Origin of the sequence: Bacillus sp. EB106-08-02-XG196 (assembly GCF_013396335.1) — a bacterium.
GTDB lineage: Bacteria > Bacillota > Bacilli > Bacillales > Cytobacillaceae > Neobacillus.
The window spans coordinates 115,343-173,013 of the sequence record NZ_JABWSY010000008.1; the positions used below are offsets into that span (position 1 = coordinate 115,343).

Genomic DNA, 57,671 nt, shown 5'->3' on the forward strand with positions numbered 1-57,671 from the left:
CCCGTGCTAACAACTTCTTCTGCCAGCCTGAAGCAGCCCTCACAAACTCTTCTTTTAAAATATCATCCAGCAGCTTAGGTCGCAGCAAACCCTGTTCCCATTCCTGCTTCACACTATCCAACTGATCCTTAAGCTCCAAAATACGCTCTTCCATTTGCCGATTCTTTTCCTCTAAATCTAGCACTTTTTCATCAGCTAAACGTTTTTGCTCGTTATTACTTTTCCATAACTGCATCAATTCTTCTTTAGCATTCCTCTGAAACTGGTTAATCTGGTTCATATAATACTCATAAACAATTTTGTTATTCCATTCTAACGTTCCAAGTGCAAGCCAATAATCCTCTTCAAAATTCACTGGCTTTAAATATTGATCAAGTCCCCGGCCATGCTTCAAACTTACATCCACTACAGGCGGGTTGACCTCAAAATCAAACTTGGCGGTAGAAGAGGTGTTCTGCATGCTCCTTGTCAACAACAGCCAAACCTCAGAAAGCTGCCTTTGATAAAAATCAAGCATTTCCGTCTCCGCCAAATGATAGTTTTCCATCAACTTGGATATCTTCCGCTCCTTAAAGATCACTTGACCCTTATTATCAAAAGTAAACTTGTCATCCATTATGCACTGGTACTTTTCCAACTGAATCCCATCCAAGGTCGTAGCTCCACTCTCGTAAATCGCAAGCTCTTTTTGCATAACATCAAGAGTCGGCTCCAACTTCTCGAGAATCTGATGGTTTTCCGCGATGGTTTCTTCTAGCGTTTTTAGCTCCATCTCCATCCGTTCGAGATCGAGTTTTTGCTGTTTGCACAGGCTATGCTCAATGTTTTTTATCTCTATAATTCGATCTTCAGGTGTACTTAGCCCCTCATTCTCCGAATACTTTTCACCATCAAATCGCTTAATCGCCTCGTAAATCCACTGGTCCTTTTCTTCCTCAAGCTTCAAAAGCAAATCAGCGACCAAACTTGCATTCACCATCCATTTCACTCCTATGAAACTATATATTTCCATTTTACTACACTTCCAAGCAGACTTCGACATTTCTCTGTTTCCACAGGTGTTTCCATGGGGACGGTTCTCGTGGTCTTTTGTTCTTCTAATCACAAAAAAAGAGTAGACATTACCTATGCATGAATGGGTAAACCTACTCTTTCTGTATATTTTACTTTTTTAAGTTTTTTTCGGTTTCCACAGGGTGGCCACAGTGACAGTTCCCATGGTTCAATTGAGATTCGACCAGCATTAACCCTTAGATTGACCAAAAGAACCGTCCCCATGGTATTTTGGTATAGTAATCATCGACTTAAATAAATCTCCATCTACTTGAATGGTGAATGTCCCTTTTTGGATATCGATGAGGCTTTCCGCAATCGATAGTCCTAAACCGCTGCCTTGACTTGTTCTGGATTCATCGCCTCTTTTAAAACGCTCCATTAGTTCGTCTGCTGTAATATTTAACTCATACGCAGAAATGTTCTTGAAGGTGAGCAGCACTTCGCTGCCTAAATCCTCGACATCGATATACACCCGCGACCCTTTGAGCGCATATTTGAATATATTGGATAATACGTTCTCAATGGACCTCCATAGTAATTTTCCATCAGCAGCAACATATACCTTTTCCTTAGGATAATGGAACTTAAAAGCTAAATCGAAATCTTCAATTTTATCACTTACTTCCCCAAGTCCCTGGGTGATTAAAGAGACAAGATCGATACGCTCCAATTGAACCGGAATACTCCCGCTGGAAGCCTTAGCCGCCTCAAATAAATCATCAGTCAGTATTTTTAACCTTTTCGATTTTTGATCCAGTACTTCGATATATTCCTCTGCCTTTGATGACAGCTTTTCTTTTTTCAATAAATCAACATAGGTAATAATCGAAGTTAACGGTGTCCTGATATCATGGGATACATTTGTGATGAGTTCGGTTTTTAACCGCTCACTTTTCAATTCGCTATCCACAGCCTTATTCAACCCATCGGTGATGCTATTGATATTAGCAGCAAGTCTCGCAAACTCACCTTTTCCGCCCACATTGATGGTATGATGAATATCTCCAGCCTTTATCCTCTCTACCCCTTCTTTAATGGCCTGAAATGACTTGACTCTCTTTAAGGCAACCCATGCTGCCAGACCTAAGGTTATCGGAAAGATAAAAAACGTTGCCGCAACCAATATCGGATACCCGATGACAATCAATACCGTCTTGACCCCAACACTTCCGCTATCATAAACATTTTTTACAAATTGAAACAGCCTACTGAACAATCGATAAATCAACGTATGCCTGAAGAACGTCCCATTCTTGAAATGCTTCACGAGCGATAGAATCAGCACGAACACTGCTGCCGCAATCGGGATTGTAATCGGAATCACCATTTTCTCGATGTTTGGGGAAGTGAACTCATCCAACATAACAACCCAAATAATTAATAGACCCATACCAAGCAGGATATTCAGATCAACATATAATTTATCCACTGCATGCATGCGCAGCTCTTCATCCTTAAATGACCTTCTTCCGGTCACGAGCAGCAGATAAACAAATGAAAGGATAAATCCTGCAAGAAAGGCTAATAATCTATAAAAAACACCCTTAATAATGACTTTATTTTCTTTCCATTCTTCTATTTTTTCATCTAAAAAATCCTTTGTAAAAGCAATCGAAACAACATGGCTTTCCGGATCCAACTCATCGATTCTTTCTGTAATCCAGTAGAAATGTTCATTCTCTGTTATTTCTTTGGGATATATGTCTCTTTTATATTCCTCAAACATCATATAGGAAGGATACGTTTTAAACCTTTCTCTTTCTGTACTTGTGTTTGTATACTCGTTCACACCATCACTTGCGTAATACATGGGAGCCTCAACCTCTTCCAGGCTCTGCACGAGTAAATGGTATTCCCTTAAATCATTTTTTATCAGCTTATCCCTTACCTTCGCGATTTTATCGGCATATTCGGTTTTAAATTTTTCATAGTTTTCCGCTTCACTAGCATTTGGATTATAACTTTTGGATTGATACACGAAATCTGAAAATAAGGGGTCCTCTTCGCCTCTTAATTCCTCCTCCGTAATACTTCCGCCCTTTAATATATGTTCCTCACTCTTAAACTCCCCAAACAGTCTCGTTAGATTACTAACAATACTCTCACTTTCCAGCACATATGCCTTGCTTAAAAAGTAGTTTTCTTCAAAAACAATACCAAGATCGCCATCATTAACTTCCTCAACATCTACAAATGCTTTGATGACACCTGTAAAACAGGTAATCATCATCATAAAAACGATCATTTTTGTTGTAATCGAATGACTATATTTTTTCAACTTTATATCCAACTCCCCACACGACCTTCAAATATTTTGGCTCTTTCGGATTGATTTCTATTTTCTCTCTAATTTTTCTGATATGAACGGTAACCGTATTTTCCGGGCTAAAAGCCGCTTCATTCCAAACCTTCTCATAAATCTCCTCGATGGAGAAAACCCTTCCGGCGTTTGCAGTCAGAAGCTTTACAATCTTATATTGAACCGGTGTCAGGTGGACCATCTCTCCATCAACGGTGATCGTTTTACTTTCATCATCGACAATGAGTCCCCCCGTTTGATAGACATTACTCTTAGTTTCAAGCCCTCCAAAAGATGTATATCTTCTCAGCTGTGATTTCACTCTAGCGATGAGCTCTAACGGGTTAAAAGGCTTGGTGATATAGTCATCCGCTCCAATATTTAATCCTAAAATTTTGTCATAATCCTCGGATTTGGCTGAAAGCATGATCACTGGTATTTTATTAGCTTCTCTAATTTTCATAGTAGCTCGAATTCCATCCATCCTAGGCATCATGATATCCATGATAATAAGATGGAGCTCCTGCTGATCGATGATTTCGATTGCCTCGATGCCGTCAAAGGCTTTAAATACTTGATAGCCCTCATTTTCCAAATAAATTCCAATCGCATCCACAATTGCCTTATCATCATCACAAACCAATACGTTCATGAATCATATCTCCCCTTTAATTTTTGCCTCTATAATCATAATACCCATCAAATCTTAACAAACTCTATATGTAAATCTTAAGATTTTCTTAGCATTAATGAAAGCCAGCTAGAATCCATGGTCCCGGGGTTTAGAAGCAATACGCCCCTCGGTTTTCCCGAGGGGCGTACGGTGTATCCTTATGCTTTTTTTGAGATTATTTTATTCTTTATCGTAACGGGTTGTTCGTTTTTTGCTGACATGATTTTCAGTTCGTTTGTCAGTCCTTTATAGGTGGAATAACACATTACGAGCATTAAAATGGCCAGTGGGATTGACGTTGCCACGAGGGCTGATTGTAAGCCCGACAAACCACCCGTCATAATTAATACAGCGGAAACGGCTGCAATGACAACACCCCAAATGATTTTAGTAGTAGTAGTAGGATTCGGATTACCGTTTTCACTAATCATCCCAAGTACGAAAATAGCTGAATCCGCGGATGTAATAAAGAAAATAAGCACGAGTACCATCGCTAAAATACTTAAGAATGTACTCATCGGGAAGTATTCAAAAAACTTAAATAGAGCAGACGTTACATCCGATGAAACTGCAGCTGCGATGGCTGTTTTGCCTTGATTTTCGATTAGATCAATCGCTGATCCCCCCATAACCGCAAACCACAAGAAGGAACCAAGTACAGGGATAAAGATAGCCCCCATCATAAATTCTTTTATGGTTCGACCCTTCGAAATCCTCGCCACAAAGCTTCCGACAAGCGGTGCCCAGGCAATCCACCAGCCAAAATAGAATAGTGTCCAGCTTCCGATCCACGATCCATCACTATATGGCTCCGTTCGGAATGACATACCGATAAAGTTTTGGGCATAATCCCCAATTCCTTGGAAAAAGATTTTTAAGATAGATTGAGTTGGTCCAAGTACGAGCATAAAAGCTAATAAAAGAAACGCCAACAGCATATTCAGATTGGATAAGTATTTCATGCCGCTTTGCAGTCCCGATACCGTTGATCCAAGATAAAGTACGGTTACGACAGCAATAATGATAACTTGAGAAAGGAACCCTACCGGAATACCCCAAAGGTAATTCATCCCGCTATTCACTTGCAATGTTCCAAATCCTAGAGACGTTGCAATTCCAATTACGATAGAAAGAGTAACAATAATATCAATAAACTTGCCGAACCTGCCATTAATTTTATCTCCTACTAACGGGTGAAAAGTCGAGCTTAAGGAAGAAGGCAGTTTTTTTCGAAATTGGAAGAATGCTAGAGAAACACCTACGACACCATAACATGCCCAGGCGGAAACACCCCAGTGCAGATAGACAAATTGCATCGCGAGCTTTGCTGATTCTTCAGATGATGCCTTTCCGAATGGGGGATCAATATAGTAAGATACCGGTTCTGCCACACCCCAAAACACAAGACTAATGCCGATAGAAGCACTGAAAAGCATCGCAATCCATGTACTCGTTTTAAATTCAGGGCGGTCGGAATCATCACCTAATCGAATATGCCCAAACTTTGACATACCAATATACATACAGAAAGAAAAGAAGATAAAAACACTGCCGAGAATAAACCAGCCTAAGTTATTATAGATAAAACTCAGAGATGAGTTGGAGAAAGTCTCTAACTGTTTTGGTGCAAAGATACCGATACTGATTAAGGCTAAGCTTATAGCCAACGAGAAATGGAATACGGTTTTCTTACCGTTCATATAAACACCTCTTTATCCTAGATTGATTTGGGTTTTCCCGATTGAAAGCGATTACTAAAAATGATACAGGAACATTGATAAATGCGTTTTTTTATATTACATTCGTTAGAATATTATGAATTTTTAAAGCGATAAGATATCATATGAAGAGCGATCCTTCATATGATATCACACATTTTACACGTTTAACTTATTGGAAGAAACAGTAGCTTCAATGATTTCAATAATCTTGTCAGCTACTTCGCCAGTAGAAGCCGTTCCACCCATATCGGGTGTTAGGACTTGCCCTTCCACCAAAAGCTGTTCAATGGCTTCCAGCACCAATTTCCCATATGCCTCATAGCCGAAAAAGTCGAGCATCTGACTTGCGGACCAAATCGTTGCTAACGGATTCGCAATCCCTCGTCCCGCAATGTCGGGTGCAGAACCATGAATCGGCTCAAACATCGATGGATAATCTCTTTCCGGATTAATATTTGCCCCTGCAGCAAGCCCAATACCCCCGGCAATCGCTGCACCTAAATCGGTCAAAATATCCCCAAACAGGTTGGATGTGACGACCACTTCAAATCGCTTCGGATCCTTAATCATCAGCATGGCCGCTGCATCGACAAGGTAAGATGCGGTTTCCACTTCAGGATACTCAGCACTCACCTCTTCAAAAACCTGATCCCAAAAAACCATCGAATAATTCAATGCGTTCCCCTTCGATATACTTGTCAGGGACCTGCCTTCTTTTTTGGCCGTTTCAAATGCATAACGGATAATCCGCTCTGTTCCCTTTCTGGAAAACACACTGTTTTGTAAAACCACTTCGTGATCCTGCCCTTTAAACAGCCAATCTCCAGCACCGGAATATTCGCCTTCACTGTTTTCACGGATGAACAGCATATTAATATCTTCCCGTTTCACATCGGTTAAGGCGGTTTTTGCCCCTTTTAATAAAGTCACGGGACGTATATTCACATATTGATCAAAGCTTTTTCGGATTTTCAGCAATAAATCCCACAAGGAAATGTGGTCAGGGACACCGGGAAAACCAACAGCCCCCAAGTAAATGGCATCAAACTCTTTTAGCTGCTCAATTCCATCCTCATCCATCATTTTTCCATGTTTCGAATAAAATTCACAGCCCCATGGAAAATAGGTGAAGTCAAATTGGAAGCTTGAATCGATGCTAGCCACTTTATTTAACACCTTGATCCCTTCGTTAATTACTTCTGGCCCAACACCATCGCCCGCAATTACTGCAATTTTTAGTATTTTCACAACAGTTAACTCCCTTTATTTTCAGCTATGATTCCAAACAATCAGTTTCATTTCGGTCATTTCTTCCACTGCATATTTAATACCCTCTCGGCCTGTCCCACTTTCTTTTACACCGCCGTATGGCATTTGATCAACACGATATGTTGGTACGTCATTAATAATAACACCGCCTACATGCAATTCCTGTGAGGCAAAAAGAGCATTTTTCACACTATTTGTATAAATACCAGCCTGAAGTCCAAAGCGGGAGTTATTTACTTCTTTAATCGCTTCCTCTACTGAACTTACCTTGTTCACAACGACAACCGGTGCAAAAGCTTCCTGACAGGATACCTTTAAATCGTGGTCGGCATCGGTAATAATCGTTGGCTCAAGAATACCGTCCACAAGCTTTCCTCCTGCCGCAATGTTTGCCGTGCTGCCCGCTGTTTCGTAAATCCAGCCTAATACACGTTCAGCTTCGCCCTTTGAAATTAATGCTGAAATATAGGTTTCCGGATCAAGTGGGTCACCAATTTTCAATTGCTTCGCCGCTGCCGTGAATTTCGTTACAAATTCTTCATAAACGTCTTCATGGGCATAGACACGCTGCAGGGAAATACATACCTGACCTTGGTTAGAGAATGCACCCATGATACAACGATCGATAATTTGATCAATGTCAATGTCTTTATCAATAATTAAGGCAGAATTGGAACCAAGCTCCAATGTCGTCTTTTTCAATCCCGCTTTACTGCGGATACCGATTCCGACACTCACGCTCCCCGTAAAGGTAACCATGCTCACGCGTTCATCCTCCACAATGGCATCCCCTACTGTACCACCAGGGCCAGTCACAACATTTAGGGCACCGGCTGGAAGACCTGCCTCCTGAAAGAGCTCAGCAATAAAGAGGGCAGATAGCGGTGTCTGTGAAGCAGGTTTTAAGACAATCGTGTTTCCTGCTGCAATCGCCGGCCCAACTTTATGAGCAACAAGGTTCATCGGAAAGTTAAAGGGTGTGATCGCTCCGATTACGCCAATCGGTTCTCTTACCGTATAGCCGAATCGGCCAACACCTCCTGCTGCGGCATCGAAAGGAATCGTTTCGCCATGAATTCGCTTTGCTTCTTCTGCTGCAAACTTATACGTTTCAATCGTTCTTGCCACTTCTGCCTTAGAAAACATAATGGGTTTTGCGGATTCACGGGTAATGATGTTAGCTGCTTCCTCTGCTCTTTCTTTTAAAAGAGTAACCACATTTTCCAAAATCTCTGCCCGCTTATAGGCCGGCATTTTCGCCATACCTTCACGTGCGTTGTAGGCAGCATCGATTGCTTTTTTCGTAAGCGCTTTATCTGCCATCGCAATTTGGGCTATTTCCTCTCCAGAATAAGGGGAGCGAAGTGGTGCATATTTTGCTGTTTCTACTTTTTCTCCATTGATCATTAGGAACTGTTTCGTCGACGTTAATTCACTCACATGTTTACTCATTTAGGGCCTCCAATACCATTTCATGAAATTGTAAAATCGCTTTTTCTGAGGATGAATATCTGCCATTATTAAATGCACGAGAACGGAAGCCAATTTGCTCCAGCTCAACAAGCTCAATATCTTCCTGGCGAACCTGTTCTGCAAATGCCACTAAGTCTTTTTCTTCTTGAGTCAAGTTTTCATCACGGAAATAATAGGTATAGACAGCCAAAGACGTTTCGTGATCAATTGGGATCATTTGAATGGTAGCCATATTACCAGGACCCGGATAAATGGTCACCATCAAATTCGGCCACAACCAGTAAAATGATCCGCCTTGCATTTCGGCTTCATCTAGATTAACCGTTCCATATTTTTTATCCTTTTTTACAATGGTACCTTGGATCGAATAATTGTCACATGTAATGATTTGGTAATCATTCATATCCAGAGCAGCAACGAAACTTGGATGGGCAACATGACAGTGGTCACATTCCAGATAGTTGTCAATATAGGCCTTCCAGTTTGCTTTCACCACACGTGTTCTTTGGTGAGTTCTTTTTAACTCACTTAAGAATGGGAACTTGCTCAATTTTTCAAAGAAATCGCCGTATGACTCGCTTAACGGCTTCGCATTATCATCAAGGTTCACGAAAATTAATGATTCCATAATCCCGATGCGAACAGAACGCAAACAAGCATCTGACACACAAGCCGCATCTTCCCCGCGAAAGTTCGGTGCTTTATTCAACTGTCCATCAAGCTTGAAGGTCCAGCCATGGTAACCGCATTGCAGGATTTTCTTGTTTCCTGCCTCTGTTCTTTCAAGCTTTGTCGCACGATGCGGACAAACATTGTAAAAAGCACGTATCACTTCATCTTTTCCGCGGGTTACAAGAATCGGCTCGCCTGCTACATCAAGAGTAAAAAAGTCCCCTGGCTTTTCTAATTGGCTGACATGGCCCACAAGCTGCCATGATTTTGAGAAAACAAGATCCATTTCTTTTTCCAATACTTTCGGGTCTGTATATTTGTCATATGGTAACGGTCTTTCAAATGTACGATTCGTTGCATTTTGCACTTTATTATAAGCCATGATTTTTTCCTCCATAATATAGATTCGATTTTTTTACTATTAAACTCTTACTTTCTGTTCTTTAGTGGCTTTACTGCTCTTTTCTTTTTTCTCCATCATGCTTGTACTGTGAAGCGGCTGCACCTTCGAATGTGGATCAAGGTAAACCTTAGCATTACTTATAGCTGTCGGCGCCTCACCAAAACCACTGGCAATCAGCTTCACTTTTCCTTTATACGTGCAAATATCCCCTGCCGCATAAATCCCTTTTATCGTTGTTTCCATTTGGGAATTGACAACGATTGAATTCCCTTCGATTTCTAAACCCCAGTCCTTTATCGGGCCGAGCGAGGAGACAAATCCGTAATTGACAAGGACATCATCCACTTCGATTTCTAATGAATCGCCACTGTTCGTTTCTGTCAAAACTACCTTTTCAACCTTGTTCTCTCCTATTAGTTCGACCGGAACATACGGCGTTAAAACCTCTACCTTTGACTTTTTCAATAATTCAACACTGTGTTCATGGGCACGGAACTTATCTCTTCTGTGAATGAGTGATACTTTTTCTGCTATGGGTTCAAGCATTAATGCCCAATCAACCGCAGAATCACCACCACCAAATACTGCAACCCTTCTTCCGGAAAAGCGACTTACATCCTGAACGAAATAATGGATATTTGCGCTTTCAAACTTTTCTTCGCCCTCTAATTTCAACTTCCGTGGCTGGAAGGCTCCATTTCCAGCCGTAATAATGACTGCTTTCGTATAATGAATTCCTTTGTTTGTTACGATTGCAAAAGACTGATCATCAAGACGCGTGATACTTTCAACTGATTCCTCTAAACAAAGTGTTGGTTGAAACTGGTTCATTTGCATCATTAAATGATCAATGAGCTCCCCTGCTCTCACCTTTGGAAACCCGGCAATATCATAAATATATTTTTCAGGGTACAACGCAGACAATTGTCCGCCTAGTTGGGGAAGACTTTCAATTATTTTTACAGAAGCTTTGCGCATCCCCGCATAGAAAGCGGTAAATAATCCAACTGGCCCTCCGCCGATAATGGTAATATCAAATGTTTCTAGTTGCTCTCCCATATCTTCCCTCCCTTTTGTCTTATGGGAAACGTGCACCGTTCACCAACGAAACAAAATAATGAATGACTCATACCTTTACTAATGCAAGTACTGTGCCAATGTTGTTAAACCCTAGAAACATGCAGATGATTTGTAAAAATATGCTGAATATTACGAATAAATGAGTTAAAATGAACTCACTGTTACTTAATTTGAAGCAAAAATAACTCACTTTTTAAAAAGAGGGGCTTTCTTATGAAAATATCAACTCACACAGGCAATGTAGAAATGACTGTTCAAACTCTATTAAAAATTCTTGATCACTCCTCTGACGAAATCTTCGTCCTTGATGGTGAAAAGCGAATTCTTTATGTCAATCAGGTTTGCGAAAAGCACTATGGCCTCAAACCAACAGAGGTCATCGGAAAGTTTAATGTCGAACTGTTTGAAAAAGGGTATTGGAAGCCTTCGATTGTTCCAGAGGTTTATAGAAGAAAAGAACCATGCTATATGAGGCAGGTCACGAATATTGGGGCAGAGTTAATGACCTCCGCCGTGCCTATCTTGAACGAAAAAGGCGAAATTGATCTCGTCGTTATCACCTCAACTCAGGTAGAAAACATTAAAATGATGAGGGCGAAGGAAGAGAATAGTGAGTCGAAATCCACTCACGAGTCTGCTGCTGAAGACCTTATCGTTACCAATAGCGGCAAGATCAAGAGTATCTTGGAGTTTTCCAAAAAGGTTGCCCCGACAGATTCAAATATTCTTATTCTTGGGGAGTCTGGAACAGGAAAAACGGTACTGGCCCAATATATCCATAAAATCAGCAAACGGAACAATGGACCCTTTCTAGCCATCAACTGTGCGGCCATTCCTGAAGAGCTATTAGAATCAGAGCTGTTTGGTTATGCAAATGGCGCCTTTACCGGTGCAAGTAAATTGGGGAAACAAGGACTTATCGAGGCGGGAAACGGCGGTACCATCTTTTTAGATGAGATTGGAGAAATGCCAGTATCTGTGCAGGCAAAACTTCTGCAGGTTATTCAGGAAAAACAGTTTATACCAGTCGGGAGCAATAAAATTAAAAAAGTGGATATTCGGATTATCGCTGCAACCAATAAAAACTTATCGGATATGGTGAAAGACAAAGCCTTTCGTGAGGATTTATTTTACCGGTTGAATGTGATTGATATTCACCTGCCACCTTTATCTGAAAGAAAAGAGGATATTATTCCCCTCATTTACAACTTTTTAAATAAATTTAATCAAAAGTATAATGAGAATAAAGTAATTTCCGATGAATGCCTAAACATTCTTATTCACTATTCCTGGCCAGGCAATATCCGTCAGTTGGAAAATTTAATGGAACGTTTAGTGATCATAAGTAATTCCATTATTCAACTTGCCGACCTACCGGATATTATCAATGAAAGTGTCGGACAGGTTACACAACTTGCGCTTCCAAACTCATTGGATAAAGCCCTTGATGAAACGAAGAGGACTTTTATCAGAAGATCCTTTCAAACGCACAAATCTTCTAGAAAGGTGGCAAACGACCTTGGCATCAGTCAAACCAAGGCATCAAACCTGATTAGAAAATATTGCTCAGATTTGGTGTGAGCTAAGGGGGACCTTGGGGACGGTTCTCCTGGCCTTTTTTATTTATGTGATGACCACAGAACCGTCCCCATGGCGAATATGATTTGAAAAAATGGAAAATACTTTTATGGATAATGAATAATAATGGGATAGGGGTTCTGAACATGCTGATGGAGCATTTGATTCTGGTTGCAATGTGGATTTTTGGCTTTGTTGGCTTGACCCTGTTTGTTCCGCGGAAAGATCGGCGAAAGGGATTCTTGGCATTCTTAATGTTTCAAGCCATCGTCTGGCTTTGCGATATGCCGGCTTTTAAATTTGATCTGTTAAGAGCGCCTATACGAGAGTTACCAAGAGCAACAGATCTCCCTCTTACCATCGATTACTTTTTTTACCCGGTTTTGTTTTCGATATTTTACGTACATAGACGGGTAAACGGCAGACTAGGGTCTAGAATTACCTACTTTTTTGTTTGGGTCTCTGCCTCAGCGTTGCTTGATATTGTGATTGAAAGATATACGGATTTATTAGAATATGAATGGTTGAAGTGGTATGGAATGTGGATTTACATGGGATTTCTCTTTTACGTGAGTCAAGTCTGCTGTAATTGGTTCTTTAAGGACAAAGCCTTGTTTCAGGCGGAGCGGTGGGAAGCAAATGAGAATTGAGTGGTGGATCCTCATTTCCGTGTACCCAGTGGCAACAGTAATTCTTTTTTTCATACCTAAAAATAAACGTCGAATTGCGGTAGTGGCCTTTTTATTCCAACAGGTTATTACTTTTATTACAGGCTTATTTGTCGTCGAGTGGGGGCTGCTTGAATACCCTGTTCGATTTTTTGCCTCGATCAATCGAGCGAGCTTCACGTTTGAGTATTATGCTTTTCCAGTCATATGTGCCGCCTTTAATGTCTGGTACCCCAACCATCGAAGTACTCTTATTCAATTGGGTTATTACGTTGGATATAGTACCGTTTTGACTATCGCTGAAGTGATAATCGAAAAATACACCGAACTCATCACCTACATATACTGGGATTGGTATATTAGTTGGGTTACCATAGGTCTTGCGTTATTGATAGGACGTTTATTTTGTGTCTGGTTTTTCAAGAAGGGAGAGGCATTATAGCATCTCCCCCTGCCTTTAAGATAAAAAAAGCAGAGAGCTCAACTCTCCGCCTGGACTAACCCCGTTACCGATGATCCGGTTTCCAGGATGAAAACCTTTTTTCAATCACTTCTTGACCAGTTTCACTGGAAAATGAGGTCGAAATCTGTTTTCACTCTTTAGAAGGCATCAAAAGAAATAGGCAAAGAAAAAAGAAATCCCTTATGAGATTAACGGGTTTACTTGTGAGGTGCAAAACGTCAAATCACCGACCTAATCACGCAGTAAATAGCATAACTTTCACAACACAGATCACAGTATATCAAAAAGGCTCAGAGTTATTTCCAACTCTAAGCCTTTTTTGTATTATCTTATTTCACTAAAGAAGCACCCTATAGTTTAAGTAGAAACTTTCACAATGTCTTCCACAATTAAATAAAAGCGCCCTTTAGCGAAGGGACTGTTAGTTTTATCCAGGTTAAACTCGGTTATTTTTAATGAATCATTCAATTTTATTAAGTACATTTCTTTTTACTAATTCCTTCTCTTTAACAAAATGAAATCCATATAAAAGAAGTGCTAACATCGTTAAAACATACATTAACTGGATTTTTTTCATACGCACCAGCGATGCAACTCCAAATTTTTTAAGGATAGGTTCTCCAACATATGTAAAAGCTAAATGCACGATTAAATTCAACCCTATATATCTTATAATGTTGCCATAAGCAAATTTCATAATCCATAATGAACCGGCAAAGAATGTACCCCAAGTAAAAGGAAATGACGCCAAAACGGAGGGGTGTTTTTTTCCATACCACAACCACCATCTTCTCTTTTTCGCAATAAACTGAACCACTGTCACAATAATAGCCATAAAAAGGGAGGTGGGGAGAAATCGTTTAACGGATTTTTTGCCTGCAAAAGCAAGAGAAAACCAAGAAAGAACCGTCATCAATACCAAAAATGGTTTCACATATTTCATAATAACTACCTCTTCTAACTGTCTTTAGGAGATAATTTACCCAGTTTTAGGGACTTTATTAAAAGTATTTAATAAATCCTTACTTCGCAATATGGACCGATTGTTGAACATAAGTTAAACAACTCTCTTCAACTAAACTGCTACCGTTAGCGTAAGAGCATCTTTTCACAAACTTTCCAATATCTATAATATGATTTTAAAATAAATATCCAATAGCCTTCGTGATTGCAACACAATTCACTCACTAAATCACAAAGAATTCGCACATCCTCCAATAATTATTTCATACCCTATGATTTAATATGTGAATTAGGGCGAAACGGATGAAAGAAATTCGTCGAAATGTTGTTAAATCAATAAAAAACGCACTGTGAATTATATTGTGAATTCAAGTGCGTTTTCCTATGTGTTTTACTGTTGTCCCTTTGAAAATTATATGTTCTAATTCAAAGACTAAATTCCGACCTAAAAAGCCACAAGAATCGTCCCCTATGTTCACCATGAAACGACAATCCACTCATCGTGCTCTTCTATTGAAAAATCATCATCAAATTCCTGAGGACCTACCAATTCAACGCTTTCTCCGGTTTGAGCCACCTGTTTGACGCCTTCGATAATTTTTTCTGCAGACTCACCTTTGTCTGCCATCAAATCACAAAGTATATCGATATGGTTTGGCGCAGCACTTGCAACTCCCGTACTCATACCGACGAGCACCTCTTCATCTTTCACAATCGCAAAAACGTCAGAATACGGAATAGCATAAAGTGTAGCCCCGTATTTCACTGCAACATTTATCCAATCTTGAAATTTTTCTTCATGCATCAAATTAATATATTTCGAATCCCCGAACATAATAAAATCCTCAGCAAGTGTTTCTTCCTTTTCATCTACTAGGGGTTCCGTAGGTTCCTGTGATAGGGTTTGAATTTCATTTTCCTCTTCTTCTACCGTCTGAGGAGAAATTGACCTTTGCGTTTCAACATTGTCATTATTTTCACTGTTTATCAGTTTAATATCTTGATTGCTCTCAATCATTTCATTTTCAGTTATCATTTGGGTTGGTTCTAAAGTGATAGTTTGTGGAGATAGTTCAACAGTAGTATCTACCTTACTCTGAGAAACATCTTCAGAAGAACATGCAGCCATTAACATCAAAAGAGTGATCAAAATTAAACCATGCTTCATCCTTTTATTCCCCCCAAAAATTATATCTACCTATTAAACGTTTTAAAATTGGAAATGTTCCCTATTTTCTTAAAAATAGTCCAATAGTTACAGTACGTAAATTTCAACTATTCCATCACGACTATCTACTAAATAAATAGATTAGAGCTGTATGTTAAAAGGAAACTCCTAATCCCTTTTTTAAATACCCGCATTTACATTAAACTAAACCACCCATTTATAACGTTGATACGAAGGATTGGACTTTGTTGAAGTTGACATAGATTTTGATGAAGAGGGTAAATCCTGAAACGAAAGAGTACTATAAATGTCTCGTATGATTGAATACTGTTCATTTGAAATAAGGAAGTTGTTGGAAATTATACTTTCAGAATAATCACATAAGTGTTACTATTAAATTATTAATATAATCGATATCGTCACAAAGTCAAGTTCTAACGAGAATCTATGTGAACCACTGGTTTAATCATTCAAAGGGAGTGTTTTATTTGAAATTCAAATCCATCCTTTGTTTCTTTCGCAGACGACATAAGTACAGTTATTACACTAGTAAATGCATCAGATGTGGAAAACGTAGTAATTCTATGTAAAAAAAAGAGCCTTAGGGCTCTTTTTTTCGACTCTTCGGGAGTCCATGGGGACGGTTCTCCCGATATTTTATATTTTAACAAAGACCACAAGAACCGTCCCCACGGTCCTCACCACGGTCCTCAGAACCGTCCACTTGGCATACTATAAATTAAGATCTAAAGTATTTACTTCCTGACCGTCAACCAATAACTTTCCATTCAAAATGGTAAATTTCTTGCCAATGGGAAAATATCCGTGTTGGTAATCTTGAACATAAGCAATTTCATAATCCCCATCCGGAAGCCGGGATTTGTAAAAGCCATTTTGAATCCAAATATTTTCTCCCATTCCCCCAGTTTCACCTGTCGAGTTGAAACCCAAGTAACCTTCCATGACCGGTTCTCCACCAACAGTAACGTTTCCTGTTAAATTTAAAGGAGGAACCTCGATGGCTAATTCTTCTTTCTGTTCACCGTTAACATAGATTACACCGGATACAATGCTAAAATCTATATTAGGATTGAACGAGGTGCCATCATTTAGGGTTACATAGTAAACCTGATAATTTCCATCCTTCAAACGGGATTGAAATCCGCCTTCTTCATTTGCATAGATCCAGACAGAGTGTGGATAATCCACCTCCCGTTCCATAATTGAAATACCTCCACTAACCGGGTTCCCGGAATCAGAAAGTGCCCCTTTTAACGTAATAGCGGGAACGGAAATATTTAGATCTTCCTGGAGCTGCTCATTGACATATAGTTCACCAGATACAATCTGGAACTCGATTTCAGGACTGTATGCTCCACCATCCTGAAGATAGACATTACTTACCCTATAAGTTCCATCAGGAAGGCGGGCTTGAAATTGACCATCTTCATTTGCCCAAGCCATCATCTGTAATGGGTTGTCAGCATCGTACATTTCCATGATGTTAAGCTGCCCAGCAAGGGGGGCCCCTGATTCTGTCAAAATTCCTTTTAACGTAACAGGCGGAATCGATACCTCAAGAGTGTCTTGTATTTGACCGTCTATATTTAATTGACCCGAAACGATACTGAATTCTTTTTCGGCACGGAATTCTGTTCTGTCGTCCAGACTTACACTAGACACTGTATAATTGCCATCCGGCAGGCGGAAGTTGAATCTGCCTTCTTCATCTGTTCTTCCCCAAAATGTTTGAGGATTAGCCTCATTATTAGTTTGCGAGATAAATAGGCTGCCAGTAACAGGGTTCCCTGATTCTGTCACAGTTCCGGTTAACGACATTGCTGGAACGGAAATCTCTAACAGTTCCTGCAGCTGCCCATTGACGTAGGTTTTTCCATCAAGAATTGAAAATTCCTGATTAATCGTTACAGATGTTCCATCCTCAAGAAGAACATGGCTAAACATATAGTCACCATCTGTCAGGCGCAAAGTGAAGATTCCATCTGGATTTAAGCTTTGTCCGCTGCAAAAGCTTTGGTCATTAGAACACACATAGTAGGAACCAAATTTTACTGCATGTTCTCCTTCCTTAACAATGCCATGTAAACTAACTGGTGGTACCTGCAATTCTAATAACTCTCGTTTTTCGCCATCAATAAATAACTGGCCATTGATGATTTCAAACTTAGTTGAGACCGAGAACCCCTCTTGTCCATCTATTAAGGAACCGTTCGATACTTTATATGATCCATCCTTCAGCCGTAACGAAAAGATTCCTTTTTCATCTGTTTCTGCATGGTGCCATTCATAATTTTCAATATTATCGATATTAACTCGACCTTGTACGTCCGTTCCTGAATCGATCAATTTTCCTGAAAGAGTAATCGGAGGTAAATCAATGGTTAACGCCGATTTGACCGCACCTTCTTGAACAAGTTGCCCTTCACGAATTTCGAAAGAAACGTCCACACGTGTATTACTTAATTCCTCATTAATCTCAATTATTTTATACTGCCCATCCTTCAGCCTGTATTGGAACTTCCCTTTGGAGTCCACGATGGTAGAAAAATAGTTATTTTCTCCATCATCTGTTTCTCCCGTGAACGTGATATTTCCATTAGAAATAGGCTTATTGCCATCCATGATAATACCTTGTACGTTCACATCAGGAACCGTCATTTTAACTATTTCTGTCTTTTGCCCGTCAATATAAATGTCCCCATTCATCACTTCAAACGTAATGTGTTTCCACGATGAGTAGGTACTGTGATTGACACTTAGGGAATACACTCCGTCAGAAAGTGCCCTTAAGGAAAATGCCCCTTGTTTATTCGTAATAACTTCCTGGATAAATTCATCGTATTCAATTCCTTGTTTCTCTAATACGATGTGAGCTCCAGATAATGGTTTGGATGAATCAGCAAGTTTTCCGGCATATTTTTCAACTGGGACAGTAATAGCCAGATGGTCTTCAGGTTCGCCATCTACTAACACGATTCCGCCTTCAACTTTAAAGCTTAACGCATAAATGTATATGCCCCCATTAAATTCTATTCCATTTAGGTAGTAGTCTCCGTCAGGAAGTGAAGCAGTAAAGCTTCCATCACCCTTTGAAGATACGGTATACACATCTGCCACGTTTCCATTGTGTTCTTTTAACAAGACCAAGTCTGCTTTTAGTCCTTTGCTTCCTTCCTTAATTACACCAGTCAAATTACCAGATTGGGCTGAAGCATTTTTGCCTTGTTTTTTTTCAGAAAGATTAATTTCTCCCTGAATTTTTCCATCTTTGACTACAAAACTTTCATTTGTACCATACGCATTAGAACCGCTGCCTGCGATTCCTTTAATAGCGTAGGTACCATCTGTTAATTTTGTCTTAAATGTTCCGGAAGCATCTGTCCTTGTTTGGATCCAATTTGACCTTCCTTTTTCCTGAATCATAACAAGGACATTTTCTACGGGTGCTCCATTATCTTTAATAGTTCCATGTACCGCTGATTTTATTGAATCCGTACCCTGGATTTCGGCTCCCCCTTTACTATTAATCTGGGAAGCTTGTACATTTCCAATTGTAAAGCTCATAAAAACTACTGATAACAAAAACAAATACAGCCCCTTTTTAACCATTCATGTTCCCCCCACTTTGATATTAGTAAAAATAACAGTCCTCAAAAACTATTACACTCCCAGATAATTGTATTCGACTTTAATCGATTTTTCCCTTGTAATTTTCTCCATTCTTTTGACAACAACCTATCAACTTTCGGCAAGTATAGAGTCTGGAAATGCCGCGGGAATGCCGCGGGGACGGTTCTCATGGTTTTTACGACCACAAGAACCGTCCCCATGGTCTCCCACACTCTTCTAGCCACTAATAAGATACCTTTGCAGTATGAAGGACTGCTGCCTCTAATACATGGATCCCCGTTAAGATATCCTCCATTTCAGTATGTTCATGAGGGTGGTGGCTTAAGCCATCCTTTGATGGGATAAAGATTAGCCCTGTTGGACCAAAGCCAGTCATATTCATAGCATCATGTCCTGCCCCGCTTTGCATGAGCTTAAAAGGTAATTGGTTCTCTTCACAAATATGGCTGAGCAATTGGCATAGGTCAGAAGATAGAAGTACGGGTTCCTCGATACTGAGCTCTTTATAATCAATGTGAAGCGCCCTTTTCTGTCCAACCGAAGCAATCGTTTGATAAAAGCAATCTAGTACCCTCTGTCTTGACTCAAACGAGGAAGAACGAATATCAATTTTCATTTCTACTTCCCCCGGTACAACATTCATAGCCCCTGCCTTAACGCCCAAGACACCTACTGTCGCGACAGTCCCAAAGGTTTCTTCAAGATTTGCTGCTTCTTCAAGCTCTAATGAAATCTCAGCTGCTCCTAAAAGAGCATCCTTTCTCATGTTCATCGGTGTGGTCCCGGAATGAGAAGCTTTTCCGAAGATGTTGACAATAAATCGGGCAGGAGCAGCAATGCCCGTTACAATACCAATTTTTTTCTTTTCTGTTTCCAACACTGGCCCTTGTTCAATATGTAGCTCAAAAAACGCCTCGAATCTTTCATTTTTGCGGCTCGCTTGATCAATCCCATTAAAGTCTAGAGCGCAAAGGGAAAAGGCCCTTTCCATCGAAATCCCATCATGGTCGGTTAAGTGGCGGTACTTCTCCTTATCAATTCGACCTGCCATCGCTTTACTGCCAATGGTGGAAACACCAAAGCGTGAAGATTCCTCACAAGCAAACGAAATGATTTCAATTGGATGTTCGGTCACAATCCCTTTCTCATTTAGGCGATTGATAATCTCAAGTGCAGCCGTTACACCAACAACGCCATCGTATTTACCACCCTGATAGACTGAATCGATATGGGAACCCATCACCACCGGAGGAAGATCATTCCGTTTTCCTTCACGTCTCGCAATTAAGTTTCCAGCAGGATCGAGTTTGACAGTCATTTTTGCATCCTTACACATCCTCATCAGGGCATGAGTGCAAGCTTGCTCTTCTTGCGTATAGGCAATTCGGGTAATTCCCTTCTCACCTGAATTATACTGATGGATTTTATTTAAAAAGGTTTCGTATCTTTGCCTATTTTCCATAGGAGTACCCTCCGTTATAGTGAATTCAACTACAAAGTAATATATTTATGTTTATCGAGACATTGGTACCAAACTCCAAAGAAAAACGGTAAGTATGAGCGTTCGTTATCATTATTGTAATATGGATGATTATAATTATCTATCAAGTATAGTACCGGATTCAATGAGGACGGTTCTTCTCCTGGTCTTTTTTTAAGTGAAGACCACAAGAACCGTCCCCATGGTCTTCTTTTCAGTAAAAATAAAGACCTGTTCTCATCCCAAGAACAGGTTCTTATCTGTGATGTCTATTTTCGACTAATTTTTTCATTTTGCTATCCTAATATCCAAAAATCGCTACATTCTGATTTTGCAAAACAAACCTATTATCCTTCCATCCTAAAGTGTTCAAAACATAACCTAAAGAATCCGCATTATATCTTCCTGCAATTTTTTGATACGCCAAAAGCTCAAACACTTTATTTGAATCAAAATCTACTGGATATAAGCCGCTTAAAGGATTTACAAAACCAGTAATAGGGCTTTTCAGTTTACCGTTTGCATCATATATTTCATTTAAATACCCAGCACCTCTTGTTGAAATGTCTATCAGGTACTTTTTATTATTGATTTCACTGACAACTTCCACTTTATAATGGTCTTGATACGTAACTACATATTGGTATTGTTCATTATATATATTGAAATCAAATAGTAATTGAGGTGTATTTTCCAAAAAAGAATAAATATAATGGTACATGATTCCCCCGCTGCCAGCTGTAGCAATACTTATTAAAATATCATCTATCCCATTGCCAGTAAAATCGCCCAAGAATATTGTAGGATTGTAGCCGGCATTCTCACGAAGCGGAACACTTTTCACCTCGCCAGTTCTTCCATCTTGAACATTCAGGGTGATATTTTGAGTAAATGGACTAGCAGGAGTCTTTATTCCAGTTAAATAGACATTATCAAGTACTCGATCCCCAGTTACATCACCACGTGCAAACGAAACCATACTATGCAGATTCATCGTTGTCCTAGAATAATAGTTAAACATAACCTGCTCCTTTCCATGATGACGACCATCATCATAATTGCCCTTCATGAAGTAATATCAAAACCCCAGCATCATAAAATTTATAAGGCAAACTGATTTTCAATTAGCATATTATACGCTCTGCGCACTCGAAGTTTCCGAAGGATTTCGTTAATGATTCATCAAAATGGAGGGGAAAAAATGAAGAAATACGGTTCTTTTTCTGGTACGGTTACCATGATTCAAGATTATTTAGTAGGTTCAGATGAAGAATTAAAAGGATGCTTTAAATTAATGTCACTAGTAGGAGACGATGGTTCAGTCGTAAATTTCGTTATTAGTCCAACAACCTATTTTCTAGACCATGTTATGGTTTCAGTTGGAGACACTGTAACAGGTTATTATGATGTCAATGTACCTGTCATTCTTATTTACCCGCCACAATATCAAGCACTTATTATCGTAAAAAATAACCCTTATCAACATGTAAAGGTAGACTATTTTAACAGCCAGCTCGTGAGTAGTGATGGTCAGTTACAATTGAATATCTCTAGTTATACTCTTGTTTTATTACAAAACGATCAATCTTTTACATTGAGTCCTGCAAACCGAAATCTACTCGTTGTATATGGTCCTGCCACATTCAGCATACCAGCCCAAACTACTCCTTATAAAATCATTGTTTTGTGTTAGAAAACTTGGGGGGTGCAATGGGGACGGTTCTTATGGTTTTTAAGACCACAAGAACCGTCCCCATTGCTTCTTTAGAGAATCCTTCATTGCAAATCATCCTTTCTTTTTAAGGTTGCCTTAGTTATATAATCTATCTACTTTGTGCAAAGCTATTAATTTCATTATATAACCAATTTCTTGAGTGGAATTTAATTCAATTCCGACAATATACCTCCACACAACCTTAGAATTTTATTTAGGATTTTGATTATTTTTCCATGGGGGATCACCAAATTTATGGAGCACTTTATTTAACTTATAAATTCCTAGTGGGATGAACAAAGAGAAAACTGCATTTATGAGGATGAGCTTCGAAGGAAGTCTTCCTATTATAAAGTCCCACATGGTTTACCTCCTTTATTTTTGGGTTTCCATGATTGTCCCGATACTACGTACAATGATCTTGGCATTAACGCGTATGTTACTTTTTGAAAAATAATGTGAACCACTCTCCCAATCATTTTTAATGGATTTCCAACTATCATAGTGTTCTTGATGTAAATAGGAGCCTAATCCTAAAACATCGGCATTATATTCCTTTTGCATTTTTTCAATTACTCCTGCTGTTATTTTCTCAATTTCTTTTGCCACTTTTTCTTCCAATTTAGCAACCGTTTTAGGTTCAGACATATGATAGTTTCCAAAATCCTCACCCAAATTACCTTCAACCACAACATCAATCGTAAAGTCTATTTGATCTTTATTGATGACATTCGCATGTATTTTTCTTTTTGCATCACTAATTTCAAATACGACCAATTGACCATCCATAATAACTTCAATAACCCCTCCTTTTAGTTCACCTGTAATAAAATTGGCTCCCATTGTTTCCATTCCATTTAAGGTTCCAATCATTTTTTTACTATCTCCTTTAAAAATAGCAGAGCCAGACAAATCTGCTTTTTGACCATTCGACTGAATGAAAGGAATGAGGAAGCTGTTGATTCCCAGTAAATATTTATGGACCTTTCCAATATTCACTGGAGGTAATAGCTCCCCATTTTTGTATGCATTATCTGTTATCGAATCAATATACATAACAGGTAATCTCTCTACTTTTGTTCTTGATTCTAAAATATCCTTGGTTGTATCCTTAGTGATCATGATCTTTGTTTCTCGTCGCATTTCATGATCTCGCAAGTAAAAATCTAATACCTCAGGAAGATATCCCTTTTTCGCTACTTCGTCTGAGATTATGATCATCTTAATATGCTGGAAATATGGGGATCGTGCTATTTTTTTCGATATATTACGATTAATTTGAAACATTGTATTACCGCTGACCGCAACATTTAGAAACGGATCTTGAATTTGACTGGAATCTCCCCCTTTACCTTGTAAAGCACTTGGATCCACAAATTGAAATGTCACCTTAAATCTCTCTTTAGCAATGGAATCCTCGGTCGCCTCTGCCTCATCTCGATCCTCTAAAGTATCATGATCTGAAGGATCGATACCCACTCCTATCACATATCCACGTTCTTCACTCTCAACCTGATCCCAACATCCAGTTAGAAGCAAACATAAACTGACATATAATAAACCTTTATACATTCCCCTTCACCCCGCTTATTTTTGCGAAAATGAGCAGTAGAGAAGGAATAATCATACTGAACACGATACCTAAATAACTGATATATAATCCAAATGTTGAAAATTCATTAAAATTTTGAGGTGTCATCGCGATTATATAAATGATCGGTGTTAAGACAAAGATGAACGTCATTCTCTTTATCTTTTTGAAGATTGCACCAAGTGCCAAAAGAGTGACATCAAATGCCATTGCAGCTGTACTGAATAATGTCATAACCCATATCGTGAAGAATAAGGATTCAAATCTCTCAAAAAATCCACCCGGTACTTCCACTTGTTTTGCTAATTCTGCTGTTGGGAAATTAAGATTAGCCGTAACTTCTACGCTAAACACACCAATTGCTGTAAAAAACACAATCAGATATAAAAGAAAGGCAATGGTAATTCCAATTAGTGAAGCTTTCAAAGTCTTTTTCGGTTGATTAATATGCACATTATAAAATAATAAAATCTCAAAGCCTAAGAAAGAGAATACGGTTTCCTTTGAAGCCTTAATGACATCGAACCACCCCGTAATAAAAAAAGGCTTGATATTTCCCATTTCAAAAAATCCTATATTAAAAACGATTAAGATTAATACAATAAAAAGGATGATGGGTATAAACATAATATTTAATCGTAATAACGCAGTGCTTGGACCTGCTACTCCATATACAACCACTAACAGAAAAACGAGACAAATGACTTCGACAGGAGTGACATCAAATAGATATAGCTTGGCAATGCTCGCGACCCCCCTCATTTCATAACTAACAAAGAGCATCGTATAGAGAGCAAATAAAAAGGTGATACCCAATGCAACCGGCTTATTAAAAATGGACTTCGAAATGTCAAAAAGGTTTTTCTTAGGGAATCTTGTAATTAATACTGCAACCACTCCGGTAAAAGTAAGTGCAACGAATGCACCAAGACAAATGGATATCCAACCATCTATTGATTTTGTGACATCTACAATGGCACGTGGAAGGGTAAGAATCCCAAAACCTATAATCATATTAGCGACCAGGAATATGACTTCTTTTTTTCCAATTTCCTCGTCACCATATTCAAAGGATTTCATGAGCTACTCCCCTTTTGTATCCATACGTTTTTCATCTTCCGTTTGCATAAATTTAGGTCTTCTCGATAACATGATAAGAGGAGCCCGGATAACCAAATCCATTAAATCATGTTTAAAGTTAGGTGAAAATGGCGCTGTGTAAGGAATCCCAAAGCTTTTAAGTCTCGCAAGATGAACATTGATCATAATATAAGTTAAAATAATGCCATAAAGACCGAAAATACTTGCCGTAAGCATGGTCACAAAGCGAAGCATCCGAAATGCAATTCCCGCACTATAGGAAGGAACCGCAAAAGAAGCAATCGCAGTAACAGAAACGACTATTACCATGACAGGACTGACAATACCGGCTTGAACTGCAGATTCACCAATAACCAAACCGCCTACAATACCAATCGTCTGACCAATTGGCTTTGGTAAGCGTAGTCCTGCTTCTCTTAACAACTCCAACGTAACTTCCATCATGAATGCCTCCACCACTGCCGGAAAAGGCACACCTTCACGTGTAGCAGCGATTGAAAATGCCAGTTTTGACGGAATCATTCCCTGATGAAAGGAAACAAGAGCTATATATAGTGCTGGAAGAAACAAGGAAATAAAAGCTGCACCATATCTTAATATTCTAATGAGAGAACCGATCATCCAGCGTTCATAATAATCCTCTGGCGATTGAATTAAAGCTACAAACGTTAGGGGTGCGATTAAGACAAAAGGTGTTCCATCTAAGATAATGACGACTTTTCCTTCTAAAATCGAGGCACAAGCCTTATCAGGCCTTTCCGTATGAAGAATCTGAGGAAAAGGAGACATAAAACTGTCTTCAATCCATTGTTCAATGAACCCCGACTCTGGTGCATCATCCATATCGATTGAATCCAATCTCTTTTTTACTTCCTTGACAATTTCAGGGTGAACAATACCATCAATATAGACAAGGAAAAGATCCTTTTTCGAACGCCTCCCAACCTGAAAGTTTTCAAAATGAAGATTTGGATCGCGAATATTTCTTCGGATCAGTACTGTATTTGTCCGCACGTTTTCAGTAAACCCTTCTCTTGGTCCACGCACTAATGCTTCTGAAACCGGTTCTTCAATTCCTCTGCTTGCCCAACCCTTCGTACCAATCAGTAATACATCCGTTGTTCCCTCTACAAAAATGGCGGTTTCTCCCGAAAGAACAGCAAACATCACAGCATCGAGACTTTGAACTTTTTTCAGCTCACCTATTGAGAGGATTTCATTCTCCAGTTCGATTAACAATTCCTTCTCATTGGCTGGAATTTCTTTATTTGCTTGCGCCATACCAAGCTGAATATTATTAAGAATTTGCGTATTTACAATATCCTTGTCAACTAAGCCATCAATATAAACAATCGCACAACGATGATTGGAATTTCCGATGGTAACGATTCGAATGATAAGATCATTGGGAGAATGCAGCAGCCTTTTAATTTGTTCAATATTTTCCATAAGAGTAGGAAAGATTTGATTTGGACTTTCGTGATTTTGCTTCTTCTGATTTACTTCGTGCTTCATCTGTTGCAAGAATCTTTCTTTTAAAAAGCGAAACATCACATGCATCCCCTCTAAGAAGTAAAAGTAACCAATTTTTAACACGAATTTTTTTTAGTTTGTGATAAATACAGATAACTATGCAAAAAAATAATGACAGTAAGCCCGAATGATAAAAACAATTCCACACCCTTTTATGGAAACTAACCATCCCCCTGTGCGATCAGCATGTTTATAGGGGCGGCTTTTCTTAGCAGTTTGCCTGGAGATAAAATTAAACCGTTTTTTATGGATGATTGCTATCATATATCAATTAAAGAATCGAAAACGGTTCATAGCTGTTAATCAATATCTTCAAGCAGACTTCGACATTTCTCCTTCCAATCAATCGTTTGATTAATAAGGAGAAATATCTCTTTATATCAATCTTTTTCTCTAGAAAATCGTAAAAAGAAAGTCGAAAGAGTCGTAGAATGGAAAGCTATATAACGAGAATCGTTATGCCACTTCCTCATTCTTTCCTTATTTACCTATACTGAAGCAAATATTTGGATTAAATTAAAGGCTGCCTATTAAATAAAGGCAGACCTATTTCTTAATACTAATAAAAAAAACATGAGAGAAGGTATTTTAATGCTGAAAAAACTAGCAAATAGAGTTTATTATATGCCTCATTATTCAGAAACGGATCGTCCGGCATTAGGTTTAATTTATGGGGATACCTTTAGCTTAATCGTTGATTCAGGGAATTCACCTGCACATGCAAGGGATTTCCTCAATCAAGTGAAAAAAATGGATATACCTCCGGTGAAATTTGTTGTCATAACACATTGGCACTGGGATCATATTTTTGGTATTAAAACGATGGGCTTATTAACAATTAGTCACGATGAAACGAAGAAGAAAGTGGATTATTTGAAAACCCTAAAATGGGATGATGCCTCATTAGATGCACGAGTGGAGACTGGTGAAGAAATTGAGTTTTGTCAAGACATGATAAAACGCGAAATGCCTAACCGGGATCATTTGGAATTGAAGGTGCCGGACCTAACCTTTACGAATAAAATTGAGATTGATTTGGGTGGCATGAACTGTGTAGTTGAGCATGTTGGTGGTGTCCATGCGCAGGACTCTTCTATTATTTATATTCCAGATGAAAAAGTAATGTTTTTGGGAGATTGCATCTATCAGGACTTTTATAGCGGTGAATGGAGCTATGACCTAGAAGAACTTGTGACCCTACTAGACAAAATAAAAAAATACGATGTCGATATTTATGTAACCGGGCACCAAAATCCGCATACTCGCGAAGAAATGTGGAGATTCTTTGATGATTTAACTAGTATCGGGGAAATCGTGGATAAAGAGGTCTCTGTTGATAAAGCCGTCACTACATTTACCGAGGTGCGAAAGGAAACCCCGAACGAAGAACAACTCGAGCACATCCAAAACTTTGTTAGTGGGAATCGGAAGAAATAAAAGTGCCGCAAGGACGGTTCTCATGGGTTATTACTTACACTGCACCTCAAAAAACTAGAGCAAATCAGCTTCTCTGCTTTGCCATCAGAACCGTCCCCATGGTCACCCATGGTCACCCCAAATTGATTGCACCGTAAATGAGGGCACCAAATACGATTAATCCGGGGTGTACTTTTACTTTTTCCATTAGTAAATAACTGCCTATTCCTAAGAATAGAATGTGTCCGATTCCGATTTGAAAGTATGATTCATAGAAGGATTGAAAGGTCATCACTCCTAGAAGTACCGCAATGGTCGGTTTTACGTAAAGCGTCATGCGTTTTACTTGAGGAGACTTCCTAAACTTATAGAGAAGACCCATTAGAGTCAGCATCAGTATCAGAGACGGAGCGACTGTGGCTAATACGGCCAGCACTGAGCCAAAGTAGCCTCCTACTTGAAATCCGATGTAGCCTGCCATCTTTGTTGCAATCGGACCTGGCAAGGCATTTCCCATGGCGAAAGCTTCATTAAATTCTTGTGTGGTTAACCAATGATAGTTCTCTACTACTTCATTTTGAATGAGAGGAATGGTGGCTGGTCCTCCCCCATATCCTAAAATATTCGCAATGAAAAAGGCCCAAAAAATATGCAAGTAAATCATCATAGTGATAGTCCCTTCTCTTTGTCCCTTTTCACCGTGATACGGGTTGGTTTTACTAAGGCAAATAGTAAAAGAGCTCCTATTACAAAGCCGGGATGAATACCGAAGTATTCAATTAGTACTAAGGCGACAAGGATGTGCACGGTGGTAAAAAACCACTTAAGTCCTTTAATAGCACTCTGGACAAATTCCCAGGTTAAGACTCCAAGCATCACCGCTACTACCGGTACAACTGCCTTCGTCATTCCTTGAACCCATTTCAAATCTTTAAACTCAATTAAGGTGCTAAGTAATATAATCATAAAAAAGATCGTAGGTAAAATGGTGGCAAAGATGGCGTTGATCATGCCAGGTACGCCGCCAATGCGAAATCCAATATAGCCTGCCATCTTTGTTGCAATCGGACCAGGCAATGTATTTGCAATGGCTAATACATCGCCAAATTCCTCATTGTTCATCCATTTAAACCGTTCTACTACCTCTTTTTGGACGAGCGGAATCGTTGTAGGTCCCCCGCCATATCCAAGCATACTGCTTCGAAAAAATGCGATAAAAATGTCTCGCTGTTTCATAGAATCAATCCTTTACTGTGGATTACCAACTGGCAATGGCTCCATCTGTCCGTGATTCTGTTCCCCCCATTAGTACACCTGTTTCAGGATTTCGCCATATTATTTGTCCGCGGCCAAACGAACCTGAGTCCACCATTACTTTAATGTCATGTCCTTTTTGCACCAATTCTTCTGCGATGTGGAAGGGGAAGGTTTTCTCTACCTCTATGGTTCTATCATTCTTCCATTGCCATCTTGGTGCATCTAATGCTGCTTGGGGATTTAAGTGAAAATCGATGGTATTCATAATGACTTGAACATGACCTTGCGGCTGCATGTAGCCTCCCATTACACCGAATGGTCCAACAGGTTGATTGTCCTTCGTTAGAAATCCTGGAATAATCGTATGGTACGTCTTCTTGCCGCCCTCAAGAGAGTTGTAATGCTCAGGGTCAAGGCTGAAATCATGTCCGCGGTTCTGTAAGCCAATTCCTGTTCCAGGCACGACAATCCCAGAACCAAAGCCCATGTAATTGCTTTGGATAAATGATACCATATTTCCCTCTCCATCTGCTGTTGCGAGGTACACGGTTCCTCCACGCGGCGGTACACCTGGAGCCGGAGTGGACGCTTCACTTCCAATTAGTGCCTGACGCTGCCTGCCATAAGAAGTACTTAATAGCTCTTCTGCGGTTACCTCCATATGCTTAGGGTCTGTAATATATTGCTTACCGCATGAAAAAGCTAGCTTCATAGCTTCGATTTGTTTGTGGTAGGTGTCTGTTGCTTCTTTAGCAGTAAAATCAAAGCCTTTTAGTATGTTTAGCGCCATAAGAGCTACAATCCCCTGCCCGTTTGGCGGAATTTCCCAAACATCATAGCCGCGGTAGTTTACCTTAATAGGATCTACCCATTCCGGTTGAAAGGCTGCTAAATCATCTTTTGTTAAATAGCCTCCGTAAGTCTTGGAAGCTGCGGCTATTTTTTCTGCAATGGCCCCTTTGTAAAAGCTTTCTCCGCCTGTCCGTGCGATTTCTTCAAGTGTGTCAGCATGGTCAAGAGACGACCATATTTCTCCGACTTCAGGTGCTCGCCCTTTTGGTGCAAAGGTCTCAAACCATGCTTCGAACTCTTCCCCTGTACATTGCTGTTTGTATTGTGCGAAGGCCCTTTTCCAAAAGCGTCCTAGTGTAGGTGAAACAGGATAGCCGTTTGCCGCATATTCAATGGCTGGCTTCATCACCTCTACCAGCGGCAGGCGGCCAAACCGTTTTGATAATTCTACCCAAGCTGCCGGTGCACCAGGTACCGTTACCGGGGTCCAGCCATACTTAGGCATTCTTTCGTGTCCAGCTTGTTTTACCTTCTCGATGGAGATATTCATCGGTGCCGGACCACTTGAATTTAGTCCGTGTAATTGTCCTTTTGTCCAAACAAGTGCAAATGCGTCTCCCCCAATCCCGTTGGAGGTAGGCTCTACTACTGTCAAACAAGCGGCGGTTGCAATTGCTGCATCAATCGCATTTCCGCCTTGTTTCAAAATATCCAGCCCTGCTTGTGCAGCCAAGGGCTGAGACGTAGCGACCATTCCATTCTTGGCATATGCTACATTTCGTTGTGATGAATAAGGATAATGCCCAGCATCAAAATTCATGTATTGTTACCTCCTTTTAGTCTCGAACAATCGGATGATTTATCCGATCATTTCTTCTTTCACTTCTTTTACCTTCCCCTCCGTAAAGAGATGACAGGAAACCTGATGTCCACTATCAATGTCCTTTAGAATGGGAATGTTCGTTTTACAGCTTTCATTTGCGACCGGACAACGAGGATGGAATGTACATCCTGACGGCGGGTTAGCCGGACTTGGCAAGTCTCCCTGAAGAATGACCCTCTCCCGCTTGGCCTTCGGATTCGCAATGGGCACAGCCGATAATAAAGCTCGCGTATAGGGATGACTTGGGTTCGTGAAGAGCTGCTTTTTATCGGCAATCTCCACCACACGCCCCAAATACATCACGGCAATTCGATCACATAAGTGCCTAACAACGGAAAGATCGTGGGAAATGAAGATCAGCGTAAGATTAAACTCCTTCTTCAAATCCTTTAAAAGATTCAAAACCTGCGATTGGATGGAAACATCAAGAGCAGAAACCGGTTCATCCGCAATAATCACCTTCGGCTTAAGGATGAGAGCTCGTGCAATCCCAATCCGCTGGCGCTGACCACCAGAGAAGTCATGGGGATGACGGTCTAAGTGCTCTTTTCTCAGTCCTACCACTTCGATGATTTCCTCCACTTTTTTCATCCGTTCCGCGCGAGATGAACCAATCCCATGCACGATTAGGGGCTCAAGCAAAATCTGCCTAATCGTTTTGCGCGGGTTGAGAGAAGCATAGGGATCCTGAAAAACCATTTGAATATCCTTGCGCATCTGCCGCATTTCTTCCTTGGACAGTTTCGCCAGATCCTTGCCATTGAACCAAACTTCTCCAGCAGAGGGATTCAATAAACGTAGAATCGTACGACCCGTGGTCGATTTCCCACAGCCTGATTCTCCCACTATTCCTAACGTCTCACCCGGCATTACGGTAAAATCCACCCCATCAACAGCTTGGACGTGACCGGTTACTTTATTGAAAAAACCCGTTTTAATAGGAAAGTATTTTTTTAACCCTTTGATCTCTAAAATAGGCTTGTTTTCGCTCATGATGCATCCTCCTCCGTAACAAGCCAGCAGCGGCATTTATGTTGGTTTTCGATTTCCTTCAGCTCTGGAGCCTGTTGATGACAAATCTCCTTTGCCCAGCTGCATCGAGGAGCAAACCTGCATCCTTTCGGCATCTCATAAGGAAGCGGAACGGAGCCAGGAATCGTATTCAAATATTCCTTTTCATCCTCAAAGGATGGAATGGAATCAATCAGCCCTATTGTATAGGGATGCTTCGGATTTTCAAACAAAGTCTCTACGTCCGTCTCTTCGACAACTTGACCCGCATACATAACAATGACACGGTCGCACATTTCGGCTACAACCCCTAAATCGTGCGTAATGAGCATAATGGACGTTCCTGTTTTATTTTTTAAATCTCTCATTAAATCCAAAATTTGCGCCTGAATGGTTACATCAAGGGCCGTGGTTGGTTCATCCGCAATGATTAATTGGGGATCACATGCCATCGCCATAGCAATCATCACACGCTGACGCATGCCCCCTGAAAGCTGATGGGGGTATTCTCCATAAATCTCTTGTGCTCTCGGCATCCCAACCGCATTTAGCATCTTAATCGCTCTTGCCTTGGCCTCTTGCTTGGAAATATTCATATGAAGAATAACGGATTCCTCGATTTGCCTTCCTACCGTATGCAATGGATTAAGGGATGTCATCGGTTCCTGGAAGATCATCGCGATATCATTTCCCCGAACCTTCTGCATATGCTTCTCCGGAAGGGATATCAGCTCCTGCCCCTGGAAGGTTATGCTTCCTTCATTGCTGGCATTGGACGGCAGAAGCCGCATAACGGAAAGGCTAGTCACACTTTTTCCGCACCCGGATTCCCCAACGACGCCCAGTGTTTCACCAGGCTTAATGGAGAAATCTACACCATCGACAACACTAACGGTACCGTTGTCTGTTTTAAACGTTGTTTTAAGATTTTTGACCTCCAAGATAGCACTCATGTTCACATCTCCTTTCCATTATTTACGGATTCTTGGATCCAAGGTTTGCTGTAATCCATCCCCCAGCAGATTAAATCCGAGGACAACCAAGAAAATGGCCATACCAGGAAAAATAGTTGCATAGGGAGACACATTCATTAAAGTTTGGGCCTGGTTCAGCATGCTTCCCCATGATGGGGTCGGCGGCTGCACCCCTAGTCCTAAATAGGATAAAGACGCTTCTGCAAGAATTCCTGCTGCCATAGCCAGAGTAGATTGAATAATAATCGGATTAAGTGCATTAGGCAGGATATGACTGAAAATAATGCGAAGATCTTTCACGCCTGTCGCCTTGGCCGCATGTATATATTCCATATTACGAAGCTGCAGCACCTGTCCTCGTGTAATTCGGACAAAAGCGGGGGCAAACCCAATTCCAATGGCGATCATGGCATTTCCGAATCCATTTCCCAACACAGCAGCAATCGCCAGTGCCAGGATAAGAAAAGGGAAGGCCTGCATGGCATCAACGGATCGCATGACCACCCATTCATCCCAGAATCCACCAAAGTAACCGGAAAGAAGACCAATCGGAACTCCAATGAGGATGGCAATTCCTACCGATAATAAAGCCGCTTTAATCGAAATTTGGGCTCCATAAACGACACGGGAGTAAATATCCCTTCCTAAATCATCCGTTCCAAAAAGATGTTCTCCACCTGGAGGCAATAAAATAGCATTATAATCTTGGGCGTTCGGGTCAAATGGTGCCAATTGTTGAGCAAAAATGGCCATCACAACCATGGTTAAAATAATAATGGCACCTAAAACCCCTAATCCAGTCCGTAAAAACTTTTTGAACGTCTTCATCACGATACCCCCTTCTCCGCCTTGATTCTTGGGTCAATGACAGCATAAAGAATATCCACGATCAGATTTACAAAGACAACCAATACAGCAGATACTAAGATAGCGCCCTGGACAGTTACATAGTCACGTTTAAAAACGGACTCTACTATGAGTCGGCCAAAGCCGGGAATAGAGAAAATCGATTCGGTTATAACCAGTCCGCCAAGAAGTCCGGCAATCATCAACCCAGAGGTAGTCACAACCGGGATCATGGCATTACGGAGCACATGTCCCAAAATGGTCCTCACTTCATTTAGCCCTTTGGCTTTAGCGGTACGAACAAAATCCATATTGACTACCTCAAGCAAAGAGGAACGAAGCATTCTCATAAGCACCGCCGATTCACGAAGACCTGTGGCCAAACAAGGTAAGATCATGGCCATCAAATTCTGAACAGGATTTTCCGAAAACGGAACATACCCAGAGGCCGGCAGCCAGCCTAACTCTACTGAAAAATAAATTATGGCCATCATAGCCAGCCAAAAGCTCGGGATACTCATCCCACCCAAAGCAATAAATGTACTGGTATAGTCGATAGCTGTTCCTCTTCTTACGGCTGCAAGGATGCCGGCAGGAAAAGCAATCAGTAATGCGACCACAAAGGTACCAATCGTCAATTCAACCGTAGCCGGCAATCGTTGGAAGATTAGTTCGGTGACAGGCACCCGATCCGTGATCGATAATCCCAAATCTCCTGTCACAACATTCCCAACCCAGGTTACATACTGAACAACAATAGGCTTATTCAATCCTAATTCTGCACGAAGTGATTCATAGGCTTCCGGTGTCGCTTCCTGACCAAGAATGACCCGGGCAGGATCACCCGGAATCATATGGATCAGAGAAAATGTCAGAATCGACACTAAGAAGAGAATCGGAATGGTTAACAGCAAACGCCTTACTAGGAATTTCATATCCTGCTCCTCCTCATAGTTATTTCAAGATGATCTTATTGCTTGTCTAATTTTTGTGTATGAATGATGCCGTCTGGTATGTATTCAAAACCAGTAACCTTTTTAGATACACCAAAACGGTTGAAATCATGGTAAATATACACGTACTCAGATTCATCATGGACAATTTCCATCGCCTGGTCATAGAGTACTTTACGCTTCTTCGGATCCAATTCAGTTCGAGCTTGCTTAACGAGCTTGTCCAATTCAGGGTTGGATACACCTGCATAGTTATTTGGCTGATCGGTTACGACGAAATCGAAGAAGCTTTGGTCTGGGTCTGGACGTCCTGACCATCCAAGTTGAAGGGCCTGGAATTTATGATTAGCCCCATTTTCCAACATCGTACCAAACTCGACCTTTTCTAGTTCTACTTCCATTCCATAAGGCTTTAACATGCTCTGAATGACTGCCCCGAACTGCTCATGGACAGGAGAGGTTCCAATCTGAAATTTAAAGCTGAAACCATCTGGCTTTCCGCCCTTAGCCATTAAATCCTTAATTTCTTGTTTATCAGGCTTGCCCACTTTATCCGAATCTCCATGTGCCAGGTTACCTTTTGCGAACGGAGAGTTTGCAGGTGCACCATAGCCGTCTAGTACTACTTTGATGAAGGCTTCACGGTCGACCGCCTTATTTACAGCTTGACGAAGGTATTTATTCGTGAATGGTTCTTGTTTGGTATTCAGGTAGAACCCTTGGTAAGCCATTCCAGATTCAGCAACCACTTTTGCAACAGGATCATTTTCTAATCCCTTAATTTCCTTCGTAGGAACTTCATCGACGAAATCAAGTTGACCCGATTTTAAGTTTTGAACCGCTGCTGTTCCGTTCGTAAACACTCGGTAATTTAACTCATCAATTTTGACTTCACCATTCCAATAGTTTTCATTCTTTTCCAAGGTAACATGGTCGCCCTTAATATGCTCCACGAATACATAGGCACCTGTTCCGACAGGATGGTTCAAGTAATCATCGCCATATTTCTTCACCGCTTCAGGAGAGACCATCATTCCTGATCGATCGGTAAGGATGGAAATAAAAGGAGAGAAGGGTTCGGACAGTTCAATCGTCACCGTTTGCGGATCGACTGCCTCAACTTTTTGAACAAATTTCATTTCATTCACACGACGAGAATTGTCTTCTCTATAACGCTCGATGTTGAACTTTACAACATCTGCATTAAATTCTGTACCGTCATGAAAGGTAATCCCTGTCTTTAATTTGAAGGTATACACCTTTCCATCCGGAGAAACCTCATATGATTCGACTAAGACAGGCACAATATTTCCATCCTTGTCCAGGTCAAAGAGTTTGTCATAGATGCTGTTTTGAACCTGGCGATCTACTAAAGCATTGGATTGGCTGGGATCTAAGCTTGGCGGATCCGCTTTAAGACCGATATTTATTACTTTTTTGTCACCCGATTCCGAAGCTTGCGGCTTTTGTTCAGATTTACCACTCGTTGCGGATTCATTCCCGCCATTGCATCCCGTCAATGCCAGCATCGTACCGATTATGGCTGTAGCAAAGGTCAACCTAGTCTTTTTCCTTAACATACTTTCAACCCCCATTTTGATTGGTATAATCCCTAATGATAAAACTGAAAAGTAATTATTTTCTGAAATTTTGGTTCAAAAAAATAGCCTACTGCCTATTCAGTCTTCCGAAGAAAGTGAAATCAGTTGTCTATTTTTCTCTCGGTGCTGTTCTTCTTTCTCCCATTTTTCATGCAGCCTTTCATATCGAATGGCTACGTCACACAAATGTTCTCTCATCATTTGTCTCGCCCGTTCTACATGATGGTCTTTGATCGCCTGATAAATATTCTCGTGGAATTGAAACGTAGAGACTTTATCTGAAATCAAAACCATTTCTCTTTTGGCGGAGGTAAGCAAATCATTAATAGATTCATAGACTTTCATCAAGACCTGATTTCTTGTTGCATGGACGATGGCAAGGTGAAATCTTCGGTCCGCTTCCAAAATAGGTAAATTGAACTGGATCGCGCTCTTCATCATTTCAAGAGATTGCTCCATTAGCTCAAAGTCCTCTTCTGTAGCAACTTCCGCTGCTTTCCCACAAATTTCAACCTCAAGCATCAAACGAAACTCCATGAGCTCTCTGGAATTTTTAGGATCCAGCAGTGCGGACACAACATGCGAGTGAACCATGCCGCTAATATCCGTTTTTTTGACGAATACCCCAATCCCCATGCGCTTCTCTAAAATCTGCATATCAACCAGGCTATTTAAAGCTTCTCTTACGGATGACCGCCCTACGCTTAATGTTTCCATCAGCTCTCTTTCCGAATGCAGCTTATCACCTTCCTTAAATGTTCCCTTTTTAATCTCTCCCAGTACATATTCAGTTACAATACTACTGACTTTCTTCGACATGCTCAGCACCCCATTCATTTTTTACAAACCCTATACGTCTGCCTCTCCTTATGCGTCTTACATGTCTCACCTGTCTGATGGGTTGGTCCTATTTTATCGAATATTAAGAATATTTGTAAATGGGGCTATAGTCCTAATTCCAGACCACAGGGACGGTTCTCCTGGCTTCATTTTGTTGATAAATTTTTTATCAATAGAAATAGATAAACCTAACGTGTTCCGTTATAACTGAATGTTGCCTGTGTATGAAAAATAAGCGGAGAAATTCCGTTTAAATTAGGAAATACCCGTTTTTCTCTATAAATAATGTTTATTAATCTCTCTAGCCTTACAAATTACCTACGTTTTATAGTGTAAAAAGAATTACATTGGCCTCTATTTAATCTAAAAAGGAGAAGTGCATTAACACTTCTCCCTGCAAATTCTACCTTCTTATAGAGCTTACTGATGGTCTTACCCCAATACTAATTTTTCAATCGCGTAGGCAACCCCATTTTCATTATTGGATAATGTATGGAACTGAGCTGCTTCTTTTACGACAGATACAGCATTGGCCATGGCCACTCCACAGCCCGCATACTCAATCATGCTTAGATCATTTTCGCCATCCCCGATGCAGATGACCTCTTCCTGCTTAATTGAAAGTTTTTCGGCCAGTAGTCGTACTGCATTTCCCTTACTGACACTTGGGTCAAGGATTTCTAAAAAGAACGGAGTACTTTTAACGAACGTATATTTATCCCAAAACGATTCAGGTATGTTTGCAATGATCGTATTCAAACGTTCCGGCTCATCAATAAACATAACCTTCGGAATCAGCATATCCTTTGGTACTTCATCAATTGGCCGATAATGGAGAGAAATTTGATTGATATGGGCTTCATGAATGGTGTATCGGCTTATCTCTCGATTAGGGGTATAAAGATTTTCTGTATCAAAGAAATGGAGCGGTGAATGGAGCTTTAGACTTAAATCGTGTAGTTCTTTTAAGTTTTCATAGGTTAAGGTAATTTGGGACTCAACATCCTTGGAGTATGTATTTTGCACAAGAGCACCATTAAAGGTAATCACATAGTCCTCTTCATCATTTAATTTCAATTCCTCAATAATCGATTGGACACCAACAATTGGCCGCCCCGTACAAATTACCACTTTCACTCCTTTAGCTTTTGCAGCTTGAATGGCGTCATTTACTTCCTTTGTAATTTCCTTTCGATCATTCATCAGCGTTCCATCAATATCGATTGCTACTAATTTATACAAATTCTTGTCCTCCTGATTCTTAGTTGTCAGTAAAGCATATTACTATAGTACAAGAAGGATAATGATTAATCCAGATAACTCCATCCATTTATCGTGAGTGTATGTGGACATGTGCTTTGCTAAACCATGAAAACTTTATGCAACGATTAAATAGGAAGTCTAAATAATCATAAAAAAAGCCACTGTATTCAAAACTCTGAAACAGTGGCTTTTTTCGTCTGTTCAACTGTGTTCAATAGTGTTCAACGTGAACAGTCTTCATGGATTATTATCTTTTAGTGATGACCACAAGAACCGTCCCCCTGGACCCCTCGTTACTTGGGGCTGGCAACCGCCGATAGAGTAGCAGTTTTTGCTGATACACGACCTGATTTCGCTGATACAAATTGCAACTATCCTACTAATGAATGAGGACTATTTCCTCAATTTTATTTACTATCTATCTATTCACTTTTCCTTTTATCTGGTATTCTATAGATGAGTTTTTACAGAATTGGAGGAATTTGTTAATGCGAGCAAAGGAAAAGAAACGCAAGTGGTTAAAGGTAACCGGCATTACATTGCTTCTTTTGCTCGTAGCTGGAGGAGTCTATGGGTTTACAGTATATAGGTCATTAACCTCTGCTGTTCAAACAATGCATGCCCCGCTTCAACGTGAAATCTCAGTGAAACGTCTTGAACCGGTGGTATTGGAACAGAAAGATCCGTTTTCCGTGTTATTGATGGGCGTGGACCAAAGAGAGGGAGATCGCGGCCGCTCGGACACAATCATCGTGCTAACGGTCAATCCAAACAACAACTCTGTAAAAATGCTTAGCATACCACGTGACACACGAACAGAAATCATCGGAAAAGGGTTTGAAGATAAAATTAACCATGCCTACGCCTTTGGGGATGTTCCCATGGCCATGGATACCGTTGAAAATTTCCTTGATATTCCGATAGATTATTACGTGCAAATTAACATGGAAGGTTTCGAGGATATTGTCGATGCAGTTGGTGGGGTAACGGTCCAAAATGACTTAGATTTTTCTGTCGGTGATTTCAAATATCCGATAGGTGAAATCACGTTAAATGGAGAAGAAGCATTGAGTTACTCCAGAATGAGATATGAAGATCCACGAGGTGACTTCGGGCGCCAAACGAGGCAACGCCAAATTATTCAAGCTGTAATAAAAGAAGGAGCAAGTTTATCCAGTCTTACTAACTTTTCAACTATATTTTCTGCTCTTGGGAGCAATATAAAAACAAATCTTACCTTTGATCAGATGATGGATATCCAAAAAAACTATAAGAGCGTCGTTAACAACATCCAGCAAATAGAAATCAAGTCCCAAGGTACAAAAATTGATGGCATTTATTATGGGCTGGTTTCACCAGAAGAAAAGCAACGGATCCAGACTGAGCTAAAAACTCAGTTAGAATTGAATTAAGGAACAAAGCTGATTGATACGCTTCAATCGGCTTTTTTGGTCTGGCCCCAAAAACCAGACAAGATTGCGATGTTCAATAATTGAATAAAATGGATTGTTAAAGGGAATTTTGAAAAGACTAGAACAAGCTGAATTAGAGGAGAATTTATATGATAAAACTCGTTTTATGGTCTTTCCTTTTATTACCCTGGCTTTCCTTATTCTTTTTGAACAACTCTGCTCTCCGAAGATATATGCCTGTTGCTTTATTTGCAACGGTGATAAATACATTAATGTACCAAGTTGCTTGGACGTATGATTGGTGGAAATATAAAGAAACTCTTTTTTCTTGGGATAAAATCGCACAAACCCATACTGTTTATGGTGTTTTTTTGGTTGGGACCATATGGATCTTTTATTTTACCTTTCAGAAATTTTGGGTTTATATCCTTGTTAATTTGATTGTAGATAGTATCTATTCATTTGGTTTCAGGGCTTTATGGAAAAAACTCAAAATTACAACGGGTGCAGGAAACTTATCGCCTATTGAAGGGATTCTAGTCATGACAACCATCGCTATCTGCCTTTACATTTATCAAATGTGGCAAGAGGGACTGATTGGTGGAGAAAATTAAATTTGAATACGAATGTGTTCAATGGGGACGGTTTTCCTGGTCTTATTATTTTAAAGATGACCACAAGAACCGTCCCCATGAAAAATCAAAGCTCCTTCATATAAACCGCTGTCTGTGAATGCGGCCTCATCCCCACTTGTTGATATAAACGGTTAGCATGAGTCAGGCTATCACTGTCTACATACAAAAGAATCGTTTTTTGATTACGTTCGTAAGCGATCCCAAATACATGAAGCAGCAACGCCTTCCCGATCCCATGTTTTCTATATTCGCGCTTTACCCCCAATAAATCAACAAATAATCCATCCTCCTGCATCCTGCTCATGAGGAATCCTACAGGGTTTGAATCCTGCCACACAATAAACCAAAGACTGTGATCGTAACCATCACCCTTTTTTTGAGAAATCCATGTGGTAAAATCCTTCTTGGTGTACCCCCATGCATCCTGGAATGTTTCATCGTATATAGAGAATAGCTTTTCTTCATCATGATCAGGCTGAAAAGCTCGTAACGTTATCCCCTCTGGTAATGAGTCCCGGTTCGGCCGCCCCTCTAACTCAATCTTCATTCTTTCATACAGCCTGCTGAATTGATATCCCCTATCCTCAACCAATTTTCTAGCAGCACTATTGGCAAAAGAAATTTGGTTCATTAACTTTTGCTTTCCATCCTTCCCCTTCGCTAGAACGTAAGCACGCTCCTCCGCTTTATCTAATAAAAGTGAACCAATCCCTTGACTTTTAAACCGTGGATGGACAAACACACACGTATCCATTCTGTTAGCCCCCGTTACCTCAACAAAACCATACCCAATGATTTCGTTCGTCCCAGAAACGGCAACCCATGCATCTGTGTCAATCGGAATCGAATTCCACATATCAAGCACATCGGACAAGGTAATATCCGGTTCACCGATGTCCTCGATATCACACAACGCCACCAAATCCGTAATGGCTTGCGCATCCTCTACCGCCGGATGTTTAATCACATACTTCTGTTCTTTTTCCATCTAGTTCTCTCTCCCTTCAATGAATCATCTTAATAAAACATTTTTTCTAGTTTTCACGTCTTCAATAATTAGGTACTGTATTCACGCTATTATCTAGAACTGCACACGAGGATCAGCTGGAATCCCTTCTCAATCGGAATAGTTTTGTGTATAATGGATATATACTAAAAAAAGAGAAGTGCAACCTAACACTTCTCCATGCAGCTTCTACCGTCAGGGTAGTGGTTGTCAATGTTTATATTTTATCTGAACCACCCTTGTGCTTGCGACGGCGTAGGGTGGTTTTCCTGTCTTCTAGAACATTCTTCCGAAAAATGCATGCAACTAAATTCTATCACTATTTAGTTTTCTAGAAACCTATCAATCTTCGACAAATAGCGGGTAGTGACAGGCACGGGGGATTAAAGATGACCACAAGAACCGTCCCCGAGGTATACTTTTTCCAAATCTCTTATAGACTTAGTTACAAAGTTATTATATAATTCTGTTAAATATTTAATAAAACGAAGCACAAAATGGGGAGCACCACCGAAAGGGTGTTACCTTTTTTGTGCTTTTTTTTGTGAAAAATGAGAAAGGAAGTGGAAAAGGTGAAGGTAAACGGGGCTATTGAACCAGTAGAGAAGGATCAAACTTTATATGATTATTTAACATTAAGAAACTTTGATTTAACAAAAATTGCAGTTGAATGTAATAGAAAGATTGTTCCTAAAGCAGAATATAAGAATTTGATTCTAAAGGAAGAAGATACTTTAGAAATTGTTAGATTTGTTGGAGGAGGTTGACGATCATGAAAATAATCATCAATGGAAAAGAACAGGAAACAACTTTTCAGACGGCATTCCAAGTAAGAGAAAGTATAGGAAATCCAGATGATATTGTTATTTTAAACGGATTTCAAATGGATCAAGATGCACCCTTAGATGAACATGATATTCTCTCTATTATTCGAAAAGGCATCATGCCAGAAGAAGAAGAATTAGAAAGCTTGATGATGGCTAGGCATACTCCATACGTCCACCAGAAGGTAAAAGAAGGAAAAGTTGCCATCGCAGGTTTAGGCGGTCTTGGATCTAATATTGCGATCATGCTGGCGAGAATTGGTGTTGGCAAACTGTTACTAGTTGATTTTGATATTGTTGAGCCTAGTAATCTTAACCGGCAAAGCTATTACATAAGACATCTTGGAATGCCAAAGACAACCGCTCTTAAAGAGCAGATAGAAGAGATTAATCCATTTATTACAGTCGAGACAAGAATGACTAGAATTTCAGAGGAAAATGTTAAGGAACTGTTTGAAGGCTATGATGTCATTTGTGAGGCTTTTGACAAACCGAATGCCAAAGCAATGCTGGTTAATACGGCATTGGAGCAGCTCCCCGATTGTAAAATCGTATCCGGGTCCGGTATGGCAGGCTATGACAGCTCTAATTTAATCCAGACAAGGAGGCCGATGAAACAATTATATCTTTGTGGAGATTTAGAAAATGAAGCAAGAATCGGCAGAGGATTAATGGCACCAAGAGTGCAAATTTGTGCCGGCCATCAAGCGAATATGATTCTACGATTATTAGTAGGACAAGAAGAAGTATAAGGAGGATTTTTAACATGAAAGAGACATTAGTAAAAGATCAATTAACGATTGGCGGACACGCGTTTCAATCTCGTTTTATTCTTGGGTCAGGTAAATTTTCACTCGATTTTATGAAAGCCGTTATTGAATATGGAGAAGCTGAAATTGTCACTCTAGCCCTAAGAAGAGCCAATACAGGCGGCGACGAAAATATCGTTGACTATATTCCAAACAATATTACCCTGCTTCCGAATACTTCTGGTGCTAGAACAGCAGAGGAAGCTGTAAGGATCGCCCGTCTTTCAAGGGAACTAGGCTGCGGGGATTTTATCAAATTGGAAGTAATTTCTGATTCGAAATACTTACTGCCTGATAACCAAGAAACGGTTAAAGCAACCGAATTGCTGGCTAAAGAAGGATTTATTGTGATGCCTTATATGTACCCGGATCTATATGCGGCAAGAGCCCTCGTCCATGCAGGGGCTAGTGCGGTTATGCCTTTAGGTGCTCCGATTGGAAGCAACAAAGGCCTATGTACAAAGGAGTTCATTCAGATTTTAGTTGATGAAATCGACTTACCCATTATTGTCGATGCCGGTATCGGACGCCCGTCTCAAGCATGCGAAGCAATGGAAATGGGGGCTGCGGCGGTCATGTGTAATACGGCCGTTGCGACAGCCAACAATGTATCCATGATGGCAAGTGCTTTTAAACACGCGATAAAAGCTGGTCGCGAAGCCTATTTAGCCGGTTTAGGAAGAGTACTTGATTATAAAGCTGAAGCATCTAGTCCATTAACAGGATTTTTGGAGGATTAATACGAGATGAGCAGAAAAAAAGTCGACCATATGCAGTATCAGGAAGGTATGGAAATCATACCATCTGATTTAATGGACAAGGTGTTAAAAACAGTAGAAAAATATAATTATAATCTATACACAGGACATGATGTTGAAAGAGCCTTAAGCAAAGAGCATTTATCTTTGGAGGACTTTGGAGTGATTCTTTCCCCTGCCGCGCTGCCGTATTTAGAAGAGATGGCTCGAAAAGGCATGGGGAAAACAAAGAAGCACTTCGGGAACAGTGTCACGCTTTTTACACCTTTATATATTGCGAATTATTGTGAAAATGAATGCGTCTATTGCGGGTTTAAAGCAACCAATAAAATTCAGCGTGCCGTTCTAAACCCCAATGAGGCAGAGGATGAATTAAAAGCGATTGCCGCTACAGGTTTAGAAGAGATTTTACTCCTTACTGGTGAATCCCGTTATAAATCAGATGTTGAGTATATCGGGAAAACGATTAAGCTGGCAGCCAAATATTTTAAAACGGTTGGAATTGAAATCTACCCATTAAATGTAGACGAATACGCGTTTCTAAGGGAATGCGGCGCTGACTTTGTGTCCGTCTATCAAGAAACCTATAATCCCGATAAATATGAGCAGGTTCATTTATGGGGATCGAAACGAATTTTCCCTTACCGTTTTCATGCACAGGAGCGGGCTTTATTAGGAGGAATGCGCGGGGTTTCTTTCGGGGCATTGCTAGGATTAGATGACTTTCGGAAGGATGCCTTCGCGGCTGGATTGCACGCAAAATTAATTCAACAAAAATATCCGCATGCCGAGATTGGCTTCTCCGTTCCACGGTTACGTCCATACATTAACAATGCGGATAATCATTCAAAAGACGTGCACGAAAAACAGCTTTTACAAGTGATGCTGGCTTACCGCTTGTTTATGCCATTTGCGGGACTTACAATTTCCACCCGGGAAAGACCGGGATTCCGTGACCATACTGCCGGCATGGTGGCGACGAAAATGTCGGCAGGTGTGAATGTTGGCGTGGGCGGTCATGTAGAAGAACAAAAAGGCGACCAGCAGTTTGAAATTTCCGATGAAAGAAACGTTAAAGAAGTTCACGACATGATTGTCCAGAAAGGTCTGCAGCCGGTCTATACAGACTATATAAGGGTTTAGGTGTACGCATGCTCATTTATATTACCAATCGAAGGCTTTGTCAGGAGGATTTTCTCGAGAGAATTCAGCAATTAGCAAAGGGAAAGCCTCATGCCATCATGCTAAGGGAAAAAGACTTAGAGCTTCATGAATTTGAAGCTCTAGCCTTTCAAATGAACGAAATTTGTCAGTATCATGATGTCCCGTTTATCATCAATCAAAATATTTCTGCAGCAGCTGAACTGGGACTAGCCAATATTCATTTATCCATGTCAAATTTAAGAAAATACCAACATGATTTATGTTCATTTAGCATGATTGGTGCATCTGTCCATTCAGTAGAGGAAGCAAAAGAGGCTGTATCCTTAGGGGCTGACCGTTTAATTGCCGGTCATATTTTTTCAACAGATAGTAAAAAGGGAGTGCCTCCGAGAGGACTCCCCTTCCTGAAAGATGTATGCGATTCGGTCAGTATCCCGGTATATGCCATTGGCGGAATCAAAAGAACTCACGTTAAAGAAATACGAGCAGCCGGTGCGGCGGGTTTTTGTATTATGTCTGAAGCAATGACCAGTCCTCATCCCGTTGAACTGGCAAAGCACTTTAGTATTTGAATTATTGAATGACCATGGGTGACCATGGGGACGGTTCTCCTGGACATATATAAACGTGACCACAAGAACCGTCCCCCTGGTACACACCCCAGGTACATTTATCGATAGATTTTGGATCCATCCTTTACAAATTCCTTTGCTTTTTCCTTCATACCTTCATCAATTAAACGTTCCTTGGAATCACCCTTTTCATTCGCCATATTTCGAATGTCATGGGAAATTCTCATTGAGCAGAACTTCGGGCCGCACATCGAACAGAAATGTGCTGTTTTAGCTCCTTCAGCTGGAAGTGTCTCATCGTGGTACTCTCGTGCCCTTTCTGGATCAAGCGATAAATTAAATTGGTCGTTCCAACGGAATTCAAAGCGTGCCTTCGATAAGGCATTATCACGGATCTGCGCCCCAGGATGACCCTTTGCTAAATCAGCAGCGTGTGCAGCAATTTTATAGGTAATAACGCCTTCACGTACATCATCCTTGTTTGGTAATCCCAGATGCTCTTTCGGCGTTACGTAACACAGCATGGCTGTACCGAACCAGCCAATCATGGCTGCACCAATTGCCGATGTAATATGGTCGTACCCAGGAGCAATGTCTGTCGTTAATGGACCTAATGTATAAAAGGGTGCTTCCTTACAAATTTCCATTTGCTTATCCACATTTTCCTTTATCAGATGCATAGGTACATGCCCCGGGCCTTCAATCATTACTTGTACATCATGCTTCCAAGCAATATCAGTTAATTCCCCTAAGGTTTCAAGCTCAGCAAACTGTGCTTCGTCATTTGCATCCGCAATGGACCCAGGTCTTAGGCCGTCCCCAAGAGAAACAGAGATATCATACTCTTTTAAAATCTCACATATTTCTTCAAAATGTGTATACAAGAAGTTTTCCTTATGGTGAGCTAAGCACCATTGAGCAAGGATGGAACCGCCGCGGGAGACAATACCTGTAGTACGCTTTGCGGTCATTGGAATATAGCGCAATAACACCCCTGCGTGAATCGTGAAGTAATCAACACCTTGTTCTGCCTGCTCAATTAATGTATCGCGGTACACATCCCAGGTTAGGTCCTCTGCCACCCCATTTACCTTTTCAAGTGCTTGATAAATGGGCACGGTTCCCACTGGTACTGGTGAATTTCTAATAATCCATTCTCTTGTCGTATGAATATTTTTCCCTGTAGATAAATCCATTATCGTATCAGTACCCCAGCGAGTTGCCCAAGTCATTTTTTCAACCTCTTGCTCAATAGAAGAAGATACGGCCGAATTTCCGATATTCGCATTTATTTTCACATGGAAATTCCGCCCGATAATCATGGGCTCACATTCTGGATGATTTATATTTGCTGGGATAATTGCTCTCCCTTTTGCCACCTCATCACGTACAAAAGAAGGATCCATTTTCTCACGAATGGCAATATACTCCATCTCCTGAGTGATCATACCCTTTCTCGCATAGTGCATTTGTGTTACATTGCGGCCCTTTTTTGCACGATATGGGCTTTTGTTAACATTCGGAAACCATTCTAAGTTTGCACGTGGATCTTCAGCACTGAAGCCATTATCTTCTGGCCTAATATCTCTACCCTCATAGCTTTCTACATCTTTACGTTCTTCTATCCAAGTCTTACGGACTGCAGGCAGTCCTTTTCTAATATCAACGGTGTAGGTTGAATCCGTATAAGGACCACTTGTGTCGTACACTCGTACTGGTTCGTTTTCTTCCTCACCAAAGGTATTAACGGTAGAACCTAAGCAAATTTCTCGCATCGGCACCTGAATATCAGGCCTAGTTCCTTGTACATATACCTTTTTACTTCCTGTAAACTGTGACTTTAGATCCATCTTCATTTCTTCTTGCTTTCGCATGTAACTTCCTCCTTTTTTGTGTGCGGGATGAAGAGTTACAACGTAGTTTTAGACAATAAAAAAGGCTCTGAATGAAATTCAGAACCTGAAACTGCCATAAAAAAGTAGTCAAAAGCTGCACAATGAAGCACATAACTTTGACACTACTTCCCTACGCTGGTATCACCCAGATCAGGTTCAAAGGGTCGAAGAAATTTGCCTTCTTCTCTCAGTCCAAGCCATTGGACCCCCCTAGTAGACTACTAGAACACTTTATTCAACTTTCTAGTAAAGATTACCACATGTTTCTAAATGATGGAAGTGAAATTTTTCTTATTCTTTTTTAGTAACGAAAAATCCCAAGAGAAAAAAAGCCATCAGAACTGTCCCCCAGGACACAAAATTATTTACAGGCTCACTTTTCATATGTTAACCTATTTCCTATATTGGTTAACATATAGGAGTGAATCTTATGACAAATCATTTTTGGATTGTGGGTACAGATACAGATGTAGGAAAAACATTGGTAACCGCTTACTTCATGCGGTATTTTCAAACGAAAGGAGTGAAAGCCATACCCTACAAGCCCATTCAAACTGGGATCATGGTAGAAAATACTAAGCATTTTTATGGTGACACGGAATTTTATAAGTCATTCAGTGAAGAAGTTTTAGTCGAGGAACATTTGAATAGTTATTCTTTTAAAAAGCCTGCCTCTCCCCATTATGCCGCCATGTTAGAAGGAGCAGTAATCGATGAAGCAGTCATTCTGCAGCATATCACAAAATTAATGACCATGTATGATCATGTGATTTGTGAAGGTGCAGGTGGATTATATGTGCCTTTGAACGAACAAGGTAACTATCATTTCCTCAAGCTTATTAAACAATCTCAGTTACCTGTAGTATTGGTTACCCGTACAAAGTTAGGGACGATTAATCATACATTCCTATCTCTTGAAGCTCTTAAAATATGGGAGATTCCCATTGTAGGGATCGTATTTAATGGGGATGAAGGGACTGAGCTTGAGAAAAATAACATCAGGACCATACAACAAAATACTGACCTCCCAACTCTCGTCATACCCAAGTTAGACGTTCTTTCTGATTTAAAAAATATTCAACTACCAAATACCGATTTTCTTGAAAGGTTATCCAGTATATGACTTCTATACTTTCAAACTTACAAAAGAGAGATTTAAATCATGTTTGGCACCCTTGTTCACAAATGAAGGATTATGAAGACCTTCCGCCCATTGTCATTAAAAGCGGGAAAGGGATTTACTTGTATGATGAAAATGAAAAAAAGTATTTAGATGCGGTTTCTTCCTGGTGGGTAAATTTATTCGGACATGCCAATGAGCGAATTAGCCAAGCTTTAGCCAATCAAGCTTTTCAATTGGAACAAGTAATCTTTGCAAACTTTACACATGAACCAGCCATTCTGCTTGCTGAAAAACTAGTACAACTAACCCCGGATGGTTTATCGAAAGTATTTTTTGCCGATAACGGATCATCTGCGATAGAAATTGCTTTAAAAATGAGCTTTCAATATCATATGCAAAAAAACAAACCAAATAAAAAGCGATTTTTAGCCTTAACAGATGCCTATCATGGCGAAACACTAGGTGCCCTTTCTGTTGGAGGAGTGAAACTATATAACGAGATTTATAGACCACTATTACTAGATACCATTCGGGTACAAGGACCTGACTGTTTTAGATGTCCTTTTGGCAAGACCCCCGAAAGCTGCAGTACACCTTGTATCTCATTCATGGAAGAAAAGCTATCTCAACATCATGAAGAAATAAGTGCCATTATTATTGAACCGTTAATACAAGCAGCGGCAGGTATGAAAATGTACCCTCCCTCCTATTTAAAGAAACTAAAAGAACTTTGTTTGCACTATGATGTGCACCTGATTGCAGATGAAGTGGCAGTAGGATTTGGTCGAACGGGAACGATGTTTGCTTGTGAGCAAGCAGGAATTTCACCCGACTTTATGTGTTTATCAAAAGGAATAACAGGCGGTTATTTACCACTTTCAGCCGTTTTAACCACAGAGGAGGTTTTTAATGCCTTCTACGATGATTATGAAACGAAAAAAGCTTTCTTACATTCTCACAGTTACACAGGTAATCCGTTAGCGTGTCGAGTCGCACTTGAAGTATTAAACATATTTGAAGAGGACCATTACTTGGAAAAAAACCGATTGAAGAGTACATACATGAATAAGCTGGCTTCCCAAGTATTTAATGACCATCCATACGTTGGAGAATACCGACAAACCGGGATGGTAGGGGCGATTGAATTAGTAAAGAACAAAGCAACAAAGGAGCCCTTCCCTAGTGAAGAACGAATTGGATATAAAATTTATCAGCTCGCTTTGGAAAAAGGCTTGCTGCTGCGCCCTTTAGGAAATGTTCTTTATTTTATGCCGCCCTATGTCATTACAGATGAGGAAATCAAGACGATGATTTTGACCACAAATGAAGTGATTGAACATTACTTCGAAAATATCTATTTTCATAAGGCGGTGATTGACCATTAAAAAAAATCCAACGGTTTCATTAATCAATGTATCTTTATTTGCTGCCTTAACGGCGGTTGGTGCGTTTATTAAAATTCCCTTACCCTATGTTCCATTTACACTCCAAATTCTTTTTGTCTTTTTAGCAGGTAGTTTATTAGGAAGTAAACGTGGAATGCAAAGCCAGCTTGTCTATGTAGGTATTGGCTTAGCAGGACTCCCTGTCTTTACCCAAGGCGGCGGGATTGGCTATTTTCTACAACCTACATTTGGCTATTTAATCGGCTTTATTGTTGCCGCATTGGTAATTGGCTGGATGATTGAACGAATCGCAAATCCTAAAACCTATCATTTTATTATCGCCAATTTTATCGGCCTCCTGGTCGTTTACCTCATTGGGGTACCTTACTTATACTTGGCGCTTAATACATGGCTGGGTGCTCCAAACGGCTGGGCACATATTTTAATGATTGGTTTTGTTAATAGCATCGCCGGCGACATCGTGATCTCCGTGATAACAGGTGTTTTAGCCACAAGATTACACAAAGCTTTCTTTTCAATTCGCAGCAAAAATAATACCACGATACAAAAGTGAATGTTCAATGGGGACGGTTCTGATGGACTTTATATTTTTGCGATGACCACAAGAACCGCCCCCATAGAGCCCCCTAATCTATCATCTCAAACAAAAGTTTACCAATCTCACTATTTTCCATCCTTCCACTAAACATATGTCTATTTAAGCCATATGCATAGATGGGGACGTCCTCACCGGTATGGCCTTTTGTCGTCCACCCGGTGCTGGTATAGTGATTGATGATGTCAATGAGAGCCTTTTTGGTATCTTCTACTTCCATTTCTAATGTAGATTGGATGGTTTTCAAGTCTTCTAGATGAAGAGATAGGTGCATGTGACGTTTAATCCTAGCTAATTCTTTGGTTTTATGCATGTCTGCTGCAATCACAGACGGGGTCGATTTAACGGATCTAATCACCGATGGATTCCATTTATAATTATCATTTCGATCGATACTCATTCCGCCAGTGGAGTGGTCTGCTGTTGCAATCACGAGGGTATCCTCCCGATTTTTCGCAAATTGTACGGCCACATGAAACGCGGTTTCAAAGTCTTTCAGCTCACTCATGGCAGCTACGATATCATTGTCATGCCCCGCCCAATCAATTTGGCTTCCCTCCACCAATAGAAAAAAACCATTTTGATTTTGCTGCAAGCGGGTAAGTGCAGCGTTGGTCATTTGCGAAAGAGAAGGTACCGTGGTTGCATAGCGATCAAGGTGTTTGGGAAGTTCCATTGGAGCAAATAAGCCTAGCAATTTCTCGTTCCGATCGGCTAAAAGTTCGATTGAATTGGTAGCATAACCAAAGCCATTTTTTATAAACTCTTCAACTAAATTACGGTCATTTCTATCGAAGTAGGAGGCTCCTCCCCCCAACAAGACATCTATTTTGTTCTCGCCATTTATCCGTTCATCCAGATAATCATCGGCAATTCCATGATAGTTTTCCCGGGATTCATGGTGTGTGGCGAACGCCGCAAGTGTTGCATGATTGATCTGACTCGTTCCTACTAGACCAGTAGATTTACCACGAAATTTAGCATATTCTAAAATACTCGGAACCGCCTGTTTTTCACTATTCAATCCAAGGGCACCATTATAGGTTTTATAGCCTGTTGCTAAAGCAGTACCTGCTGCAGCCGAGTCTGTAATGTTACTTTTTGCATCCAATGAATAGGTCGATTGTGTGCCAACAAAATATTGATCAAATAATGTCGGCCTCATAAGCCCCGTCCGCGCGTCATGATTAAAGTAACGAAGACCTGTCGTGTACGAAAAACCCATCCCATCCCCTATTAATAAGATAATATTTTTTACCTTCTTCATTCTGTTGAGCGAATGGTTTAACATGGATGGCAATGTATCTAAACTAAAATCACTTAACTGAACGGTGGAATGTAACAAATAAAACAGCACCTTTCGAATTTAGGTAGTCTTTCGTTTTCTCAAACCAACGGAATCAACTCACTTCAATCAAGTTATAGCATAGAAAAAGAAAACTTTTTCATGAAATACAATTATTTAACATAAACTCAAAAAACTCTTATTATTTCTCACACATTGGTAATAACTACACCTAGTCCAGTAACCAATTTAAAAGGCCCTTAGAGCCATCCCATGGTCTCCCGACAAATAACGATTTATTTCTTCCTAACTAAACGTTTAATTAAAAGTGCCGCAAACCCTTTTGAAAAACGAACTTAGAGCTCATTTCAAAAGAATTTCTTGTCGAGGAAAAGGTTTGTTTTCTTACATAAATCTTCAAAGCTAGCCAATAAAAATGGCTTTCCACAAGTAAAGACAGGTTCTTCCAAAATGGCATGGTAATTAAACGTTTGTGTAAAAGTGGAATGAATCCTGTTATATAAAGCTTTTTCTCTAGATTCAAGCAAAATAATTGTCGGTAAATAGAAGGAAATCTAAGGAATTTCTTGAAAAACCCCCATATATGAGCCGTTTCTCCTTAAAACTGCATTCTTTGGCAAATACCTTGTTTTTCCCCTATTACACAATCGATTGATTAAATCAGGCACAACTCCTTTAAAGACAAGCTTCTTGATTAAAATCTAAAGAAAAAGAAGTCGAAATCTGTTCTCACTATTAACTAGATAACTCCAATCCCTTTTGGGGACGTTTCTCATGGTTTCAAATAAGGTTTGTTTGACCAGATGAACAGTCCCATGTTGCTCTTTGAATCACCTTCACTTTTGTGGTGCCTGGCACCCAGTTCTATTGCAATCCCATTCGGACTTGTCTCTTAAAGAAATTTGTAACAAAAAAAGTAAAAGAGATAGGCTGGTTCCCTATCTCTTTTACGGTTGTTATACATTGAGTGTCACCTAAAAACCAAACGCATCTCCAGAATGCTCAAAATGCTTATCTAAATTACGGCAAATAGAAATTACGAAGTACCATGGGACAGCACCTACGCTGCCTCCGAAATTGAACAGTTCAAGAAAATGTCCATCAGAACCGCCCCTACGGTCCCCCACTGTCCCCCTAAAGCACCATAAAAGTGTCAAGACTTTTCCTTATTTCCTGTTTTGCAATTTTGCCTACTAATGTTTTTGGCAAATTTGTTTGGATGAAGAACTTTTTAGGGATTTTATAATTAGCTAGACCTTGTTTGCAATAATTTAATATCTCTTCAACATTCAGTGCTGCACCAACTTCTGGAACAATAAATGCCACACCAACCTCACCCCAGATTTCGTCTGGTACTTCAATTAAACAAGACGCGTTGATGCCTGGGAAGGTATTGAGATAGGATTCTATTTCTAGTGGATATACATTATATCCACCACTAATAAACATTTCCTTTTGCCGGCCAACAAAATGCAGATAATCGTTTTCATCTAGATAACCTAAATCTCCCGTTTTTAACCAGCCATCGAAAAAAGCATCTAGATTATGTTTTTGGTCTAAATAACTGGAAATGACACTTTCCCCTTTAACATATAATTCTCCCACTTCATTCGTATTGGCTCTCGTACCATCCGGCCGTATCACCTTCAACAGGTTTTCAGGACCAGGCTTTCCCTCCGTTTGCGCAACAATATTCACTTCATCATCGATATCGCTAAAGGTAAAATATCCTGACGTTTCCGTCATACCCCAGCTGGCAACTACGCTGGCATTGGGAAAACTCTCTTTGATTCTATGAATTAATTGTGGAGATGATGGTTCTCCTCCGAGAAAAACCAATCTTAGTGAGTTTACATCATATTCTGCAATATTACATTGTTGAAAAATCAAACGGAACATCGTTGGAACACCTCCCATGAAGGTAATTTGGTGTTCACCTATAAAACGGAGTGTTTCACTTGGAATAAAGGATGGGGTTAGGATACCTGTCATACCAATATAAATCTGAACCGCAAGCATATCGTGTGTTCCCCCTACATGACTGGTAGGAAGATTGATTAATATCTTATCATCATCTGTAAACTTCCAAGTTTGTACTGTTTTTTCTGCCATTGCGAAAGTATTTCGATGTGTAATTAGAGCGCCTTTTGGTACACCTGTTGATCCACTCGTAAAAATAATAATTAATGGATCATCTAAAGATGGATGACACTCTTTCGAAATTTCCTCAGAGGAAGAATCAAATAAAGTTTCATAGGGTTTTACCTCCCTATTAGGTAGGCTCCCCTGATAGGAATAGACGTGTGGGATATCCACTAGTTTTAATAAACTTTCAACCGTATTGACAATCGATTCCTGATTGGCAAGGCAGACTAACAATTTCGGATTGGTCCTGTTACAAAGACTAGCCATTTCAGAAGAAGTAAACCGTGGATCTAAAGGAACTAAGATTAATCCCATATTTGCCGCTGCCATGAATACGTTCATAAAGGCTGGCGATTGCGTTAAGAGTGTTGCGACTTTATCTCCCTTCTTCAATCCTAATTGGATAAAGGAATTTGTCATTCTATTTATATCCTCATGGTATTCCTTCCAAGTTACTGAAAGATCCATAAAGTGATAAGCAATTTTATTAGGAATCTCCTTCGAATGCTTTTCAACCATCTGAGAAAAATACCGTTTCATCATTAGTCCCTCCTTATTTGTTTAAAAATCATTAGCCCATTGATACCGTCAGAGCGATAGGTACAATGAGCCAATAATCTAAAGTTTTATTCTTCCATTATTTCAATCCTAATCTTCCCATCACCTTTTACATATTCACCCATTTTCAAATGTTCACTTTTAATAACATTATGACTTTCCTTACTCATCCTAACTGGCTCTGGAATCGTCGCACCGGTAATTTCTATTTTTTCCATTTCAGTAAGGATCTTATTTGGATCAAGACTATTAGCCTTTTCGATACTGGAAAGAAGGAAATTCGTTGCATCATAGCCATTAGAAACAATCATGAAAAATGGGGATGGGGTTCCATCTTCCTCAAACCAATTGTCTGCACCATATCTCTCAACATATTTTTCTACTAATTGTGTTGCCCTAGGATTCAACTCATTTTCGGCATAAGTGGATATGAACACTGGTCGGACACCTAAAACTAAATCACCGGCTAATTTTTTATACTGAGGAGCAGTAGCTGCTGCAGATGTTACCATTGGAATTTCCAGCCCTAACCGATTTAAATCCTTTGTAATCGTCGCTACATCCGAAGCGAGTCCGATCACCACTAATAGCTCTGGTTTTTTCTCTCCTAACTTAGCCAATTGTGCAGAAACACTTGTAGCGGTTTGGTCGTATTGTTCTCTACCTACCATATCGATTCCTTGTTTTTTTAGATGTTCTTCAACAAGGTCAAGCCCGCTTTGGCCATATGGTGTACTTTCTGCTAATAACGCTACTTTTTTGTATCCTAATGTTGGTATTATTTTCCCCATCGCCCCGGATTCTACATCATTCTGGATGGCAAATGAAAAAATATTCGGGTATGGCTCTTTATCTGTACCGTTTGGATAAGTAATTTCCACGGCTTGCGATGTTGTATTTACAAACGGAATTCCAGATGATACCGCATGCGGAAGTGCAGCCATTGTGGCACCGCTTCCTTGTGGAAGAATACCAGCATGAATTTTTTCCTTTTGTAATAATTGTTGAATATTTGATGCTGCTCTGTCGGGACTTAGTTGATCATCAAGTGTGATTAATTCAATCTTTTGTCCATTAATACCGCCTTTTTCATTCCATTCATCAATGGCGATTTTTGCTGCATTTGAAGTACCTGTTCCATAGTCACTATATGGACCTGTAATGGCACCACTCATTCCAATTTTTATCGTCTCATTGATACCGGTTTCATTTTGTCCTGCCGACCCGGTTTTCTCATTACTATTACACGCTGATACAACTAGAATGGAGACGAAGGTAATAAGAAACATAAAAAATTTTCTTGGCAAATAAAACACCCCCGAAATGATTGATTTTTCAATAAGTTAGTTAGCACCTACAAACCTTTAATCCGCTTACTTCCCTAAATAAGCTTTAGCCAGCCCTTCTTTTCCGTAATCCCTTCGCAGATATTCAGTCTCCCCAAATTTCACAACACTCCCCTTATCCAGGACGTAAGCATAATCAGCAACTTCCAGTGCAAACGTGGCCATTTGTTCAGCTAACAATATCGTCATACCTTCTTTATTAAAGGACTTCACAATCTCATAAACCTGCTTCACCATTAAAGGAGAAAGCCCTAAGGATGGTTCATCTAATAGTAAAATTTTAGGTTTGCAGATGGAAGCGATGGCAAATATCAATAGTTGTAATTGACCGCCACTTAACCCTCCTGCCTTTTCCTTTTTCCGTTGCCCTAATAGTTCAAATTTTTCATAGGTTTCCTGAATGAGTTGATCCTGCATTTTTCTGCTCATTTTTTTTCGAAAGTGGATTGCTAAACGTAGGTTATCTTCAATCGATAGATTTCGGAAAACTCGCCTTCCCTCTAAAACATGCCCAATCCCCATTTGTGCCCTTTTTTCTATTGAAAGGCTGCTTATATTCATTTCTTCATATCGAATGGTCCCTTGTTTGATGGAAGAAATTCCTGAGATACTTTTCAAAACAGTTGATTTTCCGGCACCATTCGAACCAATGAGGGCAACGATTTTCCCCTTTGGTACCTCTATATCGATGTTTACGATCGCATCAATGGAGCCGTAGGACACAGATACATTTTGTAATTGAAGCAATTAGACCACCCCCAAATAAGCTTCGATTACATTCTCATCTCTTTGCATCCCTTCAATATTCCCCTGGTAGATCACTTCTCCGTAATCCAAAACGGTTACAGAATCAAGTAGACTGAGTAAGAATTCCATATCATGTTCAATGATAATAATAGATAATCCTTCAGCCTTTAACCTTCGTAATAGATGGGTTAGATCCTCCGTTTCTTTCTCAGAAAGACCTGCAGCGGGTTCATCTAATATTAATAGATTTGGCTTAGCTACAATGGCTCGTGCCACTTCAATTAATCTTCTTAACCCGTAAGGCAGGGTCCCAGCTTCTTGAAAGGTATAATCTTTTAAACCGCAAAGATGGATAGCTTCTAATGCTTGTTTGGCCCACTCCACCTCCTGAGATGAGTGAAAGCCGCCAATCTTAGAAACAGCCCCATTTGCAACGTTAATTTGGGCACCTAACATAACATTTTCCAAAACCGTTGCTTCGCTAATAATCCGAGGGTCTTGGAAAATCCGAATAATTCCTCTGCGTGCATTTTGATGTAAAGGTCGATTTGTAATATCCTGCTGATGAAATGTAACCATCCCGCTATCAGCCGTATAGGCACCTGTAATCACATTCACCAATGTACTTTTTCCAGAACCGTTTGGACCTATAAGACCATGTATTTCCCCTGATTGAACAGATAAAGATATCTCCTTAAGCGCCTTAAGACCTCCAAATGCTTTACTGACCTCACGAACTTCCAGCAGGATATCCTTTTGAGTATCGCCTTGATAATTCAAATATTTAACAGCAGGCAATGGTTCAGTCGTTAACAAGTCCTCAAACTTAGAACTTGAAATATTCAAATAGGACTCCTTGACCTTGAAAAATCCGGCAAGACCCTTTGGGAAAAACCGAATAACGAAAACGAGCAGCACTCCATAGATAATCAGCTGATATTGATCAAAGGATTGCAAGAGCTGTGGAATCCATGTTTC

At 40.1% G+C, this 57,671-nt stretch carries 49 protein-coding genes and 1 riboswitch (2 of these 50 running past the window's edge); of the genes, 15 read left to right on the forward strand and 34 right to left on the reverse strand.

The features are described 5' to 3' along the window. The 8 genes from MLOOGBEN_RS14015 to MLOOGBEN_RS14050 all read right to left on the reverse strand — a co-directional run. On the reverse strand, positions 1-979 hold the 5' portion of the coding sequence (locus MLOOGBEN_RS14015; RefSeq protein ID WP_179158879.1) for a hypothetical protein. The gene continues 92 nt to the left of window position 1, outside the view; the window shows 979 of its 1,071 coding nt (coding positions 1-979); it begins with the start codon at positions 977-979; the stop codon falls past the left edge of the window. A 264-nt stretch (positions 980-1,243) separates the two neighbouring features. After that, on the reverse strand, positions 1,244-3,334 hold the full coding sequence (locus MLOOGBEN_RS14020) for a sensor histidine kinase (RefSeq protein WP_256989092.1): 2,091 nt from the start codon (positions 3,332-3,334) through the stop codon (positions 1,244-1,246). Further along, a complete protein-coding gene (locus MLOOGBEN_RS14025) occupies positions 3,321-4,007 on the reverse strand; it encodes a response regulator transcription factor (protein WP_179158881.1) in 687 nt (228 codons plus the stop codon). Before MLOOGBEN_RS14025 ends, MLOOGBEN_RS14020 begins: the two co-directional genes overlap by 14 nt. A 179-nt stretch (positions 4,008-4,186) precedes the next feature. Continuing rightward, a complete protein-coding gene (locus MLOOGBEN_RS14030; RefSeq protein WP_179158882.1) occupies positions 4,187-5,728 on the reverse strand; it encodes a BCCT family transporter in 1,542 nt (513 codons plus the stop codon). A 177-nt stretch (positions 5,729-5,905) separates the two neighbouring features. Then, positions 5,906-6,997 carry a tartrate dehydrogenase gene (locus tag MLOOGBEN_RS14035; protein ID WP_179158883.1) on the reverse strand — a complete coding sequence of 364 codons (1,092 nt, stop codon included), beginning with the start codon at positions 6,995-6,997 and terminating at the stop codon, positions 5,906-5,908. Between the two features lie 21 nt (positions 6,998-7,018). Further along, positions 7,019-8,470: an aldehyde dehydrogenase family protein gene (locus MLOOGBEN_RS14040; protein ID WP_179158884.1), complete on the reverse strand. Its 1,452-nt coding sequence runs from the start codon at positions 8,468-8,470 to the stop codon at positions 7,019-7,021. Next, positions 8,463-9,545 carry an aromatic ring-hydroxylating oxygenase subunit alpha gene (locus tag MLOOGBEN_RS14045; protein ID WP_179158885.1) on the reverse strand — a complete coding sequence of 361 codons (1,083 nt, stop codon included), beginning with the start codon at positions 9,543-9,545 and terminating at the stop codon, positions 8,463-8,465. The genes MLOOGBEN_RS14040 and MLOOGBEN_RS14045 overlap by 8 nt, the downstream gene beginning before the upstream one ends. Before the next feature lie 39 nt (positions 9,546-9,584). Then, on the reverse strand, positions 9,585-10,625 hold the full coding sequence (locus MLOOGBEN_RS14050; protein ID WP_179158886.1) for an NAD(P)/FAD-dependent oxidoreductase: 1,041 nt from the start codon (positions 10,623-10,625) through the stop codon (positions 9,585-9,587). Positions 10,626-10,859: 234 nt separating this feature from the next. Between MLOOGBEN_RS14050 and MLOOGBEN_RS14055 the strand changes: the two genes are divergently transcribed. From MLOOGBEN_RS14055 to MLOOGBEN_RS14065, 3 genes are all read left to right on the forward strand, one after another. Then, positions 10,860-12,227 carry a sigma-54 interaction domain-containing protein gene (locus MLOOGBEN_RS14055; RefSeq protein ID WP_179158887.1) on the forward strand — a complete coding sequence of 456 codons (1,368 nt, stop codon included), beginning with the start codon at positions 10,860-10,862 and terminating at the stop codon, positions 12,225-12,227. A gap of 143 nt (positions 12,228-12,370) precedes the next feature. After that, the gene (locus MLOOGBEN_RS14060) at positions 12,371-12,874 is read left to right on the forward strand and encodes a CBO0543 family protein (protein ID WP_179158888.1); all 504 of its coding nucleotides are present in this window, start codon (positions 12,371-12,373) and stop codon (positions 12,872-12,874) included. After that, on the forward strand, positions 12,864-13,334 hold the full coding sequence (locus tag MLOOGBEN_RS14065; RefSeq protein ID WP_179158889.1) for a CBO0543 family protein: 471 nt from the start codon (positions 12,864-12,866) through the stop codon (positions 13,332-13,334). Before MLOOGBEN_RS14060 ends, MLOOGBEN_RS14065 begins: the two co-directional genes overlap by 11 nt. A gap of 481 nt (positions 13,335-13,815) precedes the next feature. On the opposite strand, the gene MLOOGBEN_RS14070 is transcribed toward MLOOGBEN_RS14065, so the two are convergent. From MLOOGBEN_RS14070 to MLOOGBEN_RS14090, 5 genes are all read right to left on the reverse strand, one after another. Beyond that, the gene (locus MLOOGBEN_RS14070) at positions 13,816-14,298 is read right to left on the reverse strand and encodes a hypothetical protein (RefSeq protein WP_179158890.1); all 483 of its coding nucleotides are present in this window, start codon (positions 14,296-14,298) and stop codon (positions 13,816-13,818) included. A gap of 495 nt (positions 14,299-14,793) precedes the next feature. Further along, positions 14,794-15,486: a hypothetical protein gene (locus tag MLOOGBEN_RS14075; protein ID WP_179158891.1), complete on the reverse strand. Its 693-nt coding sequence runs from the start codon at positions 15,484-15,486 to the stop codon at positions 14,794-14,796. 732 nt (positions 15,487-16,218) lie between these two features. After that, on the reverse strand, positions 16,219-19,116 hold the full coding sequence (locus MLOOGBEN_RS14080; RefSeq protein WP_179158892.1) for a carboxypeptidase-like regulatory domain-containing protein: 2,898 nt from the start codon (positions 19,114-19,116) through the stop codon (positions 16,219-16,221). Positions 19,117-19,360: 244 nt separating this feature from the next. Then, a complete protein-coding gene (locus tag MLOOGBEN_RS14085) occupies positions 19,361-20,599 on the reverse strand; it encodes a Zn-dependent hydrolase (protein ID WP_179158893.1) in 1,239 nt (412 codons plus the stop codon). A gap of 319 nt (positions 20,600-20,918) precedes the next feature. Further along, on the reverse strand, positions 20,919-21,686 hold the full coding sequence (locus tag MLOOGBEN_RS14090) for a VCBS repeat-containing protein (protein WP_256989093.1): 768 nt from the start codon (positions 21,684-21,686) through the stop codon (positions 20,919-20,921). A 132-nt stretch (positions 21,687-21,818) separates the two neighbouring features. Here MLOOGBEN_RS14090 and MLOOGBEN_RS14095 point away from each other — a divergent pair, with 132 nt between their 5' ends. Then, positions 21,819-22,310 (forward strand): hypothetical protein, encoded by a 492-nt coding sequence (locus tag MLOOGBEN_RS14095; protein ID WP_179158895.1) that lies wholly within the window; start codon positions 21,819-21,821, stop codon positions 22,308-22,310. Positions 22,311-22,706: 396 nt separating this feature from the next. Here the strand turns inward: MLOOGBEN_RS14095 and MLOOGBEN_RS14100 are convergent, their stop codons facing one another. The 3 genes from MLOOGBEN_RS14100 to MLOOGBEN_RS14110 are packed head-to-tail and all read right to left on the reverse strand — an operon-like array spanning position 22,707 to position 26,574. Beyond that, the gene (locus MLOOGBEN_RS14100) at positions 22,707-23,903 is read right to left on the reverse strand and encodes a Ger(x)C family spore germination protein (RefSeq protein WP_179158896.1); all 1,197 of its coding nucleotides are present in this window, start codon (positions 23,901-23,903) and stop codon (positions 22,707-22,709) included. Continuing rightward, positions 23,896-25,002 carry a GerAB/ArcD/ProY family transporter gene (locus MLOOGBEN_RS14105; protein ID WP_179158897.1) on the reverse strand — a complete coding sequence of 369 codons (1,107 nt, stop codon included), beginning with the start codon at positions 25,000-25,002 and terminating at the stop codon, positions 23,896-23,898. Before MLOOGBEN_RS14105 ends, MLOOGBEN_RS14100 begins: the two co-directional genes overlap by 8 nt. A 3-nt stretch (positions 25,003-25,005) precedes the next feature. After that, a complete protein-coding gene (locus MLOOGBEN_RS14110; protein WP_179158898.1) occupies positions 25,006-26,574 on the reverse strand; it encodes a spore germination protein in 1,569 nt (522 codons plus the stop codon). A gap of 573 nt (positions 26,575-27,147) precedes the next feature. Between MLOOGBEN_RS14110 and MLOOGBEN_RS14115 the strand changes: the two genes are divergently transcribed. Beyond that, positions 27,148-27,993 carry an MBL fold metallo-hydrolase gene (locus MLOOGBEN_RS14115; RefSeq protein ID WP_179158899.1) on the forward strand — a complete coding sequence of 282 codons (846 nt, stop codon included), beginning with the start codon at positions 27,148-27,150 and terminating at the stop codon, positions 27,991-27,993. A 112-nt stretch (positions 27,994-28,105) separates the two neighbouring features. Here the strand turns inward: MLOOGBEN_RS14115 and MLOOGBEN_RS14120 are convergent, their stop codons facing one another. The 10 genes from MLOOGBEN_RS14120 to yidA all read right to left on the reverse strand — a co-directional run bounded on the left by MLOOGBEN_RS14120 (position 28,106) and on the right by yidA (position 38,371). Beyond that, positions 28,106-28,636 carry a chromate transporter gene (locus tag MLOOGBEN_RS14120; protein ID WP_179159015.1) on the reverse strand — a complete coding sequence of 177 codons (531 nt, stop codon included), beginning with the start codon at positions 28,634-28,636 and terminating at the stop codon, positions 28,106-28,108. After that, positions 28,636-29,208, reverse strand: a complete 573-nt coding sequence (locus MLOOGBEN_RS14125; protein ID WP_179158900.1) for a chromate transporter — start codon at positions 29,206-29,208, stop codon at positions 28,636-28,638. Before MLOOGBEN_RS14125 ends, MLOOGBEN_RS14120 begins: the two co-directional genes overlap by 1 nt. A 22-nt stretch (positions 29,209-29,230) precedes the next feature. After that, entirely contained in the window at positions 29,231-30,841 is a 1,611-nt protein-coding gene (ggt, locus tag MLOOGBEN_RS14130; protein ID WP_179158901.1) for a gamma-glutamyltransferase, read from the reverse strand. Positions 30,842-30,880: 39 nt separating this feature from the next. Next, on the reverse strand, positions 30,881-31,897 hold the full coding sequence (locus MLOOGBEN_RS14135) for an ABC transporter ATP-binding protein (protein ID WP_179158902.1): 1,017 nt from the start codon (positions 31,895-31,897) through the stop codon (positions 30,881-30,883). Next, positions 31,894-32,868 carry an ABC transporter ATP-binding protein gene (locus MLOOGBEN_RS14140; protein ID WP_179158903.1) on the reverse strand — a complete coding sequence of 325 codons (975 nt, stop codon included), beginning with the start codon at positions 32,866-32,868 and terminating at the stop codon, positions 31,894-31,896. The genes MLOOGBEN_RS14135 and MLOOGBEN_RS14140 overlap by 4 nt, the downstream gene beginning before the upstream one ends. An 18-nt stretch (positions 32,869-32,886) precedes the next feature. Further along, on the reverse strand, positions 32,887-33,717 hold the full coding sequence (locus MLOOGBEN_RS14145) for an ABC transporter permease (RefSeq protein WP_179158904.1): 831 nt from the start codon (positions 33,715-33,717) through the stop codon (positions 32,887-32,889). Next, positions 33,717-34,670 (reverse strand): ABC transporter permease, encoded by a 954-nt coding sequence (locus MLOOGBEN_RS14150; RefSeq protein ID WP_179158905.1) that lies wholly within the window; start codon positions 34,668-34,670, stop codon positions 33,717-33,719. Before MLOOGBEN_RS14150 ends, MLOOGBEN_RS14145 begins: the two co-directional genes overlap by 1 nt. Before the next feature lie 35 nt (positions 34,671-34,705). After that, complete coding sequence (locus tag MLOOGBEN_RS14155; protein ID WP_179158906.1) at positions 34,706-36,268, reverse strand: ABC transporter substrate-binding protein; 1,563 nt, start codon at positions 36,266-36,268, stop codon at positions 34,706-34,708. 99 nt (positions 36,269-36,367) lie between these two features. Beyond that, the gene (locus MLOOGBEN_RS14160) at positions 36,368-37,108 is read right to left on the reverse strand and encodes a FadR/GntR family transcriptional regulator (protein WP_256989094.1); all 741 of its coding nucleotides are present in this window, start codon (positions 37,106-37,108) and stop codon (positions 36,368-36,370) included. A gap of 453 nt (positions 37,109-37,561) precedes the next feature. Beyond that, positions 37,562-38,371 (reverse strand): sugar-phosphatase, encoded by an 810-nt coding sequence (gene yidA, locus MLOOGBEN_RS14165; RefSeq protein ID WP_179158908.1) that lies wholly within the window; start codon positions 38,369-38,371, stop codon positions 37,562-37,564. A 509-nt stretch (positions 38,372-38,880) separates the two neighbouring features. Between yidA and tagU the strand changes: the two genes are divergently transcribed. Beyond that, positions 38,881-39,804 (forward strand): polyisoprenyl-teichoic acid--peptidoglycan teichoic acid transferase TagU, encoded by a 924-nt coding sequence (gene tagU, locus MLOOGBEN_RS14170; RefSeq protein ID WP_179158909.1) that lies wholly within the window; start codon positions 38,881-38,883, stop codon positions 39,802-39,804. 149 nt (positions 39,805-39,953) lie between these two features. Then, positions 39,954-40,418 carry a hypothetical protein gene (locus MLOOGBEN_RS14175; RefSeq protein ID WP_179158910.1) on the forward strand — a complete coding sequence of 155 codons (465 nt, stop codon included), beginning with the start codon at positions 39,954-39,956 and terminating at the stop codon, positions 40,416-40,418. An 85-nt stretch (positions 40,419-40,503) separates the two neighbouring features. Here MLOOGBEN_RS14175 and MLOOGBEN_RS14180 read toward each other — a convergent pair whose 3' ends face one another. Continuing rightward, positions 40,504-41,427 carry a GNAT family N-acetyltransferase gene (locus tag MLOOGBEN_RS14180; RefSeq protein WP_179158911.1) on the reverse strand — a complete coding sequence of 308 codons (924 nt, stop codon included), beginning with the start codon at positions 41,425-41,427 and terminating at the stop codon, positions 40,504-40,506. Between the two features lie 569 nt (positions 41,428-41,996). On the opposite strand from MLOOGBEN_RS14180, the gene thiS reads away from it, so the two are divergent. The 5 genes from thiS to MLOOGBEN_RS14205 are packed head-to-tail and all read left to right on the forward strand — an operon-like array spanning position 41,997 to position 45,572. Then, positions 41,997-42,212 (forward strand): sulfur carrier protein ThiS, encoded by a 216-nt coding sequence (gene thiS / locus MLOOGBEN_RS14185; RefSeq protein WP_179158912.1) that lies wholly within the window; start codon positions 41,997-41,999, stop codon positions 42,210-42,212. A gap of 5 nt (positions 42,213-42,217) precedes the next feature. Continuing rightward, positions 42,218-43,021 carry a sulfur carrier protein ThiS adenylyltransferase ThiF gene (gene thiF / locus MLOOGBEN_RS14190; protein WP_179158913.1) on the forward strand — a complete coding sequence of 268 codons (804 nt, stop codon included), beginning with the start codon at positions 42,218-42,220 and terminating at the stop codon, positions 43,019-43,021. A gap of 14 nt (positions 43,022-43,035) precedes the next feature. Continuing rightward, on the forward strand, positions 43,036-43,818 hold the full coding sequence (locus MLOOGBEN_RS14195) for a thiazole synthase (RefSeq protein WP_179158914.1): 783 nt from the start codon (positions 43,036-43,038) through the stop codon (positions 43,816-43,818). A 6-nt stretch (positions 43,819-43,824) separates the two neighbouring features. After that, complete coding sequence (gene thiH / locus MLOOGBEN_RS14200; RefSeq protein WP_179158915.1) at positions 43,825-44,979, forward strand: 2-iminoacetate synthase ThiH; 1,155 nt, start codon at positions 43,825-43,827, stop codon at positions 44,977-44,979. 8 nt (positions 44,980-44,987) lie between these two features. Further along, positions 44,988-45,572, forward strand: coding sequence for a thiamine phosphate synthase (locus MLOOGBEN_RS14205; protein ID WP_179158916.1), 585 nt, complete (start codon positions 44,988-44,990; stop codon positions 45,570-45,572). A gap of 98 nt (positions 45,573-45,670) precedes the next feature. Here MLOOGBEN_RS14205 and thiC read toward each other — a convergent pair whose 3' ends face one another. Beyond that, entirely contained in the window at positions 45,671-47,446 is a 1,776-nt protein-coding gene (gene thiC / locus MLOOGBEN_RS14210) for a phosphomethylpyrimidine synthase ThiC (RefSeq protein ID WP_179158917.1), read from the reverse strand. A gap of 131 nt (positions 47,447-47,577) precedes the next feature. After that, positions 47,578-47,689: riboswitch (TPP riboswitch) on the reverse strand. Positions 47,690-47,897: 208 nt separating this feature from the next. On the opposite strand from thiC, the gene bioD reads away from it, so the two are divergent. From bioD to MLOOGBEN_RS14225, 3 genes are read left to right on the forward strand one after another with little or no spacing between them, the layout of a single operon-like run. Next, positions 47,898-48,590, forward strand: a complete 693-nt coding sequence (gene bioD, locus MLOOGBEN_RS14215; RefSeq protein WP_179158918.1) for a dethiobiotin synthase — start codon at positions 47,898-47,900, stop codon at positions 48,588-48,590. Further along, complete coding sequence (gene bioA, locus MLOOGBEN_RS14220; RefSeq protein ID WP_179158919.1) at positions 48,587-49,975, forward strand: adenosylmethionine--8-amino-7-oxononanoate transaminase; 1,389 nt, start codon at positions 48,587-48,589, stop codon at positions 49,973-49,975. Before bioD ends, bioA begins: the two co-directional genes overlap by 4 nt. Further along, positions 49,971-50,549 carry a biotin transporter BioY gene (locus tag MLOOGBEN_RS14225; RefSeq protein WP_179159016.1) on the forward strand — a complete coding sequence of 193 codons (579 nt, stop codon included), beginning with the start codon at positions 49,971-49,973 and terminating at the stop codon, positions 50,547-50,549. The genes bioA and MLOOGBEN_RS14225 overlap by 5 nt, the downstream gene beginning before the upstream one ends. Before the next feature lie 73 nt (positions 50,550-50,622). On the opposite strand, the gene MLOOGBEN_RS14230 is transcribed toward MLOOGBEN_RS14225, so the two are convergent. From MLOOGBEN_RS14230 to MLOOGBEN_RS14255, 6 genes are all read right to left on the reverse strand, one after another. Further along, complete coding sequence (locus MLOOGBEN_RS14230; RefSeq protein WP_256989095.1) at positions 50,623-51,858, reverse strand: alkaline phosphatase; 1,236 nt, start codon at positions 51,856-51,858, stop codon at positions 50,623-50,625. Positions 51,859-52,871: 1,013 nt separating this feature from the next. After that, positions 52,872-53,024 (reverse strand): hypothetical protein, encoded by a 153-nt coding sequence (locus MLOOGBEN_RS14235; RefSeq protein WP_179158920.1) that lies wholly within the window; start codon positions 53,022-53,024, stop codon positions 52,872-52,874. A gap of 7 nt (positions 53,025-53,031) precedes the next feature. Then, the gene (locus tag MLOOGBEN_RS14240) at positions 53,032-54,585 is read right to left on the reverse strand and encodes a class I adenylate-forming enzyme family protein (RefSeq protein WP_256989096.1); all 1,554 of its coding nucleotides are present in this window, start codon (positions 54,583-54,585) and stop codon (positions 53,032-53,034) included. A gap of 83 nt (positions 54,586-54,668) precedes the next feature. Further along, positions 54,669-55,907, reverse strand: a complete 1,239-nt coding sequence (locus tag MLOOGBEN_RS14245) for an ABC transporter substrate-binding protein (RefSeq protein ID WP_179158921.1) — start codon at positions 55,905-55,907, stop codon at positions 54,669-54,671. Between the two features lie 66 nt (positions 55,908-55,973). Further along, a complete protein-coding gene (locus MLOOGBEN_RS14250) occupies positions 55,974-56,693 on the reverse strand; it encodes an ABC transporter ATP-binding protein (protein ID WP_179158922.1) in 720 nt (239 codons plus the stop codon). After that, positions 56,694-57,671, reverse strand: the 3' portion of a protein-coding gene (locus MLOOGBEN_RS14255) for a branched-chain amino acid ABC transporter ATP-binding protein/permease (RefSeq protein ID WP_179158923.1). The gene runs 801 nt beyond the window's last position; 978 of the gene's 1,779 nt are visible here — the last part of the coding sequence; its start codon lies beyond the right edge, outside the window — the gene reads right to left on this strand; it ends in the stop codon at positions 56,694-56,696.

Bases quoted from the DNA above. Each gene is read 5' to 3' on its own strand.
- MLOOGBEN_RS14025 (WP_179158881.1), bottom strand. From the start codon at position 4,007: ATGAACGTATTGGTTTGTGATGATGATAAGGCAATTGTGGATGCGATT.
- MLOOGBEN_RS14030 (WP_179158882.1), bottom strand. From the start codon at position 5,728: ATGAACGGTAAGAAAACCGTATTCCATTTCTCGTTGGCTATAAGCTTA.
- MLOOGBEN_RS14040 (WP_179158884.1), bottom strand. From the start codon at position 8,470: ATGAGTAAACATGTGAGTGAATTAACGTCGACGAAACAGTTCCTAATG.
- MLOOGBEN_RS14045 (WP_179158885.1), bottom strand. From the start codon at position 9,545: ATGGCTTATAATAAAGTGCAAAATGCAACGAATCGTACATTTGAAAGA.
- MLOOGBEN_RS14050 (WP_179158886.1), bottom strand. From the start codon at position 10,625: ATGGGAGAGCAACTAGAAACATTTGATATTACCATTATCGGCGGAGGG.
- MLOOGBEN_RS14055 (WP_179158887.1), top strand. From the start codon at position 10,860: ATGAAAATATCAACTCACACAGGCAATGTAGAAATGACTGTTCAAACT.
- MLOOGBEN_RS14060 (WP_179158888.1), top strand. From the start codon at position 12,371: ATGCTGATGGAGCATTTGATTCTGGTTGCAATGTGGATTTTTGGCTTT.
- MLOOGBEN_RS14065 (WP_179158889.1), top strand. From the start codon at position 12,864: ATGAGAATTGAGTGGTGGATCCTCATTTCCGTGTACCCAGTGGCAACA.
- MLOOGBEN_RS14070 (WP_179158890.1), bottom strand. From the start codon at position 14,298: ATGAAATATGTGAAACCATTTTTGGTATTGATGACGGTTCTTTCTTGG.
- MLOOGBEN_RS14075 (WP_179158891.1), bottom strand. From the start codon at position 15,486: ATGAAGCATGGTTTAATTTTGATCACTCTTTTGATGTTAATGGCTGCA.
- MLOOGBEN_RS14080 (WP_179158892.1), bottom strand. From the start codon at position 19,116: ATGGTTAAAAAGGGGCTGTATTTGTTTTTGTTATCAGTAGTTTTTATG.
- MLOOGBEN_RS14085 (WP_179158893.1), bottom strand. From the start codon at position 20,599: ATGGAAAATAGGCAAAGATACGAAACCTTTTTAAATAAAATCCATCAG.
- MLOOGBEN_RS14090 (WP_256989093.1), bottom strand. From the start codon at position 21,686: ATGAAGGGCAATTATGATGATGGTCGTCATCATGGAAAGGAGCAGGTT.
- MLOOGBEN_RS14095 (WP_179158895.1), top strand. From the start codon at position 21,819: ATGAAGAAATACGGTTCTTTTTCTGGTACGGTTACCATGATTCAAGAT.
- MLOOGBEN_RS14100 (WP_179158896.1), bottom strand. From the start codon at position 23,903: ATGTATAAAGGTTTATTATATGTCAGTTTATGTTTGCTTCTAACTGGA.
- MLOOGBEN_RS14105 (WP_179158897.1), bottom strand. From the start codon at position 25,002: ATGAAATCCTTTGAATATGGTGACGAGGAAATTGGAAAAAAAGAAGTC.
- MLOOGBEN_RS14110 (WP_179158898.1), bottom strand. From the start codon at position 26,574: ATGTTTCGCTTTTTAAAAGAAAGATTCTTGCAACAGATGAAGCACGAA.
- MLOOGBEN_RS14115 (WP_179158899.1), top strand. From the start codon at position 27,148: ATGCTGAAAAAACTAGCAAATAGAGTTTATTATATGCCTCATTATTCA.
- MLOOGBEN_RS14120 (WP_179159015.1), bottom strand. From the start codon at position 28,636: ATGATTTACTTGCATATTTTTTGGGCCTTTTTCATTGCGAATATTTTA.
- MLOOGBEN_RS14125 (WP_179158900.1), bottom strand. From the start codon at position 29,208: ATGAAACAGCGAGACATTTTTATCGCATTTTTTCGAAGCAGTATGCTT.
- ggt (WP_179158901.1), bottom strand. From the start codon at position 30,841: ATGAATTTTGATGCTGGGCATTATCCTTATTCATCACAACGAAATGTA.
- MLOOGBEN_RS14135 (WP_179158902.1), bottom strand. From the start codon at position 31,897: ATGAGCGAAAACAAGCCTATTTTAGAGATCAAAGGGTTAAAAAAATAC.
- MLOOGBEN_RS14140 (WP_179158903.1), bottom strand. From the start codon at position 32,868: ATGAGTGCTATCTTGGAGGTCAAAAATCTTAAAACAACGTTTAAAACA.
- MLOOGBEN_RS14145 (WP_179158904.1), bottom strand. From the start codon at position 33,717: ATGAAGACGTTCAAAAAGTTTTTACGGACTGGATTAGGGGTTTTAGGT.
- MLOOGBEN_RS14150 (WP_179158905.1), bottom strand. From the start codon at position 34,670: ATGAAATTCCTAGTAAGGCGTTTGCTGTTAACCATTCCGATTCTCTTC.
- MLOOGBEN_RS14155 (WP_179158906.1), bottom strand. From the start codon at position 36,268: ATGTTAAGGAAAAAGACTAGGTTGACCTTTGCTACAGCCATAATCGGT.
- MLOOGBEN_RS14160 (WP_256989094.1), bottom strand. From the start codon at position 37,108: ATGTCGAAGAAAGTCAGTAGTATTGTAACTGAATATGTACTGGGAGAG.
- tagU (WP_179158909.1), top strand. From the start codon at position 38,881: ATGCGAGCAAAGGAAAAGAAACGCAAGTGGTTAAAGGTAACCGGCATT.
- MLOOGBEN_RS14175 (WP_179158910.1), top strand. From the start codon at position 39,954: ATGATAAAACTCGTTTTATGGTCTTTCCTTTTATTACCCTGGCTTTCC.
- MLOOGBEN_RS14180 (WP_179158911.1), bottom strand. From the start codon at position 41,427: ATGGAAAAAGAACAGAAGTATGTGATTAAACATCCGGCGGTAGAGGAT.
- thiS (WP_179158912.1), top strand. From the start codon at position 41,997: ATGAGAAAGGAAGTGGAAAAGGTGAAGGTAAACGGGGCTATTGAACCA.
- thiF (WP_179158913.1), top strand. From the start codon at position 42,218: ATGAAAATAATCATCAATGGAAAAGAACAGGAAACAACTTTTCAGACG.
- MLOOGBEN_RS14195 (WP_179158914.1), top strand. From the start codon at position 43,036: ATGAAAGAGACATTAGTAAAAGATCAATTAACGATTGGCGGACACGCG.
- thiH (WP_179158915.1), top strand. From the start codon at position 43,825: ATGAGCAGAAAAAAAGTCGACCATATGCAGTATCAGGAAGGTATGGAA.
- MLOOGBEN_RS14205 (WP_179158916.1), top strand. From the start codon at position 44,988: ATGCTCATTTATATTACCAATCGAAGGCTTTGTCAGGAGGATTTTCTC.
- thiC (WP_179158917.1), bottom strand. From the start codon at position 47,446: ATGCGAAAGCAAGAAGAAATGAAGATGGATCTAAAGTCACAGTTTACA.
- bioD (WP_179158918.1), top strand. From the start codon at position 47,898: ATGACAAATCATTTTTGGATTGTGGGTACAGATACAGATGTAGGAAAA.
- bioA (WP_179158919.1), top strand. From the start codon at position 48,587: ATGACTTCTATACTTTCAAACTTACAAAAGAGAGATTTAAATCATGTT.
- MLOOGBEN_RS14230 (WP_256989095.1), bottom strand. From the start codon at position 51,858: ATGAAGAAGGTAAAAAATATTATCTTATTAATAGGGGATGGGATGGGT.
- MLOOGBEN_RS14240 (WP_256989096.1), bottom strand. From the start codon at position 54,585: ATGATGAAACGGTATTTTTCTCAGATGGTTGAAAAGCATTCGAAGGAG.